This window comes from Mesorhizobium sp. B283B1A (assembly GCF_020165735.1).
In the GTDB taxonomy this organism is placed as follows: Bacteria; Pseudomonadota; Alphaproteobacteria; order Rhizobiales; family Rhizobiaceae; genus Mesorhizobium; species Mesorhizobium opportunistum.
The window spans coordinates 114,549-171,971 of record NZ_JAIUIQ010000005.1 but is presented as its reverse complement, the minus strand read 5'-3'; the positions used below and the strand labels follow the sequence as shown (position 1 = coordinate 171,971).

At 62.8% G+C, this 57,423-nt stretch carries 51 protein-coding genes and 1 pseudogene (2 of these 52 running past the window's edge); 30 read left to right on the top strand and 22 right to left on the bottom strand.

The window, feature by feature from the left end:
* From LB577_RS05925 to hutH, 3 genes are all read left to right on the top strand, one after another.
* Positions 1-1,031, top strand: the 3' portion of a protein-coding gene (locus LB577_RS05925; RefSeq protein ID WP_224685955.1) for an aspartate aminotransferase family protein. It extends 349 nt beyond the left edge of the window; the window shows 1,031 of its 1,380 coding nt (coding positions 350-1,380); the start codon falls outside the window, past its left edge; its stop codon occupies positions 1,029-1,031.
* 8 nt (positions 1,032-1,039) lie between these two features.
* Positions 1,040-2,143: an alcohol dehydrogenase family protein gene (locus tag LB577_RS05920; protein ID WP_224685954.1), complete on the top strand. Its 1,104-nt coding sequence runs from the start codon at positions 1,040-1,042 to the stop codon at positions 2,141-2,143.
* A gap of 147 nt (positions 2,144-2,290) precedes the next feature.
* Positions 2,291-3,787: a histidine ammonia-lyase gene (gene hutH / locus LB577_RS05915; RefSeq protein WP_224685953.1), complete on the top strand. Its 1,497-nt coding sequence runs from the start codon at positions 2,291-2,293 to the stop codon at positions 3,785-3,787.
* Positions 3,788-3,838: 51 nt separating this feature from the next.
* Here the strand turns inward: hutH and LB577_RS05910 are convergent, their stop codons facing one another.
* Complete coding sequence (locus tag LB577_RS05910) at positions 3,839-5,278, bottom strand: NAD(P)-dependent oxidoreductase (protein WP_224685952.1); 1,440 nt, start codon at positions 5,276-5,278, stop codon at positions 3,839-3,841.
* 127 nt (positions 5,279-5,405) lie between these two features.
* On the bottom strand, positions 5,406-6,752 hold the full coding sequence (locus LB577_RS05905) for an NAD(P)/FAD-dependent oxidoreductase (RefSeq protein WP_224685951.1): 1,347 nt from the start codon (positions 6,750-6,752) through the stop codon (positions 5,406-5,408).
* 283 nt (positions 6,753-7,035) lie between these two features.
* Here LB577_RS05905 and LB577_RS05900 point away from each other — a divergent pair, with 283 nt between their 5' ends.
* The 3 genes from LB577_RS05900 to LB577_RS05890 all read left to right on the top strand — a co-directional run bounded on the left by LB577_RS05900 (position 7,036) and on the right by LB577_RS05890 (position 11,582).
* On the top strand, positions 7,036-8,934 hold the full coding sequence (locus LB577_RS05900; protein WP_411969200.1) for an ABC transporter ATP-binding protein: 1,899 nt from the start codon (positions 7,036-7,038) through the stop codon (positions 8,932-8,934).
* A 253-nt stretch (positions 8,935-9,187) separates the two neighbouring features.
* Positions 9,188-11,080: an ABC transporter ATP-binding protein gene (locus tag LB577_RS05895; RefSeq protein ID WP_224685949.1), complete on the top strand. Its 1,893-nt coding sequence runs from the start codon at positions 9,188-9,190 to the stop codon at positions 11,078-11,080.
* A gap of 172 nt (positions 11,081-11,252) precedes the next feature.
* Complete coding sequence (locus LB577_RS05890; protein WP_013896985.1) at positions 11,253-11,582, top strand: hypothetical protein; 330 nt, start codon at positions 11,253-11,255, stop codon at positions 11,580-11,582.
* Positions 11,583-11,626: 44 nt separating this feature from the next.
* On the opposite strand, the gene LB577_RS05885 is transcribed toward LB577_RS05890, so the two are convergent.
* From LB577_RS05885 to LB577_RS05850, 8 genes are all read right to left on the bottom strand, one after another.
* On the bottom strand, positions 11,627-12,409 hold the full coding sequence (locus LB577_RS05885; RefSeq protein WP_013896986.1) for an ABC transporter ATP-binding protein: 783 nt from the start codon (positions 12,407-12,409) through the stop codon (positions 11,627-11,629).
* A 10-nt stretch (positions 12,410-12,419) separates the two neighbouring features.
* Positions 12,420-13,187 carry an ABC transporter permease gene (locus LB577_RS05880; RefSeq protein WP_224685948.1) on the bottom strand — a complete coding sequence of 256 codons (768 nt, stop codon included), beginning with the start codon at positions 13,185-13,187 and terminating at the stop codon, positions 12,420-12,422.
* A gap of 124 nt (positions 13,188-13,311) precedes the next feature.
* Positions 13,312-14,319, bottom strand: coding sequence for an ABC transporter substrate-binding protein (locus LB577_RS05875; protein WP_224685947.1), 1,008 nt, complete (start codon positions 14,317-14,319; stop codon positions 13,312-13,314).
* A 250-nt stretch (positions 14,320-14,569) separates the two neighbouring features.
* Complete coding sequence (locus LB577_RS05870; protein WP_224685946.1) at positions 14,570-15,862, bottom strand: hypothetical protein; 1,293 nt, start codon at positions 15,860-15,862, stop codon at positions 14,570-14,572.
* Between the two features lie 108 nt (positions 15,863-15,970).
* Positions 15,971-16,702, bottom strand: coding sequence for a histidine utilization repressor (gene hutC / locus LB577_RS05865; protein ID WP_013896990.1), 732 nt, complete (start codon positions 16,700-16,702; stop codon positions 15,971-15,973).
* A complete protein-coding gene (locus LB577_RS05860; protein ID WP_224685945.1) occupies positions 16,699-17,760 on the bottom strand; it encodes a zinc-dependent alcohol dehydrogenase in 1,062 nt (353 codons plus the stop codon). Before LB577_RS05860 ends, hutC begins: the two co-directional genes overlap by 4 nt.
* Positions 17,761-17,775: 15 nt before the next feature.
* Positions 17,776-19,098, bottom strand: a complete 1,323-nt coding sequence (gene hisD, locus LB577_RS05855) for a histidinol dehydrogenase (protein WP_013896992.1) — start codon at positions 19,096-19,098, stop codon at positions 17,776-17,778.
* A gap of 82 nt (positions 19,099-19,180) precedes the next feature.
* Complete coding sequence (locus LB577_RS05850; protein WP_224685944.1) at positions 19,181-19,954, bottom strand: SDR family NAD(P)-dependent oxidoreductase; 774 nt, start codon at positions 19,952-19,954, stop codon at positions 19,181-19,183.
* 366 nt (positions 19,955-20,320) lie between these two features.
* Here LB577_RS05850 and LB577_RS05845 point away from each other — a divergent pair, with 366 nt between their 5' ends.
* Positions 20,321-21,604 (top strand): NAD(P)/FAD-dependent oxidoreductase, encoded by a 1,284-nt coding sequence (locus LB577_RS05845; protein WP_224685943.1) that lies wholly within the window; start codon positions 20,321-20,323, stop codon positions 21,602-21,604.
* 306 nt (positions 21,605-21,910) lie between these two features.
* Here the strand turns inward: LB577_RS05845 and fghA are convergent, their stop codons facing one another.
* From fghA to LB577_RS05815, 6 genes are all read right to left on the bottom strand, one after another.
* Positions 21,911-22,756, bottom strand: coding sequence for an S-formylglutathione hydrolase (gene fghA / locus LB577_RS05840; protein ID WP_031249913.1), 846 nt, complete (start codon positions 22,754-22,756; stop codon positions 21,911-21,913).
* A gap of 241 nt (positions 22,757-22,997) precedes the next feature.
* Positions 22,998-23,198, bottom strand: coding sequence for an FCD domain-containing protein (locus LB577_RS05835; RefSeq protein ID WP_224685942.1), 201 nt, complete (start codon positions 23,196-23,198; stop codon positions 22,998-23,000).
* A gap of 6 nt (positions 23,199-23,204) precedes the next feature.
* Complete coding sequence (locus tag LB577_RS05830; RefSeq protein WP_224685941.1) at positions 23,205-24,041, bottom strand: N-acyl homoserine lactonase family protein; 837 nt, start codon at positions 24,039-24,041, stop codon at positions 23,205-23,207.
* Between the two features lie 10 nt (positions 24,042-24,051).
* Positions 24,052-25,047: an ABC transporter permease gene (locus LB577_RS05825; protein WP_224685940.1), complete on the bottom strand. Its 996-nt coding sequence runs from the start codon at positions 25,045-25,047 to the stop codon at positions 24,052-24,054.
* Positions 25,044-26,576 (bottom strand): sugar ABC transporter ATP-binding protein, encoded by a 1,533-nt coding sequence (locus LB577_RS05820; RefSeq protein ID WP_224685939.1) that lies wholly within the window; start codon positions 26,574-26,576, stop codon positions 25,044-25,046. The genes LB577_RS05825 and LB577_RS05820 overlap by 4 nt, the downstream gene beginning before the upstream one ends.
* A gap of 61 nt (positions 26,577-26,637) precedes the next feature.
* Positions 26,638-27,579, bottom strand: coding sequence for a sugar ABC transporter substrate-binding protein (locus tag LB577_RS05815; protein ID WP_224685938.1), 942 nt, complete (start codon positions 27,577-27,579; stop codon positions 26,638-26,640).
* A 179-nt stretch (positions 27,580-27,758) separates the two neighbouring features.
* On the opposite strand from LB577_RS05815, the gene LB577_RS05810 reads away from it, so the two are divergent.
* Positions 27,759-28,772 (top strand): LacI family DNA-binding transcriptional regulator, encoded by a 1,014-nt coding sequence (locus LB577_RS05810; RefSeq protein ID WP_224685937.1) that lies wholly within the window; start codon positions 27,759-27,761, stop codon positions 28,770-28,772.
* A 77-nt stretch (positions 28,773-28,849) separates the two neighbouring features.
* Here the strand turns inward: LB577_RS05810 and LB577_RS05805 are convergent, their stop codons facing one another.
* Both LB577_RS05805 and LB577_RS33440 read right to left on the bottom strand, forming a co-directional pair.
* Positions 28,850-29,815 (bottom strand): ROK family protein, encoded by a 966-nt coding sequence (locus tag LB577_RS05805; protein ID WP_224686022.1) that lies wholly within the window; start codon positions 29,813-29,815, stop codon positions 28,850-28,852.
* Positions 29,816-29,926: 111 nt separating this feature from the next.
* Positions 29,927-29,995: pseudogene (locus LB577_RS33440) on the bottom strand (hypothetical protein); the annotation flags it as partial.
* A gap of 205 nt (positions 29,996-30,200) precedes the next feature.
* Here LB577_RS33440 and LB577_RS05795 point away from each other — a divergent pair.
* The 7 genes from LB577_RS05795 (at position 30,201) to LB577_RS05765 (ending at position 37,166) form a co-directional block, all read left to right on the top strand.
* Positions 30,201-31,466, top strand: coding sequence for an ABC transporter substrate-binding protein (locus LB577_RS05795; RefSeq protein WP_140572911.1), 1,266 nt, complete (start codon positions 30,201-30,203; stop codon positions 31,464-31,466).
* Between the two features lie 59 nt (positions 31,467-31,525).
* Positions 31,526-32,461 carry a carbohydrate ABC transporter permease gene (locus LB577_RS05790; RefSeq protein ID WP_013897044.1) on the top strand — a complete coding sequence of 312 codons (936 nt, stop codon included), beginning with the start codon at positions 31,526-31,528 and terminating at the stop codon, positions 32,459-32,461.
* Positions 32,454-33,359, top strand: coding sequence for a carbohydrate ABC transporter permease (locus tag LB577_RS05785; RefSeq protein WP_224685936.1), 906 nt, complete (start codon positions 32,454-32,456; stop codon positions 33,357-33,359). Before LB577_RS05790 ends, LB577_RS05785 begins: the two co-directional genes overlap by 8 nt.
* A gap of 67 nt (positions 33,360-33,426) precedes the next feature.
* The gene (locus LB577_RS05780) at positions 33,427-34,533 is read left to right on the top strand and encodes an ABC transporter ATP-binding protein (protein WP_224685935.1); all 1,107 of its coding nucleotides are present in this window, start codon (positions 33,427-33,429) and stop codon (positions 34,531-34,533) included.
* Between the two features lie 17 nt (positions 34,534-34,550).
* Positions 34,551-35,327, top strand: coding sequence for an SDR family NAD(P)-dependent oxidoreductase (locus tag LB577_RS05775; RefSeq protein ID WP_224685934.1), 777 nt, complete (start codon positions 34,551-34,553; stop codon positions 35,325-35,327).
* A 29-nt stretch (positions 35,328-35,356) separates the two neighbouring features.
* Positions 35,357-36,334, top strand: a complete 978-nt coding sequence (locus LB577_RS05770; protein WP_224685933.1) for a sugar phosphate isomerase/epimerase family protein — start codon at positions 35,357-35,359, stop codon at positions 36,332-36,334.
* A 19-nt stretch (positions 36,335-36,353) separates the two neighbouring features.
* Positions 36,354-37,166, top strand: a complete 813-nt coding sequence (locus LB577_RS05765; RefSeq protein WP_224685932.1) for an SDR family NAD(P)-dependent oxidoreductase — start codon at positions 36,354-36,356, stop codon at positions 37,164-37,166.
* Positions 37,167-37,261: 95 nt separating this feature from the next.
* On the opposite strand, the gene LB577_RS05760 is transcribed toward LB577_RS05765, so the two are convergent.
* Entirely contained in the window at positions 37,262-38,170 is a 909-nt protein-coding gene (locus tag LB577_RS05760; RefSeq protein ID WP_224685931.1) for a LysR family transcriptional regulator, read from the bottom strand.
* A gap of 277 nt (positions 38,171-38,447) precedes the next feature.
* Here LB577_RS05760 and LB577_RS05755 point away from each other — a divergent pair, with 277 nt between their 5' ends.
* The 4 genes from LB577_RS05755 (at position 38,448) to LB577_RS05740 (ending at position 41,362) form a co-directional block, all read left to right on the top strand.
* Positions 38,448-39,182, top strand: a complete 735-nt coding sequence (locus LB577_RS05755; RefSeq protein WP_224685930.1) for an SDR family NAD(P)-dependent oxidoreductase — start codon at positions 38,448-38,450, stop codon at positions 39,180-39,182.
* A 77-nt stretch (positions 39,183-39,259) separates the two neighbouring features.
* A complete protein-coding gene (locus tag LB577_RS05750; RefSeq protein ID WP_224685929.1) occupies positions 39,260-39,859 on the top strand; it encodes an NADPH-dependent F420 reductase in 600 nt (199 codons plus the stop codon).
* 3 nt (positions 39,860-39,862) lie between these two features.
* Positions 39,863-40,366: an SRPBCC domain-containing protein gene (locus LB577_RS05745; protein ID WP_224685928.1), complete on the top strand. Its 504-nt coding sequence runs from the start codon at positions 39,863-39,865 to the stop codon at positions 40,364-40,366.
* Between the two features lie 183 nt (positions 40,367-40,549).
* Positions 40,550-41,362, top strand: coding sequence for an SDR family NAD(P)-dependent oxidoreductase (locus tag LB577_RS05740; RefSeq protein ID WP_224685927.1), 813 nt, complete (start codon positions 40,550-40,552; stop codon positions 41,360-41,362).
* A 301-nt stretch (positions 41,363-41,663) separates the two neighbouring features.
* On the opposite strand, the gene LB577_RS05735 is transcribed toward LB577_RS05740, so the two are convergent.
* The gene (locus tag LB577_RS05735) at positions 41,664-43,160 is read right to left on the bottom strand and encodes an aldehyde dehydrogenase family protein (RefSeq protein WP_224685926.1); all 1,497 of its coding nucleotides are present in this window, start codon (positions 43,158-43,160) and stop codon (positions 41,664-41,666) included.
* 784 nt (positions 43,161-43,944) lie between these two features.
* On the opposite strand from LB577_RS05735, the gene LB577_RS05730 reads away from it, so the two are divergent.
* The 3 genes from LB577_RS05730 (at position 43,945) to LB577_RS05720 (ending at position 46,984) form a co-directional block, all read left to right on the top strand.
* On the top strand, positions 43,945-44,913 hold the full coding sequence (locus LB577_RS05730; RefSeq protein ID WP_013897060.1) for a GAF domain-containing protein: 969 nt from the start codon (positions 43,945-43,947) through the stop codon (positions 44,911-44,913).
* A gap of 143 nt (positions 44,914-45,056) precedes the next feature.
* The gene (gene adh / locus LB577_RS05725; RefSeq protein WP_224685925.1) at positions 45,057-46,574 is read left to right on the top strand and encodes an aldehyde dehydrogenase; all 1,518 of its coding nucleotides are present in this window, start codon (positions 45,057-45,059) and stop codon (positions 46,572-46,574) included.
* 65 nt (positions 46,575-46,639) lie between these two features.
* Positions 46,640-46,984 carry a DUF779 domain-containing protein gene (locus LB577_RS05720; protein WP_224685924.1) on the top strand — a complete coding sequence of 115 codons (345 nt, stop codon included), beginning with the start codon at positions 46,640-46,642 and terminating at the stop codon, positions 46,982-46,984.
* 50 nt (positions 46,985-47,034) lie between these two features.
* Here LB577_RS05720 and hemN read toward each other — a convergent pair whose 3' ends face one another.
* Positions 47,035-48,384 carry an oxygen-independent coproporphyrinogen III oxidase gene (hemN, locus tag LB577_RS05715; RefSeq protein ID WP_224685923.1) on the bottom strand — a complete coding sequence of 450 codons (1,350 nt, stop codon included), beginning with the start codon at positions 48,382-48,384 and terminating at the stop codon, positions 47,035-47,037.
* A gap of 163 nt (positions 48,385-48,547) precedes the next feature.
* Here hemN and LB577_RS05710 point away from each other — a divergent pair, with 163 nt between their 5' ends.
* The gene (locus LB577_RS05710) at positions 48,548-49,276 is read left to right on the top strand and encodes a Crp/Fnr family transcriptional regulator (RefSeq protein ID WP_224685922.1); all 729 of its coding nucleotides are present in this window, start codon (positions 48,548-48,550) and stop codon (positions 49,274-49,276) included.
* A 6-nt stretch (positions 49,277-49,282) separates the two neighbouring features.
* On the opposite strand, the gene LB577_RS05705 is transcribed toward LB577_RS05710, so the two are convergent.
* Positions 49,283-49,717: a hemerythrin domain-containing protein gene (locus tag LB577_RS05705; RefSeq protein ID WP_031257540.1), complete on the bottom strand. Its 435-nt coding sequence runs from the start codon at positions 49,715-49,717 to the stop codon at positions 49,283-49,285.
* 207 nt (positions 49,718-49,924) lie between these two features.
* On the opposite strand from LB577_RS05705, the gene ccoN reads away from it, so the two are divergent.
* From ccoN to LB577_RS05670, 7 genes are all read left to right on the top strand, one after another.
* Positions 49,925-51,535 carry a cytochrome-c oxidase, cbb3-type subunit I gene (ccoN, locus tag LB577_RS05700; RefSeq protein ID WP_224685921.1) on the top strand — a complete coding sequence of 537 codons (1,611 nt, stop codon included), beginning with the start codon at positions 49,925-49,927 and terminating at the stop codon, positions 51,533-51,535.
* An 11-nt stretch (positions 51,536-51,546) separates the two neighbouring features.
* Positions 51,547-52,278: a cytochrome-c oxidase, cbb3-type subunit II gene (gene ccoO, locus LB577_RS05695; RefSeq protein WP_224685920.1), complete on the top strand. Its 732-nt coding sequence runs from the start codon at positions 51,547-51,549 to the stop codon at positions 52,276-52,278.
* A gap of 12 nt (positions 52,279-52,290) precedes the next feature.
* Positions 52,291-52,440, top strand: coding sequence for a CcoQ/FixQ family Cbb3-type cytochrome c oxidase assembly chaperone (locus LB577_RS05690; RefSeq protein WP_023764650.1), 150 nt, complete (start codon positions 52,291-52,293; stop codon positions 52,438-52,440).
* A 2-nt stretch (positions 52,441-52,442) separates the two neighbouring features.
* Positions 52,443-53,306 (top strand): cytochrome-c oxidase, cbb3-type subunit III, encoded by an 864-nt coding sequence (ccoP, locus tag LB577_RS05685; RefSeq protein ID WP_023764649.1) that lies wholly within the window; start codon positions 52,443-52,445, stop codon positions 53,304-53,306.
* A 172-nt stretch (positions 53,307-53,478) separates the two neighbouring features.
* On the top strand, positions 53,479-55,038 hold the full coding sequence (gene ccoG, locus LB577_RS05680; RefSeq protein WP_224685919.1) for a cytochrome c oxidase accessory protein CcoG: 1,560 nt from the start codon (positions 53,479-53,481) through the stop codon (positions 55,036-55,038).
* Positions 55,035-55,532, top strand: coding sequence for a FixH family protein (locus LB577_RS05675; RefSeq protein ID WP_023764648.1), 498 nt, complete (start codon positions 55,035-55,037; stop codon positions 55,530-55,532). The genes ccoG and LB577_RS05675 overlap by 4 nt, the downstream gene beginning before the upstream one ends.
* On the top strand, positions 55,529-57,423 hold the 5' portion of the coding sequence (locus LB577_RS05670; RefSeq protein WP_224685918.1) for a cation-translocating P-type ATPase. 412 nt of this gene lie beyond the right edge of the window; 1,895 of the gene's 2,307 nt are visible here — the first part of the coding sequence; the start codon lies at positions 55,529-55,531; the stop codon falls past the right edge of the window. Before LB577_RS05675 ends, LB577_RS05670 begins: the two co-directional genes overlap by 4 nt.

Sequence of the window (57,423 nt, the reverse complement as noted above, 5' to 3'; positions counted from 1 at the left end):
GCCTCTCCGGTTCGGATGCCAACGAAACCAACATCAAGCTGATCTGGTACTACAACAATGTGCTTGGCCGGCCGGAGAAGAAGAAGATCATCTCGCGCTGGCGTGGTTATCACGGCTCGGGCGTGATGACCGGATCGCTGACCGGGCTTGATCTCTTCCACAACGCCTTCGACCTGCCGCGCGCGCCGATCCTGCACACCGAAGCGCCCTACTACTTCCGCCGCGCCGACCGCTCGATGAGCGAGGAGCAGTTCTCGCAACATTGCGCCGACAAGCTCGAGGAGATGATCCTGGCCGAAGGCCCCGAGACCGTCGCCGCCTTCATCGGCGAGCCGATCCTCGGCACCGGCGGCATCGTGCCGCCCCCCGCCGGCTATTGGGAAAAGATCCAGGCCGTGCTGAAAAAGTACGACGTGCTTCTGGTCGCGGATGAAGTGGTGACGGGCTTCGGCCGATTGGGCACCATGTTCGGTTCCGACCATTACGGCATCAAGCCCGATCTGATCACCATCGCCAAGGGCCTGACCTCGGCCTATGCGCCGCTGTCGGGCGTCATCGTCGCCGACAAGATGTGGCAGGTGCTGGTGCAGGGTTCCGACAAGCTCGGCTCGCTCGGCCATGGCTGGACCTATTCGGCGCATCCGATCTGCGTAGCCGCCGGCGTCGCCAATCTCGAACTGATCGACGAGATGGACCTGGTGACGAATGCCCGCGAGACCGGCGCCTATTTCCGTGCCGAACTGGCCAAGGCCGTCGGCGGCCACAAGAATGTCGGCGACGTGCGCGGCGACGGCATGCTGGCGGCGGTCGAGTTCGTCGCCGACAGGGACGACCGGGTGTTCTTCGACGCCTCGCAGAAGATCGGTCCGCAGGTGGCGACGGCACTTGCCGCCAGCGGCGTCATCGGCCGTGCGATGCCACAGGGCGATATTCTCGGCTTCGCGCCGCCGCTCTGCCTGACCCGCGAAGAAGCCGACGTCGTCGTCTCCAGGACCGCCGATGCGGTGAACAGCGTTTTTGCCAATCTCTGAATCGACCCATGAATGCCATGACCAGAACCCTTCCCGCCACCATGGCCGCCGTGCTGCTCACCGGGCACGGCGGACCGGAAAAGCTCGTCTACCGCACCGATGTGAAAGTGCCCGCGCCCGCCCCCGGCGAAGTGCTGGTGAAAGTCAGCGCCTGCGGGATGAACAACACCGATGTCTGGGTGCGCCAAGGCGCCTATGGCACGGAGGAGGACGCCGCCGCCGTGTCGACCTGGCGGCGCCAGGGCAACACGCTGACCTTTCCGCGTGTCCAGGGCACCGACACGGTGGGCATCGTCGCTGCCGTCGGCGAAGGCGTCTCGCCGGATCGCATCGGCGAACGGGTGATGGTCGATTTCTCCATCTACAACCGCGACGACGATTCACTGGCCGACATCGACTATATGGGCCATGGTCGAGATGGCGGTTACGCCGAGTATCAGGCCGTGCCGGCCGAAAATGCGCATGTCGTCGATACGGAGATGAGCGATGTCGAACTCGCCACCTTCTGCTGCGCCTATCTTACCGGCGAACAGATGCTGGAACGCGCCGGCCTGAAAGCCGGCGAGCGCGTGCTGGTCACGGGCGCCTCGGGCGGTGTCGGCTCCGGCATCGTGCAACTGGCACGGGCGCGCGGCGCCATCCCCTATGCCGTCGTCGGCAAAGGCAAGGAGCAGGCGGTGCGTGATATCGGCGCCGAGGCTGTCATCACCCGTGGCGTCGCCAACCTGCCGCAAGCCGTGGCCGAGGCGACCGGCGGCAAGCCGATCGACGTGGTCGCCGACCTCGTCGGCGGCGCGATCTTCAACGACCTGCTACGCATCCTGAGGCCCGAGGGCCGCTATACCACCGCGGGCGCGATCGCCGGTCCGGTCGTGCAGCTCGATCTCAGGACCATGTACCTCAAGCAGCTGCAATTGCACGGCTCGAGCCAGGGCACGCGCGCCGATTTTCGCCGCATCGTCGGATATATCGAGGCGAAAAAGATCCGGCCGCTGGTCGGCGGCGTCTATAGGCTGTCCGATTTCCATCGCGCGCAGGCCGATTTCATCGCCAAGGATTTCGTTGGCAAGCTGGTGGTGGTGCCCGACGCGGTCGCGGAGCAATCGGCGTAGCTCCCGAAATCCAGGCATCCTCGCTTCTGCCGTCCTCCTACCGCTGCCATAACGGGAATGGCTTGCAGTCCAGCCTGCAAGCCGTCACAAACAGTGACGCCCGCCGCGCCGCTGGTCCGGGCCTCCGGTCACAGGATACAGGCGAGAATGACAGCCCGAATGATAGTGCTCGACGCCAAGCCGCTCGGCGTCGCGGATGTCGCCGAGATCGCACGCCGCAACGCCCGGCTCATGCTGGGCGAGGAGGCGATGCGCCGGATCCGGGCGAGCCGCTCCCTCATCGAGCATCTGACGCAGCTCGGCAAGCCGATGTACGGCGTCACCACGGGCCTGGGCGCCTGTGTCGATACACCGCTCGCGCAGGCCGACCTGATCGCCTTCCAGCACAGCGTGCCGCTCAGCCACAGCATGGGCATCGGGCCTGCTCTGCCGACCGAGGCGGTGCGGGCGATGATGACCGCGCGCATCTCAGGCATGGCGGCCGGCGGCACTGGCACCTCCGAGCGCGTGGTGATGGGCCTTGTGGCGGCGCTTAACGCCGGCGTCCATCCGGTGATCCCCACCTGGGGATCGATCGGGGCGGCCGACCTTGCCCATCTCGGCCATATGGCAAGGGCGCTGGGCGGCGACGGCGAAGCGGAGTTCCGGGGCAGGATCATGCCGTCCGCCGAGGCACTCGCGCTGGCCGGGCTCGAACCGCTCGACCTGCGCGAGAAGGACGGCCACGCCATCATCGTCGCCAACAGCCTGTCGACCGGGACGGCCTGCCTGTGCCTCGAGGATGTCGGGCATCTCATCGACTGGGCGCTGGCAGCGGTCGCCCTCAACTATGAGGCGTTCCGTTCTTCCCTCACCGCGATCGACGAGCATGCGCTGGCCGCGCGGCCGGCCTTCGGCCAGCGCGAGATCGGTGCCCGGCTGCGCAAGGAACTGGCGGGAAGCGGCCTGTGGAAGAACAAGGCGGCACGGCGCCTCCAGGATCCGCTCAGCTATCGCTGCGTGCCCCAGGTCTGGGGTGGCCTGCTCCACGCATTCGAGCAGGCGCGGCTGGCGACCGAGATCGAACTGACCCACTCAGGCGACAATCCGGTGATCCTGGCCGAGTGCGAGCGGGTGATCTCGAACGGCAATTTCGATCTCACGGCGATGACGCTGGCCTGGGAACAGCTTGGCCAGGCGCTGGCGCATTGCGCGGTCGGCATCGCCAACCGCGGCATGAAGCTGATGTCGCCGATAACTGCCGAACTGCCGCGCTTCCTGTCGGCCAGGGGCGGCAGCCGCCAGGGCTATGCCGAACTACAGAAGCCGCTGGCCGCGCTGGAAGCCGAGATCCGCCATCTGGCCAATCCGATGTCGCTCAGCCCGCTTGCCGTATCTGACGGCATCGAGGACCAGTCGTCGATGGCGCCGCGGGTGGTGGCCAAGACCACCGAGATCGTCGAGCGCATGCGCTATCTGGTTGCGATGGAGCTGATCTTCGCGGCGACGGGCGTGGAGTTGCGCGGCGTCGTCGACAGCATGGGCGAAGGGCCGCAGCGGACCTTTGCAGCGGTGCGCGCGCTCGTCAGCCCGCTCGATGACGACCGCGAGATGAGCGCCGACATGACCCGGGTCGCGCGCATGGTGGCTGGTCCCCGGTACTGAGCCGGCGGTCGAGCCCGTCGTGGTTGTGAACGCGGCAGCGGCAGGTCGAGACTATTGGTACGGCCCGCGAAGATTCAAGTTCTCGGCCAGCAGGCAGAAGCGGTCGATCAGCCGGACAAGCTCTTCGCCTTGTTCGGCCACGATCGTGCCGCGCTCGGCAGGTGCGACGTCCGAGAGGGCCTGCCACAAGCGGCTTTGCCGGTCACAGACATCCGCCAGTTCGGAGCATTCGCCAGAGGTCAGTTTCAAGATGTGATCCCCCGTCACCGGCCCGATGCCCGGAGGCGTCGTCGCCCCAAGGGAAAGATAGCCCGGCGGCACCGTGCCTTTCACGTTGGTCACCCATTTGCGGCAGATGACGTCGAACAACTGGTCTACGGCCTGCTTGGCGCCGGCGACGCGCGAGGGATGGTCCGTATCAGCCGCTGCATGCGGCAGAAGTTCAAGCTTGCCGGCATGCTTCCCGACGAGATCGAGATAAGGCAGCATCGGGCCTGAGAGACTGCCGGTGGAAGCATCGCTGAACAGGTCGGCGTCGATTGCGGCATGGCGGATCCGGCCGGACGACAAGGCGTCATCGAGAGCCTGAACGTCGACAAGCTCGCCACGATCATAATTGACCAGCACCGCGCCACTGTTCATGCGGCGCAAGACATCAGCACCGATGAGCCCGGCATTGGCGTAACGGCCGGTGTGCGCATCCTGTTTGCCCAAACCGACATGAACGCTGAGCACATCGGCGCCTTCAGCCGCATCGCAGAGGTCTGGCGCGAAGACAAAACCCTCGGCCTCCACCCAGTCCCGGTGTCTCGGCCTCGCGTGGATCACCACGCGCATGCCGAAGGCGCGGGCGAGCTTGGCGACCTCGCGACCGATATTGCCGTAACCGATGATCGCGATCGTCTTGCCTTCGAGCTTTTCGGTCGGAAAATCGCACAGCTCCCTGCCGGTGTCGAAGGCACCGCGCGCCACCCGCTCGTGAAGCGTGTCGACCGGGAGGTCCGGCAGCACTTTCAAGATCGCCTTCATCACCATCTGCGCCGTGGCACGGCTGTTGATGCCGGGCGTGTTCATCAGCACTGCCGCGCCGCCCTCGCCGCTGCCGCCACCCCAGGAGCGCGAGCCCATATTGCCGGTGCCGGCACCGATCCGCACGCCGGCCAGCGGAAAAACGGTTTCCGCGGGAAGGAAAGTCGCGGCGGCGATGACGGCGTCATAGCGCCCGTCGCCGGCGGCCTCGATCAGCTCTTCGCGCGTGCTGAGGTCCGGCTGGTAGAAGAAATGCACGCGGCCATGCTCAAGACCCGCTTTGTCGCCAAGCGCGCCTGCGTGGAAGCGGCCGCCCTTGGCTTCGATATGGGCGCGCACTTCGCCCGCGTCCGGCTTACCGTCAGGACCGAAGCGCAGGCCGACCAGATCGCAGATCAGCATGGCGTAGGCGCGTTGCGGATCGATTGGGTTCGTGGCCTGTGTATTCGCGTTCGCTGTCACGTCGTTTCCCCATGCAAGAACGGAAAGGCCTGCCGTTACAGCGGCACGCTCTCAATCAGAACCTATCCGCCCGGAAGGGCCTCAGATCGATCGCTGGCGGCAAACCCGCGGCTAGCTGCGACACGATCTAGAGGCTGGGTCCCAATTCGATCGCGCTGCCGTCGCTGAACCGGGATTGGCGGAACCTGTGAAGACTGTGTCCCGGCTCGTTTCCCTGGACGAGGTCTGACACGACGCGGCCCATTCCGGGTCCGATGCCGAAGCCGTGGCCGCTCATCCCTGTGGCGATAACGAGACCCGGAATTTCGGCGGCGCGATCAACGATGGGCACGACATCCGGCATCGCATCGATCATGCCCGCCCAGCTCGCCTTGAGCGGCACTGTCTTGAACTGCGGGAAAAGTGCAGTGAATTCGCGGTCGATATCGCGTAGCGCGGAGGTTTTGGGGGCGGGATCGAGGATACGTATCCGTTCGAACGGGCTTTCCTCGTCCGCGTTCCATTTGCGCGGGGTCGACCAGCTGTCCGGATAGCCTCGCGGCGCCGCCGGCAGGTAGCGGATGCCAAGAGGATTGGCCATCAGGGCGGGAACATATTTGCGCGCGTGACGAAACGCGTCAGGCCCGACATAGAGTTGACTGGAGCCTCCCGATGCGAGCGTGTAGCCGCCATCCTGCCTGCGCCGGAATGCGATATGCTCATCGGCGACGGCACCCGAATGGATTTCAGGCATGGGTTGGGTCGCGGCGACCGTCGACCTGACGCTGAGCTGCGGGATCGAGACGCCATGTGCGCGCAGGAAGAGCGACGTCCACGCACCACTCGCGACGACGGCGTTCGAGGTGGCGATACGACCCTGCTCGGTCCAGACACCGCTGATGCGCCCCGCCGAAATATCGAGCATCCGCGCCGCACAATTCTCGATGATGGTGACGCCCTGCCGGGCGGCCAGGCGAGCAAGGGCTGGCACCGCGACCCAAGGCTCGGCGCGCATGTCCGATGGGGTGGTCATCGCGCCCTTGAAGGGACGCGACATGGAAGGGATCAGCTTGGCCGTCTCGCCCCGGTCAAGCAGGCGCGTGTCGACGCCATGCATCTCGGCGATCTTCAGGAACTTGGCGAAACCGGCCATCTCCTTGTCGGTTCGCGCGAGATAGGTAACGCCCGTCTGCTTCAACCCGATGTCTTCGCCGCAGTCTTCGGCCAGTTGACGCCAGAGCCGTTGCGCTTCGATCACGATCGGCAGTTCATCGGCATCGCGACCCTGCTGCCGGATCCAGCCCCAGTTCCGCGACGATTGCTCGCCGGCAATGCGCCCCTTTTCCAGCAATGTCACCGAAATGTTCCGTCGTGCCAGGAACAAAGCCGTGGTCACGCCGATGATGCCGCCGCCAATGATCACAACCTCCGCGACCTTCGGCAACGGCGCCTGAAACTGGATCGGCATGGCTTCGGTGAAAGGAAAACGTGTCAAAGAATACGATCCTCCTGGTATTCCACGGCGGTAACTGGCCCTTGGCCGCCTTGGCCGCTTGCGTGGAATGTCGGCGATACCTGACCGAACTGATAGTCCGTCATGGCTGGGCCGGGCTGGAGAATCTGCGTGCCAATGCAATAAAGTTGTTGATGCAGATGGGACCCAATCGCGGCGCCGCTTCAGGCATAGTGCGATGCCGCCATTGGCCCCTTGAACGGTCAAGTCGGACACGCGTAACATCGCACCATCAGAACTGAGTCTGTTTTATTCGTCCGGGCTAATGTCCGGATTGGACTGGATATTTTCCTTGCTTACGGATGCAACCAGCAGCGCGGCGAAGCGCGGCAAGTCGTTTGCCCATGTGGCCGAAGCCTCCTGGGGCAAAGGCCTCAGCACCTTGCTGCGCATCGTGCGTATGACGCTGCGCCATCCCTGGCAAGTCGCCATCACCCTGGTCTCGACCTTCATCGCCGCGACGCTGCAACTCTTCATCCCACGCCTCTTGGGACGCGCCATCGACCAGGCGCAGGGCGTGATGGCCGCGGGTGCCGGCGCGGCGGCGGAACAGGCGCTGTGGAACACGGCGCTGACGCTGCTCGTGGTCAGCATCCTGCGCGGTCTCTTCACCATGGCGCAGAACTACTATGGCGAGGCCGTCGGCCACCGGACCGGCTATGAATTGCGCCTGGCGTTCTACGAGAAGATCCAGCGCCTGAGCTTCTCCTTCCACGACAAGGTCCATACCGGCGATCTGATCACGCTCGGTCTGCTCGATCTCGACGGCGTGCGCATGTTCTTTTCCACCGGCATCCTGCGCGTGGTGCTGCTCGGTGTGCTGATCGGCGTCGGCGCCTATCTCCTGATCAGCACCGATCTCGTGCTCGGGCTGCTCAGCTTGAGCTTCGTGCCGTTCGTCGCCTGGCGCTCATCGGTGACGCAACTGGCGCTGCGCAGCACCTGGCTGACGCTGCAGGAGCGTCTGTCGGTGCTGAGCCGGGTGATGGACGAGAATCTCGGCGGCATCCGCGTCGTGCGTGCCTTCGCGGCGCAGCGGCACGAGCTCAAAAAATTCGACCGTGCCAAGCAGGATGCGCTGGACCTCGCCAATAAGCGCGTCGACATCCGCGTCAGCAACACCAGCGCCATGAACTTTTCCTTCCTCGCCGCCATGGGCCTGGTGCTCTGGTTCGGCGGCCAGAAGGTGATCGCAGGCCAGATCAGCGTCGGCACGCTGGCCCAGTTCCTCACCTTCATGACCATTTTGCAGATGCCGGTGCGTCAGCTCGGCCTGATGGTCAACTCGTTCGCGCGCGCCTCGACCTGCGGCACGCGGCTATTCGAACTGCTCGACACCGAACTCGATATCAAGGACGCGCCCGGCGCAACGGATCTTGTCGTCACCGAGGGCGTGCTGCGCTTCGATGATGTCGGCTTCCGTTACGAGGGCTCAGGCGGCCGGCCGACACTGTCGGGCATTTCGTTCGAGGCCAGGTCCGGCGAAACCATCGGCATTGTCGGCCCCCCGGGCAGCGGCAAGTCGACCATCGCGCATCTGATCCCGCGCTTCTACGACGTCACATCGGGCGCGATCACCATCGACGGGCAGGACATCCGCAAGGTCACGCTGCAATCATTGCGCAAGGCGGTCGGCGTCGTGCAGCAGGACGCGTTCCTGTTCACCACCTCGATCGAAAACAACATCGCCTATGGCAATCCGTGGGCGCGCGAGACCCGCATCGGGCAGGCAGCCGAATATGCCCAGTTGCACAACTACATCATCGGGCTCCCCGCCGGCTACACCACGGTCGTCGGCGAACGCGGCGCATCGCTTTCCGGCGGCCAACGGCAGCGCCTGACCATCGCGCGCAGCCTGATGCTGCGGCCATCGGTGCTGGTCTTCGACGATTCGACCGCAGCCATCGACGCCGGCACCGAGCAGCGGATCCGGGCGGCGATGAAGCGCTTCGCCAGGGATCGGGTGACGCTGATCATCTCGCATCGGCTGAGTTCGCTGATGCATGCCGACCAGATCCTGTTCGTCGAAGGGGGCCGGATCGTCGAGCGCGGCACGCATGAGGAGCTGCTGGCGCAAGGTGGACGCTATCGCGCGCTTTACGATCTGCAATTGCGGCCGGACGACGATCGGCCGGTGGCCGGGACCGAATGGCAACAATCATGAGCTTTGCCTTTGCACCTCGCGCAGCGGTCGTGATCGTATGCATTCTATCGGGCATATGGCTTATAAGGTTTTGTATATCCGTAGTTTATCCCGCGCTGTTGTCGGGTATATTCACCGCGCGCGGCAGAGTATACATGAAGGAAATGCACCCGATCAGATTTTGGTTGGCAGTTTGTTTTTATGTTACGGCGACGGCGGGCATGATAACAACGACTTTTTTTCTAATATACATGTATGCTTATAAGGGAATCTGATGTCGACAGACATCGACGATGAGAAGGAAGACACCAGCGGGCGGCCGACCAAGGCCGTCGTCGGGTCGCATCGCGACGAGGAAGAGGTTTTCGGCAAGGCTTACGATCCGCGCATCATCAGGCGCATCTGGAGCTTCGTCAGGCCGTATCGGGGCCGGATTTTCATCTCGGTCGCCGCTGTGCTGGTGTTCACGCTGACGCAGCTCGCGATCCCGCTGGTCATCCGCTACGCCATCGATCATGGCATGGCCGCGGGCAGGCTCGACCACTCGGTGATGATCTCGGCGACAGGTGTCTTCGCGGTGATCATCCTCATCAACTATGCCGCCAGCCATGTGCAGGAAAGCGTCGTCGGCAAGGTGGCCGAGAACGTGCTGTCCGATTTGCGCCGCGCCATGTTCAGCCACCTGCAGCGCGTCTCGCTGAGCTTCATGGACAAGACCGAGGTCGGCCGCCTGATGTCGCGCCTGCAGGGCGACGTCAATTCGATGCAGGAGTTCCTCGAAACATCCGTGATGTCGGTGGGCGACATCGTGCTCTTGTTCGGTATCGTCTGCGTGCTTTTGTGGCTCGACTTCCGGCTCGGGCTTTTGACGCTATCGACCATGCCGGTGCTGTTCATCGTGCGCCTGTTCTGGCTGCCGCGCGCCAAGGTCGCCTTCATGGCGGCGCACGAGACCAACTCGATCGCCAACGGGGCGCTCGCAGAAGGCATCCATGGCGTGCGCACCGTGCAGAGCCTCGAGCGCCAGCATGTCAATTTCGACCTCTACGACGAGAAGGTGCTGGCCAATCTCAATGCCCACCTGCGGTCGGCCAAATACGCGCAGGTGATGGTGCCGATCGTCGACACGCTGACCGGCATCGCCATGGCGACGGTCATCGTCGTCGGCGGTTCGATGGTGCTGTCGCACAGCCTCGATGTCGGCGTCATGGTGGCGTTCCTGTTCTACATCCAGCGTTTCTTCGACCCGATCCGCTCGCTCACCATGCAGTACAGCGTCATGCAGCGCGCCATGGCTTCGGGCCAGCGCATCTCCGAAGTGCTAGACGTACCGGTGGATGTCAGCGACAAGGAGAATGCCGTGACGCTGTCGCGCGACATGGACGGCTCGGTCGAGTTCAGGAACGTCACCTTCGGCTACAGGCAAAACCAGCCGGTGCTGAAGAACATCTCTTTCCGCGTCAATCCGGGTGAGACCGTCGCCCTTGTCGGCCCGACCGGGTCGGGCAAGTCGAGTTCCATGGCGCTGGTGCACCGTTTCTACGATGTCTGGTCGGGTGAGGTCCTGGTCGGCGGCCATGATGTGCGCGACCTGACGCAGGATTCGCTCGGAGACCAGGTGGCCATGGTGCTGCAGGAGCCGTTCCTGTTTTCCGGCACGGTGCTGGAGAACATCCGCTATCACAAGACCGGCGCGACCCGCGAGGAAGTGGTGCGCGCGGCACAAGCCGTGGGCGCGCACGACTTCATCGAGCACCTGCCCAATGGCTACGACACCGAGCTCGAGCAGCGCGGCGGCAATCTCTCGCTCGGCCAGCGCCAGCTGATCAGTTTTGCACGCGCGCTGGTGGCCGACGCCAAGATCCTGGTGCTCGACGAGGCCACGGCCAGCATCGATTCCTACACCGAGATGCTGATCCAGAAGGCGTTGATCAAATTGCTGGAGGGCCGCACCGGGCTGGTCATCGCCCACCGTCTGGCCACCATACGCGGCGCCGACCGCATCATCGTCCTGCAGAATGGCGAGATCGTCGAAAGCGGCAACCACGAACAGCTGATGCGGAAGAAAGGCCTCTACGCCCGCCTTTACAACATGAACTACGCTTCGTTCGACGACATTTCCGAGGAGGAAATGAGAATGGACGCGGCTGTCGGCAAAGCGACGTGAGGGTTGCGGCAGAACCGGACAGGAATGGAGAGCAGCGGGATGATCGCTGTCAGCGGTTGCCCAGGGACACAATGCATCCGGCGAATCCCTGTCCCGATTTTGTGAAGGAACGCATCGGGTGCGGAGGCCGTTTTCTGGTCATGCATGTCTCGCATGAACAGGAGGCATCCTCATGAAACGGCAGATGATGTCCACCGGTGTCATCATATTGGCGGCCGCGAGCGCGATTTCATTCAGTTCCATCGCCGATGCCGCGGTCAGGCACCATGCGGTCAGGCACCATTTTGTCCACACCACAACTCATCATGGTGACAGGTATCGGCATGCCGTTCACCACGAATATGTGGTGGTTGGCGACGGTTTGACTGGCGACAACTCGGCCGGCGTCAATGGCGGGATGGACAGCTACTACAATGGCTACGGCAGCTATCGTGGGTATGTCGGCGGCTTCTGCGGAACCATTGCATGGACGCTCGGCATATGCAGTCCCCATGGTCCTTGAGTCCTGACCGCTGAGCGGATCGGCAAAGTGTGAGCGCGCGGATGCTACGCCATTTCGGGACGTCTTGACGCCTCGCGGATCGCCTTGTGCACGCCGCGCTGCAAATCCATGAAAGCCGGAGTTTCCATCACCTCTTCCCGGCGCGGACGCTCGATGTCGACGTTGAAGGTCTGCATGATGCGTCCCGGGCCGATCCCCATGACGACGATGCGGTCCGACAGATAGACGGCCTCCTCGACGTCATGCGTGACGAAGAGCACGGTGAGCCGATGCTCCTCCCATATCTGGGTCAGCAGTTCCTGCATCTGGTGCCGGGTCAAGGCGTCCAACGCGCCAAAGGGCTCGTCCATCAAAAGCATCTTGGGCCGATAGGAAAGCGCGCGCGCAATGGCGACGCGCTGCTTCATGCCGCCCGAGAGCTCCGATGGATAACGCTCGGCGCTGTCCGACAGCTTGACCAGATTGAGATGCTCGAGCGCGATCTCGCGGCAGGCCGCGCGATCATAACCGGCGGCCTTGAGGGCAAACTCGATGTTCTGCCGCGCCGTCAGCCACGGAAGCAGCGTGTAGGACTGGAAGACGACGCCACGATCGAGACCCGGCTGCAGGATCGGTGCGCCATCGATACTGAGATCACCGGCGTCGAAGTCCTGCAGTCCGGCCACGATCGACAGCAGTGTGCTCTTGCCGCAGCCCGATGTGCCGACGAGAGAAACGAATTCGTTGTCGGCAAGATCGAGGTTGATGTCGCGCAGCACCTCGGTGCGCCGCTCTCCCGTGCCGAAGCTCTTGTGGAGACCCGCGATGCGCAATTTGGGAGGGTTCATCGGCCGTTCCTCATTGCGAGTGGCCATCCTGCCTGAACAGCACCTTTTCCAGTGCCTTCATGACCTGGTCGGTGATGAGGCCGAGCACGCCGAGCAGCAGGATGTAGCCGATGATGGTGTTTGTCTGGAAATAGCGCTGCGACACGGTGATGCGATAGCCGAGGCCAGATGTCGCCGCGACGAGTTCAGCCAGCACCAGCCAGGTCCATGCCCAGCCCAGGCTGATGCGCAGCGTGTCCCAGATGCCGGGCAAGGCACTGGGAACGACGATGCGCGTCAGGATCTTGCGGTCCGGCAGGCCGAGCGTGCGGCCGAGGCCGATGAAATCGGCTGGCACCCGCTTCACATTGTCCATGATCATCAGCACCTGCTGGAAGAAGGTGCCGATGAAGATGATCAGGAATTTCTGCGTATCGCCGGTACCCGCCCACAGGATGGAAAGCGGCACGAAAGCGACGACCGGCATGTAGCGGATGAAATCCACCAGCGGCTCGATGGCCGCTTCCCATGAGCGGAAACTGCCGATCAGCACGCCGATCGGTATGGACAGTGCCGAGGCGATGAGGAAACCGATGGAAATGCGGTACATCGAGGCCCTGAGATCCAGCCACAACGTACCCTCGGTCGCGAGCTTGGCTATCTGGGTCGCGACACTGCCCGGCGACGGCAGGAAGATGGGCTTTACCCATCCCAGTCCGGTCGCCGCCCACCAGGCAAGGCCAAGCCCGACAAAGACGGCTACGGCGATCGTCAGGAAACGCGACCTGGCGATCGGCACGCCGATCCCGGAGGATCGACGGCGCCTTGCCTGTTTCGTGACCGATCCCGGTGCGGAGCGAGCCGGGGCCGTTTTCGCGGAGGGCTCTGCGGACATCTGCGTCACCACCGCGATCCGGCCGTCGTCATTCCGCCGCCTTGACGAAGGACGGGTCGATCATCTGCTCCGGCGTCACGTCGGCCTGCAGCAGCTTGGCGTTCTTGGCCGCCGCCTCGACATCGGCGAATGTCTTGGTGGTGAAGTCGCCGGTGAGCGCCGTCTTGTTTTCGGCGAGCGAATAGTAGCGCACGCCATCAAAGGCGGTGTTGAGATCCTTGACGTCCGAACCGACGGCCTTGGCGATGATGGCGCGGCCACCAGGCGTGTCGGCCTTGTAGTCCTTCAGTGCCGCATCCCAGGTTTTGATCATGGCCAGCACCTGGCCGGGCCGTGACTTGACCACCTCGTCGCGCACCACCAGCACGTCGCTGATCAGGCCGGGATCCTCGCCGGCGGTGAACAGGAGCTTGACGTCCTTGTTCTGCGCCATGGCCACAGTGAGATACGGCTCGTAAGTGACCGCGACCGGTACCTGGCCCGCAATCAAGGCACCACCGGCATCGGCGGCGGGCATTGGAACCGGCTGGATATCGGCGACTGACATGCCGTTCCTGGAGAGCGCGTATTTGAGCAGGATGTCGCTCGTCGTGCCTTCTTCGAAAGCGACCTGCTTGCCTTTGAGGTCGGCGATGGAGGTGACGTCTTTGCCGGCGATGATGGCGTCGGCCGTCATCGAGACATCGAGCAGCAAAACGATCTTCACCGGCAGGCCGGCGGCAACCATGCCCATCGCCGTGTGGGTGGCGATGTTGGCGGCGTCGAGCTGGCCGCTGGCAAGCGCGGCATTGATATCCTTGTCCTCGGCGAAGTTGACGATCTGGACGTCCGACAGTCCGTTTGCCTTGAACAGGCCCTTGGCGTCGGCGACGTGCCACTGGCCGTAGCCGAGCCAAGGCTCGATGCCGATCTTGAACGATCCGGCCTCGGGCGTCGTGGGAATGGCCGCATCGGCCGCGTGGGCTGCCGGGGCGGCAGCGAGCCCGATGGCGGCGGCCGTCACGAGCGCGCGAAATTGTCCTGCTAGCTTATGCATCGTCTCTAGTTCCCCTTGATGATCAGACCGCTCTTTTACCCAGGCGTCCGGTCTGGTGAGACTGCGGGGTCTGCTCTTGCGGCACTGTGCCTCGGCGTCTTGCCCGCCACTTCATGGTGAAGTGCGAGGATATTTCAGCGTCAGCGGCGGCGGATGTCAAGGCTAAAATACATACATGCATATACAAGTTGGAATGAGTCAATTTTCCACCATGGGCAAGCCTTCCCCCCGCATCCCCCGCAGCCATCAATCATGCTCTTTCTGGATCGATCCGGTCGAGGAAATCGCTCACCCGATCGGCTCCGGTGTCAGGCTCGCTGCCGACCATGACCGCAACCGAAAAGGCAATGAGGGAGGAGACCGGCGTGTGACTGCGCGCACCGGCCCGCAGGTTCATGACCAGGGTTGGCGACAGGAAGAGCCCTGAGCGCAGCACCGATCGCCAATCCGCAGGGAGCATGCCGCGCCGCTCAAGCTCCAGCAGCAATGGCCGCCACAGCGCGGTCGCCTTGACCTCCAGCAAGTCGCGGCGGACGGGGCTCAGGTCCCAGTCCGTGTCGACATGGAGCAGGTTCCCGTCCAGCCGCGCCTGCGCGCGAAAAGCCTCGGTCGCGATGGCCGGATCGTAGAGCCAGAACGGATGGGCGAAGATGTTGTGGAACGTCGCTTTCACCTCCGCCAGCAGCGTCGGGATATGCGAGCCGGCAAAGGCGGGATCGAAGAAGGACAGTGCCGCCCTCCCCGCGTTCTCGGTGTACCAGACATTGGCGTTGTGGGCGTCGCCATGCGCGACCACGCCGCCGGCATCGGCAAGCCGATCCGGCCGCAAGCGCGCGGTCGCGGCATCGAAAAGCTCACCGATGCCCTTGGTGTAAAGCTGGCCGTTGATGACGAACTTCAGCCGCGAAAACCGGTCCCAGTCGAGTTCCGCGCCGGGAAAGGCAAACGACTTGCCGACATAGAAATCGGCCAGCCGGCCGCCTGGCGATGCGCGTGTATCCGGATCGATCAGCCGCTCATAAAACAGCCGATGGATCGGCTCCGCCGCCACCTCCGCGACGGTCACAGGATGCAGCGTCTCAAGATAGACCTCGAGCAACCTTGCGGACAGGTCGCGCTCGGCAAGGGCCGCCTGTCGCCTTTTCTCGGGATCATCTTCGGCATCCAGCGCGAACAGCACGTCCGAAAATCTCGGATCCATGCGGCGGCGATAGACAAGGATCTGTTCGCCCGGCTGGGCCGACATATGGACGGGCTGGTCGACCGGCAGGCCGGCGCGCGACAGGATCTCGGCCCGGTAGTACTCACCGGTCATGCCTTCCTCCCGCTCCTCCTGATGGAACTTGAAGAAGTAGGCCTCGCCGTCGCTATCGAAGAAACCGTTCAAAGAATTGAGGCTGTATTTGTCCACGTTTATGCGGACATTGCCGGGGTTCATCCCGAACAGATCGCCCAGCAATGCCGAAAGCGCTTGCTGCGCCGCCGCGACATCATGCTGCGCGAGAGCCCGGATTCGCGCCGTGCGGCTCTGTGGCTGCGTCATCCGCCGTCCCTTCCAGCCAGGCCGTCCACCAGAGGCAAAGCCACCTTTATCAATACATGTATATACATTTGCAGCGAACGCTCCGCGGCTTGTGCTTTCTCGTTGACGTCAGTTGGTTCTGGAGGGGGAATAGCGGCTGCCGAGCGAATAGCGGCTGCCGGCGTAGGTGAGCTTGCTGATCGTGGCGACGACCGCGCCCGTCCACGTGCGGCGGTGCAGGAGAAGGCAACAGCTGCCGACATCGATGCCCAGATGCCGCGCCGTCTCCTTGTCGGCCGGAATCGCGGAGATGATGTGCTCGACCTCGGTCACCGGGGTCTTCTGCATGAGGTAGTCATAGGTCGCCGTCTTGGTGAAATCCTGCTTGTCGTAGTCTGGGATCAGGCTCGGATTGACGAAGCGCTCTTCCAATTGAACCGGCAGGTCGTTCTCGAAATTGACGACCACCGAATGATAGATCGAGACCCGCTTTGGAAACTCGAACGACAGCGCGAGCTCCTTCGACGGCATGATCGTTTCGAGGACGAGAACCTCGGAGCGATGCCTGTTGCCGCGCTCGACGATCTCTGCCGCGATGTTGTTGATCTCGATCAGCGTCGACTGCGGCCTAGGCGGCGCGATGAACGTGCCGACACCTTGCAATCGGATCAGGAATCCCGCTGCGGTCAGCTCCCGCAAGGCCCGGTGAACCGTCATTCGCGACACACCAAGCGAAACCACCAACTCATTCTCGGACGGCAGCTTGCGATCTTTGCCCCACCGGCCCGTTCCGATGTTGGTCAGGATATAATCCTTCACCTTCTCGTAGAGCGGGCTCGCCGTATCGGGCAAATCGATCATGTCAAAATCCTTTCCGCCAATCTATCGGAAATCAAAGCGGGCTCAACAGGTTGCCGCATGCGGATGATCGTTTTCAAGCCATCGCTGCGCCCCGCCAACAGCCGCTCATACGCAGCCGGAACCTCGTCCAGGCCGATCTCGCGATCGATCAGGGCGAGCAGCGGTTCGCTGAGTTCACCCAGCATCCGCACCGCGTCGGGCAGTTCGTCGGCGAAGGCATGGCATCCCAGCAACGCGATCTCGCGTTCGACCAGAAGGTTGGGGTCGATGTCGAGACGACCATGGAAGATACCGACCATCGCCGCCGCGCTGCCGGAATCGAGCACGCCGAGCAACTGGTTGAACGCGGCGACACTGCCGGTCGCCTCGACGGCCGCCAGCAGCGGGGCGTTGGCGGTTGCCGCGGCAATGGCATCGCGGTCGAGATCGACAATCGTGGCTCCAGTCACCTGGGCCACACGGGCGCAGCGGGCCTGGTTGCGGTCGGCGACCAGCACCGTGCCGGCGAAGGTTTGCGACAGCAGCAGCGCGGCAAGACCGCCAATCGGCCCGCAGCCGACAACAAGCACCGAGCCCGTCGTCTTTGGCAGGCGCCGCACCGCGTGCAGCGCCACCGCAAGCGGCTCGGCCATCGCGGCAACCCGCTCGTCAAGGTCGGCATCGATGACATGCAGCAGACGTGCGGGCAACATGGCCTGTTCGGCAAAGCCGCCGTCGCAGATTTCTCCGACGAAACCCAGCGACCCGCAGAGATGCCGCCTGCCGGCGCGGCATTGCGCGCAGTCCCCGCACCAGAACCGGGAATCGGCAACCACCCTGTCGCCAACGGCGACGGTATCGACGCCCTCGCCGATGGCGATCACCGTGCCGGTCAGTTCATGGCCGGCCGTCGATGGCGAGCGGCTTATCCACTGCCCGGTGCGGAAATTGTGCAGGTCCGAACCGCAGATGCCGGCGGCATCGACCCTGAGCTTCACCCAGCCCGCATCCGGTATCCCTGGCGTGGCGATATCTTCCACGCGCAGATCACCGGGGCCATAAAGTCGTGCCGCCCTCATCGCGATCGCCTCCGTTCAGCCGGCGAGGTAGCGGTCGCGGATCTCCGAGACCGCGTTTTCATGCGAGCTGAAACCCTCGTAGCGGGCGAGTCTGCGGGCGTGCCGCGCCAGTTCCGGATAGGCGGCCGAGGTGACATAGCCAACCGACGAGCGTTTGACGAAATCCGTCACCGAGAGCGGCCCATAGGTTCGCGCCCAGCGGCTGGTCGGCAGCACCGCGTTCGGCCCGAGGACGAAATTGGCAAGCGTCACCGGCGTATGCGGTCCCATGAGGATTTCAGCTGCCTCGGTGATGTGCCCGAGATGCGCGAACGGCTCCTTCGACAAGATTTCCAGATGTTCGGGCGCATAGTCGTTGATGAAACGGTAGCTGTCTTCCAGCGACGCGGTCAGCACGATGCCGCCACGCTTTCCGGTCAGCACCGCGCGCGAGAATTCGACGCGCTGTTCGGTCATCCGCGACCAATGTTCAGGAAGTGCCGCAAGCGCTGCCTCGGCGACCTTGCGGCTGTGGGTCACCAGATAGGCCGAGGAATCCGGGCCATGCTCGGCCTCGATCAAAAGATCGAGCGCGGCAAGGCCACCGTCGACGCTGTCGTCGGCAAAGATGATCGCTTCCGACGGGCCGGCGGGCAGGCCGGTGTTGATGATCGAGGACAGCACGCTCTTGGCCGCCACCACCCAGGGGCTGCCGGGGCCGACGATCTTGAGTGCCGGCTGCACGGTCTCGGTGCCGTAGGCGACGGCGGCGACCGCTTGCGCGCCGCCGCATTTGTAGACGGTACTCACCCCGGCGAGGCGAGCGGCGACCAAGGTCGCAGCGTCCACCGAACCATCCGATGTCGGCGGCGTCACGATCGCGATCCGCGGCACGCCGGCGATGACAGCCGGTACCGATGTCATCATCGTCACCGAGGGAAATGCACCCTTGCCGCGCGGCACGTAAAGCGCCACGGAGGCGATCGGCGTGTACCGGTCGCCGGCATAGGCGCCCGGCCGGACTTCCTTGAGCCACATCGTTTCCGGCTTCTGCTCTTCATGGAAGCGCCTGATGTTGTCGATGCCGAAGCCGATGCTTTCCACGACATCCTTCTCGACCTTGTCGAATGCCGCGTCGAACTCGGCCTCCGACACCTTCAGTCCGCCTTCGGCCACATCGGCCTTGTCGAGTTCCCTGGCGAAGCGGATCAAAGCGGCGTCGCCCTCGTCCTTGACGGCCTGGATGATCGGGCGGACCTTTTCGACGAAGACCGACAGATCGCCCTCGGCGCGTTTCAGAAGGCCGGCCCGCTGGGTAGCATCGAGCGATGACAGATCGTGGAAGCTGACGTCGGACATGGAAATTTCCTTCTGTTGGAACGCAACGTACCGGCCGGTCACATTGCGGAAAACTTTGATTTCGAACCTATAGCGGGCTGCCTCAGATCGATGCCAGGAAGCCGCCATCCACCGGAATGGATTGGCCGGTGATGTAGGCTGCAGCATCCGAGGCAAGGAACACGGCTACGCCGTGCAGGTCGCGCAGATCGCCGAAACGATGCTGCGGGATCTTGGCCAACATCGACTGCTGCCACGCCTCGCTGCTGTAGAACACGTCCGTCATCGCCGTCCTGAAGTAGCCCGGGGCGATGGCATTGACCCTGATGCCCAGATCCGCCCACTCCGCTGCCAGCGCCCGCGTCATGCCGAGCAGGCCCGACTTGGACGAGCCGTACGGGACCGCGGTCGGAATGCCGACTTCGGATGTCAGCGAGCATAGATTGATGATGGCGCCGGGCCGTCCGGCGTCGCGCATCTGCCGCGCCGCTGCCTGGGCGCAGAAGAAGGCTCCTTTGAGATTGGTGTCGACGATCCGGTCCCAGAGCGCCTCGTCGACATCGAGCGAGGGCCGCACTTCTTCCATCCCGGCATTGTTGACGAGGATGTCGAGACCGCCCAGCAGGCTAGCAGCCTCGGCAGTGGCCGCCCGGCAGCGGCCGACGTCGGTGACATCGAGGGCGACGGCATGCGCAACGCCGCCGGCCGCGCGGATGGCCGCAATCGTCTCATCGAGGGAGGCCAGGCTGCGCGCCGTGACCGCGACGTCGGCGCCGGCCGCGCTCAACGCCTCGGCGATGCTGCGCCCGATACCGCGGCTGGCACCGGTGACAAGCGCTTTCCTGCCGGCGAGGTCGAAGAGAGAAGCATTGCGCATGTGATCCTCCTGGGCAGCCTCGGCTTCGAAGCTAACAGGCCTTAGGTTACATATACAAGCATATACAAATCATTTCGGCTAGGCTATTTGTGGCGTCGTCCACCAGTGCACTCCGCAGGGCGACCGGCTTGCCCGGGGAGAGGATGCAGCGAAATCTGGCTTTTGAGAACCCGCCGATGACGACACATATGTGCGTGTCAGCATCGGCTCTCCGTCGGAGAACGACCACTTCATGGCAGCGCTCTCGCAACTGTTGTGATTTCCCGAAAGCCATGCTGAATTGTCTCGCGCCCGGCTCGATTTCGCGGGCCTGCCATTTCTCGCGGGCGCAGTCACGCCACCACCAAGCCCATAAGAGCCCGCAATATGTCCGAGAGCAGCCCGCCCAGGAGCCTCTACTGCGAAACGGCAGGCGGCACGGGTAGTTATCCGACGCTCGCCGGCGCGCAGCGGGCAAGGGTCGCCATTGTCGGCGGCGGCTTCACAGGACTTTCGACCGCCTTGCATCTGGCGGAAGCCGGCGACGACGTTGCCGTGATCGAGGCTCAGCAGCCGGGTTGGGGCGCTTCGGGCAGAAATGGCGGCCAGGTCAATCCCGGCCTCAAATACGATCCCGACACGATCGAGGCGATGTTCGGCCCGGAACTGGGGCCGCGGATGATCGACTTCTCCTATGGCGCGCCGGATTTCACCTTTGGTCTCATCAACCGCCTCTCGATCGCCTGCGAGGCGCGGCAGAACGGCACCATACGCGCGGCCATCCGGCCGAAGCCGGAAGCCGCCGCACGGGCCACGGCCGCCCAATGCGCGCGGCGAGGCATGCCGGTCGACATGCTGGACGCACAGGCGATGGCGGCACGAACCGGAACCGACAGATATACATCCGGCATGTTCGATGCCCGCGGCGGCGACCTTCATCCGTTGAAATACAGCCTTGGCCTCGCAGCCGCCGCGCAGGGCGCCGGTGCGCGGATATTTGGCGGCAGCGAAGTTCTCTCGCTGAAGAGGGAGGCTGGACGATGGATGCTCAAAACCGCGAACGGCGCTATCAGCGCCGAGAAGGTGCTTATCGCGACCAACGGCTATACAGGCGCCCTGTGGCCAGGGCTTGAGCAGTCCCTTGTTCCTGTGTTCAGCGCCATCGCGGCGACCGAACCGCTTCCGCCGCCGGTCGCGGCCGCGATCCTTCCGCAAAGGCCGGTGCTTTACGAAGCCGGCAACATCACCGTGTACTACCGCATCGATGCCGAGAGGCGCCTTCTCATGGGCGGCCGGGGACCGATGAAGCCCATTGGCGATGCCTCCGCCATTCGCTATCTCACCGACTATGCGCTGCGGCTCTGGCCGGCGCTTGCCGGGGTACGCTGGACACATGGCTGGAACGGCCGGGTCGCGATCACCAACGACCATCTCCTGCACATTCACGAGCCGGAGGGCGGCATCCTGATCTGCCTTGGCTACAACGGCCGTGGCGTCGCCATGGCCTCGGCGATGGGCGCTGCCCTGGCGCAGCGGCTAGGAGGTGATGAGACGTCGCCGTTTCCCATGCCGATATCGCCGCTCAAGCCAATCCGGTTTCACCACTTCTGGCCGCTCGGCGTGAAGGCGGCGATCCTTTCGGGGCGACTGAAGGACCGGTTCGGCCTCTGACGCGAAGAGTTCGTCCGGCCTGACGGCCCGGGACCGCGACCTGCCCCGGACTGCGGGCGTCTTTGGTCCGCGCCCTTTTCATATTCGAACGCGAAGCCAGCCATTTCCGCTCGGTAGCGCTACCGCGTGGCCGACGAAATTATAGGCACACTTGCCGATTAACAAAAATCACAACAGGCGACCAAGATCATATGACCATCAACGATCTTGGTCCCGAGGTTGCCCCTCGGCATTGGCGAAAAGGAGAGCCAGATGCCCGTTCAGCAGAGAGTGACCCATCGTTCGAAACAATCTCGGGGATAATCTCTAGGACAATCTCTGGGCATGCCATCTCAGATGGTCTTCCATGAATGTCGAGATGAAGAAATACGAGTGATCGTAGCCGTCTTGCATGCGCAGGGTCAGCGCAATGCCGGCCTTCGCGCAGGCCGCTTCCAGAAGCCAGGGCCTCAGCCCGTCATTGAGAAATCCGTCCGATGTTCCTTGATCGACGAAAAACTCCGGGAAGCGGTGGCCATCCTCGATGAGCGAGGTGGCATCGTAGCCACGCCATGATGTCTCATCCGCGCCGAGATATTTTTCGAAGGCCGGCCTCGACCAGCCGGCGGTGGCTGGCTGCACGATCGGCGCAAACGCCGAACAGCTTTTGAAGCGTCCTGGATTTTTCAGCGCAATCGTCAGCGCACCGTGGCCACCCATCGAGTGGCCAAAGATTGCCTGACGCTTCATGTCGGTCGGAAACTCCCGCGCGATCAGGGCCGGCAACTCCTTGGTAATGTAGGAGTACATGCGATAGTTCTTCGCATAGGGCTCCTGCGTTGCATCGAGGTAGAAGCCGGCGCCGCAGCCAAACTGCCAATTGTCCTTCTCGTCAGGGATGTCGGCGCCGCGAGGACTGGTGTCGGGACAGACGACGATCAGGCCAAGCTCGGCGGCCATCCGCCTGTATTCCCCCTTGTCCATCGCATTGGCATGCGTACAGGTGAGGCCGGAGAGATACCATACGACGGGGCAAGGCTTTTCACGGGCCTGGGGCGGCACGAAGACGGCAAAAATCATGTCGCAGGAGCAGGCATCCGAGGCGTGGGAATAGACGCCCTGCACACCGCCGTGCGACTTCGCAACGGAGATGGTCTTCATCTGGTCCGACATGTATTTCTTCTCCACCATTGGAAAACGTCGTTACGGCCGCCTGTCTACGGCATCGCTCGGGATCACGGCAACCTTGATGGATTGGATCATGCTTTGGCGCCGTTCCAGCCCAGGGAACCGAAGCCTACATGCGGTGGCGGCGCATGCATGCCGCTCCCAAGCGCCGAGACCGACGGATCGCGCGGCGTCCACAGGCTAGGTGTCGACAAATTATCGCATGGTCCTCATGACAAACGGCTGGTCATCTCGAGCGCAGCAATTTCTGCGCGATGGACCAGGCCTGTTCGACATGATGCCGGGCGGCGGCCTCGGCCCTGTCGGGGTCGCGCGACTTGATGGCGTCCATGATCGCGGTCATTTCGGCTATCTCCGGTTCCCGGCGATTGCTCGAACTTATGGTCATCGAGCGCAGTTGATTGATGCGAACATTCAACCCCTGCACGATCTGCTAAGCCGCCTTGACGATGCGGAACCCTTCAACCTCCTTGACCACCGGCAAGCCCTTCCAGCGTTCGGAATCGTGAAGAATGATCAGCCGGTCAAGATTGCCGCCGATCTCGGTATTGATGCGGTCGATGGTCTTGAGCTGGTCCCACACGCTGCCGACAGCGTTGTTGAGCGGCTGATAGACGCCGTCGTGCTTGTGGCCGGTGAGTTGGCGGGACGAGTAGACGCAATCACCGGAAAGTACGATGCGGCCACGCGACGTCTCCACGATGACGAACTGCTGGCCCATCGTGTGGCCCTGCCCCAGCCTCACATGGATGCCTGGCAGAAGATCGTCGCGGTCACCGTCGACCAGCGTCAACCGGTGTTCCACCGAGGCATCGAAGGCAGCGCGCAGATCGTCGGGATCGATGATGGCGGTGAGGAAGCCGTATTGCGGCGGCAACGCCATCGCCTCGTGCCAGGACAGCAACTCCTGCTTCTGCATATAGAGGCGGGCTTTGGGAAACTGATCGATGGAGCCCATGTGATCGAAATGGGCATGGCTGACAATGATGTCGGTGATGTCGTCCGGCGCCAGCCCCAGTTCGGCAAGCATGCGAACCGGGGAAATCCACCAGGGTATGCCGAACTTATCGGAGAAATTCGGGCCGGTTTCGTCCTTCATGAAGCCTGTATCGACCAGCACGTTGCGGTCGCCGCGCCGCGCCAGAATAAAGGAAAAGGGCAGGTCCGTGGGGCCGTCATCATACATCCCGTTGACCAGATCGACCCATGGCTGGTTCTTCGATCGCGCGAACTCGATGACATAGATCTGCCAATGCTCGGCCTGAGCCATGTGATCCTCCTCAACTTTCCGCAAGTGAGCGGCCAAGGCTGGAAAGCCCGACCGCGATGATCAAAATGGCGCCCTGGAACACGTATTGGGAAAAGGTCGGGGCACCGAAAATGTTGAGGCCATTGAAGCCGAAAGCAATGATCAGGGCGCCGACCAAAGTCCCGAGGACATGAAACTCGCCGTCGCGCAAAGTCGCCGAACCGAGAAATACCGCCGCGAACGCAGTCAGCAGATAGGAATCGGCCGCGCTGGTCGTACCGCTGCCCAGCCGCGAGGCCAGGAGAATGCCGGTGAGGGAGGCGCACATGCCGGAAATGACGAAACCAAGCGTCTTGATGCGATCGACGTTGATACCGGCAAGGCGCGCCGCGGCAGGGTTGCCGCCGACCGCCTGAATCTCCTGGCCGATGGAGGTGCGCTCGACCAGCACCCACAGGATGCCCAGCACAAAGACCATGACGACGATGTTGTTGGGGATGCCGAAGAGCCAGCGGCCGAGCGAAAGCTGCAGGAAGGCCTCCGGTACGCCGGCAACGATGGGCACCCCGGCGGAGTAGGCGAAGGCGAGGCCCGTGATGATGGTCCCGACGCCCAGCGTCGCGATCACCGAATTGACTTTCATCTTGGTGACGATGAAGCCGTTGACCAGGCCGATCAGCGCGCCAAGGGCGAGCACGATGAAAATGGCCAGAGGGATCGGCAGCTTGTCATGGACGATGAAGCCGGTGACGAGAATGCCGTGCAGACTGGCGGCAAAGCCGATCGACAGGTCGAGCTCGCCGACGACGACCGCCAATGTCAGGCCGCCGGCGATGATCATGGCTAGCGAGGCCTGGTTGAGGACGTTGGTGAAGTTGCCTAGGGTCGAGAACGCCTTCGGCGACAGGATCGAAAAGGCAACGATCATCGCCAGCAATCCGAGGATGGTGGCGTAGCGGGCGAAAATTCCGAGCACAGCCTTGGTTCGGGGGGTCAGGCGCCTGTTGTACGTCGAGACATCGCTCATGTGGTCATCCCCTTGGTCAATGGCTCCCGCTCACCATAGCTTGCCTCGACAATAGCGGAGCGCGACATCGATGCGCCGCTCAGTTCGCGAACGACAAGGCCTTCCGCCATCACCAGCACGCGATCGCAAAGGTCCGGCAGTTCATCGGGTTCGGACGAGATGACGAGAACCGCCATGCCGGCCGCGGCGAGATCGCGGATTTGACGGTGGATCTCCGCGCGTGCGCCGATATCGACCCCGCGGGTCGGTTCATCGAGAATGAGGATGTGCGGCGCGCGCTGCAGCCAGCGGCCGATAACCACCTTCTGCTGGTTGCCGCCACTTAGCCGGCCAACAGGGGTGTCCATGCCTGCCGTCTTGATCGCCAGCAGCTTCATCGTCTCGCGGGCGAGCGAGGACTGCGATTTTCGGCTGAGAAGCGGCACCCTGCGACCGAGCACAAGCTTGTCGAGATTGACCAGACCAAGATTGAAGGCGACGCTCTTCGACAGGAAAAGCCCTTCGGTGCGCCGCTCCTCCGGCACCAGGCCGAGCCCGGCGGCAACCGCCGCTCGTGGCGTTTTCGGCGCGAAAGGTTTGCCTTTGAGCGTCATGCTGCCCGCGTCGGCGCGATCGGCACCATAGATCAGCCGCACCAGTTCGCTACGTCCGGCGCCGACCAGCCCGCCGATGCCCAGAACTTCGCCCTGGCGAAGTTCGAAACTTACGCCACGCACCTTGGGCGAGCGTGTCAGGTTCTGGACGCGCAGAACGACCTCATGGTTCTGCGGCGCATATTCAGGCCTGCTGTCGTTGCCGACATGGGCGGAGCCCACGATCGCCTTGACCAGCGCCCTCCTGGTCAATCCGGCACCGGCGAATTCGGCGACGGAATTGCCGTCGCGCAGCACCGACACCCGATCGCAGAGTTTCAGGATCTCATCCAGGCGGTGCGAGACGTAGAGCACGGCGACGCCGGAGGCGGCGAGGTCCTTGATGATCACGAAGAGCTTCTCGCTCTCGGCGGCGGAGAGCGAGGCGGTCGGCTCGTCCATGACGATGAGTCGCGATTTGCGGACCAGCGCGCGGCAGATATTGATCAACCAGTTTTCGGCGGTCGACAGCCCTTTCACATTTGCGTTGAGCGAGGCGGTGATGCCGACGCGCCTCGCGATGGGCTCGACGTCGCGGGCGATGGCCGCCCAATCGGTCAAGCCGAAGCGCGATCGTTTTGGCACGCCGAGCATGATGTTCTGGAGAACGGTCATGCCCGGAACGAAAGCCAGTTCCTGATGAATGAAGCTCATGCCGAATTCCGTGGCGCGGTGCGCGGTCTCGATGCCGACGGTTTGCCCGTCGACCTCGATCGAGCCCCGGTCCGGGTGGTTGAGGCCGGCAAGGATCCTGATCATAGTCGACTTGCCCGCGCCATTGGCGCCGACCAGCCCGTGAACCTCCCCCGCGACAATGTCGAGGGAGGCGTTTCGCAACGCTTGGGCGCCGCCGAAGGCCTTGCTGATGTTGCGCACGACAAGAAATGGAGGCGCCATGGGCGCCACCATCTCCATTGCCGCATCTCCTGGTACCCTATCGGTCAAAAGCTGGCTGCGCCTACTGGATCGCGTCGGGATGCTTGGTCAGAAAATCCGCCACCGTATCCTTGGTCACCAGCACCGCCGGCACTTCGGCGGCCTTGGGAGCCCAGTTCTTTCCGGCAGCGCTGATCTCCTCAATCATCTTCGCCATGTTATAGCCTTCGGTGTAGCTGTCTTGCCATGCCGTTGCGGTCATGAAGCCGTTCTTGATATTTTCAAGAGCCTGGGCATTTCCGTTGATGCCGTACACCATCACATCGGTGCGGTTCTGGGCACGCAGCGAGCCAATCGCGCCGATCGCCGGATCATCCCAGCAGCCCCAGATCGCCAAGTTCTCGGCGCCAGCAGGATGCGAGGCGAGCCATGCATTGGCGTACTGCGCGCCGTCTTCAAAGTAGCCGGGAATGCGCACTTCGTTTTTGGTCACCTTGATGTCGGGGTATTTGGCGACCATTTCATCCATGACCTGCTCGCGGTTCCGGCAAACCTCCCCCGTATGATAGGTGAGGGCAAGAATGGAACCCTTGCCGTTCATATTCTTGAGCATCAGGTCCACGACCGGGATGGCCATCGGGCCGCCCGAGCCGTTGGTGGCGGCAACGGTGCCACCCAGCCCGCCGCCCCAGGTCACGACAGGAATGCTCGCGGAACCGGCCGCAGCGAGCCCGGCGCCGATCGACGAGAACGGGAACACCATGTCGACGATTGCATGCGCGCCCAGCTGGGCGAAGTTCTGGATGGCTGCGTTGGCCTGGTCCGCATTGCCCGCCGCGTCGACGACGGTGACTTTCCAGCCGAGTTCGTCGGCTGCTTTTGTTGCGCCCTGGATATAGCGGACATTGTTGGCTTCCGTGGCGCTGATCGACACGATACCGAGCAGCGGCTTGTCGGCCGCGCTGGCCTGCGCGCCGGACAATGCCAGGGCCACGGCGCAAACGCCGAACGTCAGGTTTTGCATGGTTCTCTCTCCCTTGTGAGGTTGGGCTTGCACCTTCAGATTCAAAGCTGATGGCCGCCTAACCGTTTCGGCAGATTTTCCCATCTTAGGCAGCTTCGCAAGAAAATTCGTGCAAAGAAGCACAAAATAGGCGAGAGATTCGCATTAAGGTTCAGCTAAACGATTAGCTACGAGAGCAGATGGCCACCATAAAAGACGTCGCAAGGGCTGCCGGTGTGTCGACGGCGACGGTGTCCGCGGTCGTTAACGACACCGCCTATGTGAGTCCGGAATTGCGTGCTCGCGTGCTCGCCGCGGTGCGCGATCTTCGCTATGCGCCGTCCTTGGTGGCGCGGAATCTGCGCAGCGGCCGCAGCCAACTGATCGCGCTTGCCGTGGCGGATCTGGCAAACCCGTTCTATGCCCGTATCGTCACCGCGGCCGAGGCGGCGGTCGCCGCCTGGGGCTACTCGCTTGTGCTGTTCAACAGCGATGAAAAGCCCGACATCGAAAGACGCATTCTTTCGCGCATTCGAACACTGGGATGCGATGGATCGGTGGTCGTTCCGGTGGGACCCGAAAGCCATTACCAGCGGCGGGATTTCGAGGGCATGCCGGTGGTCCTGCTCGGCCGTTCGATCGGTGACGCCGGCGTCGACACCGTCACCATCGACAATCTGTCGGCCGGCAAGCAGGCGACCAACTATCTCCTGGACCTTGGCCACCGCCATATCGGTTCGATCACCGGACCCATGCAATTGACGACGGGTAGCGGCCGGCTGCAAGGCATGCTCGAAGCGATGGCGGCGCGCGGGCTTGCCCCAAAAACCGGGCATGTCCGTTCCGGCGAGTTCCGCGAAGACACCGCCTATTCGGTCGCGCGGGATCTGCTCGGACAGCCGGACCGGCCAACCGCCCTCTACGTCGCCAATGGCGTCATGGCCATCGGGGTCATGCGGGCCGTTGCCGATCTCGGGCTGCGCTGCCCCGAGGACGTTTCGATCGCCTCGACCGACACGGTCGCAGGAGCAGGCGGGCTGAAGCCGCGCCTTACCCGTACCGAGCATCCGGTTACCGACATGACCAATGAGGCACTGCGCATGCTGGTCGACCGCATCGAAGGCAAGGTCGCCCAACCTGCCCGCAACGTGGTTTTCCAGCCAGCGCTAGTGGTTGGAGAAAGCTGCTCGCCATTCAAGCCGCCAACGCATTGATCGGAGCCGGAACAATTCCGATGTGGGCAGCCAGCGGATTGTCGTTCCGTATCGCCGCCGATGACTGACACTGACGATCAGCCGAGAGACAGTTCCTTCGTCTGATGTCTCAGCACGAGGCCGACCGCGCCCAGCAATGCATCGTTCTGGGTGTGCTTGCCAACGATGATCCGCGTGCGCAGGGCCGGAGCGATATCGCGGGACTTGATGAGCGTGTGGCGTTCATAGGACGCGATCAGCGGCGTCAACAGAATGTCGCCCGCCAAGGCCATGTGCCCCCCGATTATGATAAGCGGCGGATTGAGCACCGATCCGATCAAGCCGAGACCCCGGCCGGCGATCTCGGCGGTATCCTCGATCATGCGCAAGGCCCTGATGTCGCCCTGCTCGGCCATCGTGATGACATCGTCCATCGTGACTTGGCGCCGCACGATGCGCGAAATCTGTTCCAGTGGCCGAGCAAAACTCGCGTAGAGCTCCAGGCATCCACGATTGCCGCACCGGCAAAGATCGCCGCCGGGGTCGATGCTGATATGCCCGAATTCGCCGGCGCCGCCGGCGATGCCCGTTACCAGCCGGCCATGCTGGACAATGGCCCCACCGACGCCCAGATCGATCTTGAACAGCACGAAATCATCTTGGCCGATGGCCGCACCCCACATCAGCTCCGCAATGGCCGAGCAGTTGCTTTCGTTGTCGGCGAAGATCGGCCGCTCCAGGACAGGCCCGAACACATCTCGTATGTTGACGCCGGCCCATGTTGGAACGATGCTCGCGCGCAGCACCACTCCATCGCGGCTGACAGGGCCGGAGACGGAAACCCCAACCCCCAGGAGCCCCGCCACCGGCAGACCGTTTTCCTCGTAAGATCGGGCAATTGCCGATTTGGCCATCTGGGCCGCCTGTTGCGGCTGGTAGTCCAGAGCCATGGGGATAGTTTGTTCGGCAATGACGGAATGTGAGACATCGGCAAGGATGAGCCGCATCTCCTGAAGACCCAGGTGAATCCCGACGCAGGTGCCCGCTGTCGGATTGAGCGTCAAGGCCGCCGCTGGTCTGCCGATACCCCTGATCCCATCGCGGCTGGCCGGAGCTTCGATCACCATCCCCGACTTTCTCAAGCCATTGAGCGCGGTTGAGACAGTAGAGCGCGCCAGACCGGTGACGTGCGTGATCTGCGACGCGGAGAGTACGCCGCGCTCGCTCAAGCACCGCACGATCATGCTCTCCGGCGACGCGGACGGTCTGCCGATCAGCCAGTTCCTAAGCGAAGGTTTTGTCATGGATCAACATAAACATCGTTGACTGATAGCGCCAATATGTCATCTTGGAAAGAACTCGAGATTAACGCATCTCGCCGGCGGCGGCTTCAAACCGCGGCCATAAGCGGTCGATACGAACCGTGCAACATTATATGGGAGTGAAACGATGAAATCCGTCATGACCGCCCTCGCGGCCGCCACTGTGTGCACCTTTTTCACGGGGGCTGCCTTAGCGGAGCCCAAGACGAACCTGCTACACCAATGGGCGACCGGATCGGACGCCCAGGCGATCGCCAAGCTCGGCGAGATGTTCACCGCCAAAGGCGGCAAATGGGAACAGACGTCGATCGCCGGTCACACGGCCAATACGCTGGCCAAGCTGCGTGCCGACGTGATCGCCGGCAATGCGCCGCCTGCCGTGCAGCTCAAAGGCCCGGAAATCGCAGAGTGGAACAAGACCGGCATGACCGCCGATCTCGACGAGTTGGCGGCCTCGGAAGGATGGGAGAAAGTGGTGGCGCCGGAATTGCTTCCGGTGATGAAGCCGACGGGCAAATGGGTCGCGGCTCCCATGAACATCCACCGCATCAACTGGCTCTGGGCCTCGCCGAAGGTCATGCAGGCGGCCGGCGTGGCGGAAATGCCCAAGACCTGGGCCGAGTTCAACGCGGCCTGTGACAAGATCGTCGCCTCAGGCAAGATCTGCATCTCGCATTCGACCGCCGACTGGACGGATTCGACGGTGTTCGAGGTCGTGCTCTATGGCCAGGACATCGACCTCTATCGCAAGGCCTTCGTCGAAGGCGATGTCGAATCCATGCGCAGCCCGGGGATGGTCAAGGCCTTCGAGCAGATGCGCCTGATGACGACCAAATACATGGATCCGGGCATGGTTGGCCGCGACTGGGATTCGATGTCGGCGCTCGTCGGCAAGGGCGACGCGGCGTTCCACATCATGGGCGACTGGACGATCGGCTTGCTGACCGCCGCCGGTTTCAAGGAAGGCACCGACTATGTCTGCGCCCAGGCGCCGACCGATTGGGGCAAACCCGGCTTCATCCTCAACTCCGACTCGGTCGTGTTCTTCAAGCAGAAGGACCAGGATTACATCGACGGCCAGAAGCTGCTTGCCAGCCTGATCCTGTCGCCCGATTTCCAAACGGTCTTCAACCAGGCCAAAGGCTCGATCCCCGCGCGCCTGGATATCGATCTGTCGAAGGGCTTCAATCCATGCCAGCAGCTCTCGCAGAAGGACCTGCAGGCTTCGATCAAGGACGGCACGCTGGTCCGCTCGATGGCGCACAACATGACCATCCCGCAGAAGATGCGCGGCGCGATCATGGACTCCATCACTGAGTTCGTGGCGACGCCCGACATGTCAGCCGAGGACGGCGCCAATGCGATGGCCGACGCGGCAGAAGCGCAGAAGTAGGCGGGATCGGCCGGGCGCAATAGCTATCAGCACCCGGCCATCCTAGTCCCGCGCTCCAGATGTCAAATCACGACCTGATCCTATCGGTCCCAGCACCCGCCCGCCCCTGGCGGCAGCGGCTGGGCTCGGCGATGCCCTTGCTAGTGCTCGGCCCCTCCCTCGTGGCGAGCTTCGTCTACGTCTTCGTGTTCACCGGCTGGACGCTCTACATCTCGCTCTCGAACTCCTCGCTGCTTCCGACCTATGGCTTCGTCGGCCTGGACAATTACGCATCACTGTGGGCGAACCGGCGCTGGAACATCGCTTACAACAACCTCTTTTTCTTCAGCGGTTTCTACATCGTCGGCTCGATGGCCGTGGGACTGCTGCTGGCGATCCTGATCGACCAGCGGGTGCGCGGCGAAGCGGTCTGGCGGACGATCTTCCTCTATCCGCTGGCGGTCTCCTTCATCGTCACCGGCACGGTCTGGAGTTGGCTCTACAACCCCACCGACGGTATCCAGGCGATGGTGCGCGGATTGGGCTGGACGAATTTCAGTTTCGCACTCGCCAGCGATCGGCACTACGCGATCTACGCGGTGATCATCACCGGTGTCTGGCAGTCCTCGGGCTTTGCCATGGCGCTCTTCCTGGCCGGTCTGCGCTCGGTGGATTCAGACCTCGTCAAGGCCGCGCAGATCGACGGCGCATCGACCTTCCGCATCTATCGCAAAGTGCTTCTGCCGACGATTGCGCCGATCTTCCTGGCGGTCGCCGTCATCCAGATCCAGTTCGCCATCAAGACCTTCGACCTCGTCGCTGCCCTCACGAAAGGGGGACCGGGGATCTCGACCACCTTCCCGGCCATCTACGTCTATGACCTGATGTTCCAACGTGGCCAGATCGGCGAAGGTGCGGCGGCGGCCATCATGATGCTTGCCGCTCTTGCCGTGGTGCTGGTGCCCTATTCGTTCTGGGTGGTTTGGCGCCGGCGCAAGGAAGCCGGCCATGGCTGACGCAGCGCTGGACCAGTCGCACGATCATCGCGCCGCCGCTGTCGCGACGCGCAGGCATTTCCTCACCCGCTTCGTCATCTATGGGCTGCTGGTTGTCTTCGCGGCGATCTACCTGGTCCCGTTGCTGGTCGTGGTGCTGAATTCATTCCGCGATCAGCAAGAGATCGCACGCAACGGGCTGATCTCGCTGCCACGCAGCTTCCGCCTCGAAGCGTGGGGCCAGGCCTGGAGCACCTATTGCATCGGCGGCACCTGCGAAGGCATGCAGCGCAACTTCTACAATTCCCTGAAAATGACGATCCCGGCGACGATCATCTCGACGGCGGTCGGCGCGATGAACGGTTACATCTTGTCGAAATGGCGCTTCAAGGGTTCGGAAGCACTGTTCACCTGTATGTTGCTCGGCGTCTTCATTCCGGGCCAGATTTCGTTGATGCCCTGGGCGTTCATCCTCGGCAATCTGGGCCTCAGTAATTCGATCTACGGGCTCATCGTCATCCACGTCATCCAGGGCATTTCATTCACCACCCTGTTCTGCCGCAACTACTACGTCAGCATCCCCGACGATCTCATCAAGGCCGCGCGCATCGATGGCGCAGGCTTCTGGCGCATCTTCCGCAAGATCATCCTGCCGCTCTCGTCACCGATCCTGATCGTTACCGTGATCTGGCAGTTCACCGGCATCTGGAACGAATATCTGTTCGGTGTCGTCTTCACCTCCGGGCAGCAACAGCCGATCACGGCCGCGCTCGTCGCGCTGACGGCAAGCGGCACGAATGTACGCGCCTACGATGTCATGAGTGCCGCCGTGCTGATCGGCGCGCTGCCGCCGCTGCTGATCTATCTCTTCGGCGGCAAGTATTTCGTCCGCGGCCTGACCCAGGGTGCAATCAAATGAGGCGCGATCAAGCGAGCGGAGCCTGTCTCATGTCGTCGATCGCTCCTACCGGCAAGAAGGGCATCGCATGTCGACATTGACCATCCGATCCCTGCGCAAGAACTTCGGCGCGGTCGAGGTGCTGAAGGGCATCGATCTCGAGGCGCAGAACGGCGAGTTCATCGCGCTGGTCGGACCGTCCGGATGCGGCAAGTCCACCCTGCTCGCGATGATCGCCGGGCTGGAAACCGTAACCTCCGGCGAGATCCGCATCGACGGCCGGCTGGTCAATTCGGTTGCGCCGAAGGACCGCGACATCGCCATGGTGTTCCAGTCCTACGCGCTTTACCCGACGATGACGGTGCGCGAGAACATCACCTTCGGCATGGAAAGCCGCCACGTACCGAAGCCGCAGCAGGACGAGGCCGTCAAGCGGGTTGCAGCTTTCCTGCAGATCGAACCGCTGCTTGGGCGCAAGCCCGGACAGCTTTCGGGCGGCCAGCGCCAGCGCGTCGCGATGGGCCGGGCGCTGGTGCGTGATCCGAAACTGTTCCTGTTCGACGAGCCGCTCTCCAATCTCGACGCCAAGCTGCGCGTCGACATGCGTACCGAAATCAAGAAGCTGCATCACCGCGTCGGCAAGACGACGGTTTACGTCACCCACGATCAGGTCGAGGCGATGACGCTCGCCTCGCGCATCGCCGTGATGCATCAGGGCGAAGTCCAGCAATTCGATGAGCCGGCCACGATCTACAACCGTCCGTCCAACATGTTCGTCGCGGGTTTCATGGGTTCGCCGGCGATGAACTTCCTGCCGGCCGAACTGAGCCAGGAAGGCGGTCGCACCACTGTTGCCTTGCAGACCGCCGGCGGCAAGCCGGCCAGCCTGTCGATCATCCAGACGCTTGCCGCCGGAACGCCGCGACAACTGGTGCTCGGCGTCCGGCCGGAGCACATCTACCGGTTCGATCCCGATCTTCAGCGTCGCAAGCCAGGCATCGCGCCAATCGATGCCGTGGTCGAACTGGTCGAGCCGACAGGCGCGGAGACCATGGCCGTTCTGCGCCTGGGCGGCAAGGAGATCACCGGTCGTTTCGACCCCGACAGCACGCCACGGATGGGTGAGACGGTGACGCTCGGTATCGACATGGCGCGTGCGTGCTTGTTCGACCCGACGACCCAACGCCTGATCTGACCAACGCCTGATCTGAAATGAGCTCCGCATTGTCCTTTGCCACCTATCCGAGCCTCACCGATCGTGTCGTGCTGATCACCGGCGGGGCGTCGGGCATCGGCGCCGACACGGTCCGCGCCTTCGCCGCCAATGGCGCGCGCGTCGCGTTTCTCGATCTGCAGCAGAAGGCGGGCGATGATCTCGCGCGAGAACTCGCCGCCGCACCGCACGCGCCACTATTCCTGCGCTGCGACGTGACCGATATTCCCGCTCTCCAGGCTGCGATCGGCACGGTGCGCGACCGCCTCGGATCTGTAGCGGTGCTGGTCAACAACGCCGCCGACGACAATCGCCATCCAGTCGCCGACGTGACGCAGGAGTATTGGGACCACGCCCAGGACGTGAACCTCAGGCACCACTTCTTTGCCGCGCAAGCCGTGCATCCGCACATGAAGGAGTTGGGCTTTGGTTCGATCGTCAATTTTTCCTCGATCGCCTGGCGTTTCGGCGCGGCGGAGATGGCGCCCTATGCGACGGCCAAGGCTGCGGTGGTCGGGTTGACGTTCGCGCTGGCGCGGGCATTTGGCCCCGACAACATCCGCGTCAACGCCATCGAGCCGGGTGCCGTCATCACCGACCGGCAACGGCAGCTTTGGTTCAAGACGGAGGCGTCGGTCGACCAGGTCGTGCAGCGGCAGATGATCCGCCGGGTTCTGCTCGGCGAGGAGATCGCGCGCGCGGTGCTGTTCCTTGCCGCCGACGACAGCCGCATGATCACCAAGCAGTCGATCACCGTGGATGCCGGCCTGCGATGACCGCAAAACCCGAACCAAAGGATCGTACCATGCTCGAGGTCGGCCTGAACCCCTATGGTCTGACCTATCATCTCGGGCTCCAGGCCCGCGGTACGCCCCGCGCCAATCCCGAGCCGGCAGGGCTGGAAGGTTTCATTGCGCTCGCGACCGAACTCGGCGCCCGGGTGCTGGAAATCTGGGTGCCATGGCTGGCGGAACTTTCCGACGACGCGGTGATCGCTCTGCGCGAAAGGCTGGCCGGCCTTGGGATCACACCGATCGTCAGTGGCGGCCTCCTGGTGGGCGAACCGCTCGACGCGGCATTTCGGGCCGCACGCCTGCTGAGGGCCAAGATCATCCGAACGGCGCTGACGCCGGTTCTCTGCGGCGATCGCAACGCTGCCGGCGAGAAATGGAGCGAGTTCGCTGGCATCATTCGAGACAGATTGAAGGAATGGGGTCCCCGCGCGATTGCCGAAGGCCATGTCCTTGCGATCGAAAACCACCAGGACTTCACCAGCGGGGAAATCGTCGATTTCTGCGCGCTCGGCGGCGAAGGCGTCGGGGTCACCTTCGACACCGGCAACACATTCCCGGTCGGCGAAGCGCCGCTCGATTTTGCGCGGCGGATCGCTCCTTATGTCCGCCATGTCCACCTCAAGGATTACCGCGTGCAGTTCACGACCGAAGGCTACCGGCTGATCCGTTGCGCCATCGGCGATGGCGCGGTGCCGTTTGCCGAGATGTTTGCAATTCTCGGCCAACACCACGATCGCATGACCGCCGTTCTCGAACCGGGGGCATTGGAGGCGCGGCATGTCCGTTTTCTAAGCGACGACTGGTGGCACGGCTATCCGCCGAAGACGGCACGGGAATTTGCCGCCTGCCTGCGGGCAGCGCAGCGCAATCGGCTACCCGACGATGCCGACTACCGTACCCCTTGGGAACGCGAAGACGACGGTTCCCTGGTTTCCTATGAGCTCGACATGATCCGGCGCAGCGCCGCCAACATGCGCAATTTGGTTTGATGAAAGTGGAGAATATCTGATGACGGCACGTGAACTCGATGGATTGACCGCCTTCGTAACCGGCTCCGGCCGTGGCCTCGGTCGCGTGATGGCCGAGCGTCTGGCGGAACTCGGCGCCAATGTCGCGATCCATGACATGGACGAAACGGCGCCGGCCAAATACGGCGAGTTCGCCAATCTCGGCGAGGTGGTCGAGCGCCTGAAGCGGCATGGGACGAGGGTCACGTCGGTGACCGGCAACATTGGCGACCAGAAGGCGGTTGCCGAGATGAAGCGCAAGATCGAGGCCGATCTCGGCGACGTGCATGTGCTGGTCAATTGCGCCGGCGGCGACATCGGCGCCAAGGGCGGCAAGCCGAACCCGAACAACGCCCTCGACATCGAACTGGACGACATCCGCGTGCTCACCGAGAACAATCTGATCGGCACGATGCTGGTCTGCCAGGCCTTCGTGCCCCCCATGAAGCAGCGCGGCGGCGGCTCCGTCGTCAACATCGCGTCGGCGGCGGCACATCTCGGCTGCTCGCCCGAGGTCGTCTACTCGACGTTGAAGGCGGCGGTCGTGCATTACACGCGCTGCCTCGCCAAGGAACTGATCGACGATGGCGTGCGCATCAATGCGGTCAGTCCCGGTGCCACCAAGACGGCACGGTTCCAGGCTACCCGCGTGGTCGATCCGGAGCGCATGGATTCGAGCAGGAAATCGCTGAACCGGTATGCGGAGCCGGAAGAGATCGCCGAGGCGGTGGCTTTTCTTGCCGGTCCGCGCGCGCGCTTCATCAACGGCCAGGTCATCCGCGTCGATGGCGGGTTCACTATCTTTCCAGGCTGAAGGGGCTTTCCAGGTTGAATTGGCTTTCCAGGTTGAACGGGCTGCCGAGTGACCTGAATCCCATCGAGCGCGTCCGCAAGGCGGTCGTGCCCACGTCACCTGCGAGAGTCTGCTTCAGGCGTAGACAGCCCCGCGAGAAGCGGAGCGTACGCGGCGAGCCTGCCGGACACGAACTCCGTGAAGAGCCGCACGCGCTTCGTCTTGCGTGTCTCACCCTGGGTGAGAAGCCAGAGCGTTCCGTAAAGGTGCAGCTCGGTGCCCGGCACCCTCATCAGGAGGGGATCGGCATCCCCGACGAAGCAGGGCAGTGTCGTGATCCCGAGCCCTTGCCGTACAGCAACGATCTGCGCTGCGGCGTCAGTGGTCCTGAAGGGAACCCCCGTCGTGCGAAGCTCACCCTCGCTGGCCCAACCCGGAATTCCATGAATGCTTATGACGATCCACCGGATGGGATCAGAGGCGCCCGCACGCCATGCGGCTAGTCGATCGCGAGACATATAGACGGCCCCGAACAGCTCCGGGCCCTTCAGGCCGTGAAGATTGAGCGGCAGGGTTTTTCGGTCGTAGACGACGCGGATCGCCACGTCGGCCTCTCGGTTGGTCAGATTTGCCAGCTCGCCGGACGACAAGACGTCCATCTCGATGTCCGGATGCAAACGCGCGAACTCGGCGAAATCCGGCATGAGCAGGTGTGTCGCGAGGGTCGGAGCCAACGTCACCCGCAGGAGCCCGCGCACGCTCTGATCGCGCCCGAAGACGCGTGTCTCCAACTGGTGCGACGACGCTTCCATCTGGTTCGCGAGCTCGAGCACCTCCTCGCCCGCAGCCGTCAGGCGGTAGCCCGAAGGCAGCTTTTCGAACATGCGCGCCCCGAGGCGCTCCTCGAGCTGTGCAACGCGCCGCAGCACGGTCGAGTGGTTCACACCGAGGCGCTCGCCGGCAGCCCGCACCGAGCCTCCGCGCGCCACGGCCAGAAAATAGCGAACGTCATCCCAGTCGATCATGGTGCGATCCCGCACCGCGCGGTGCGCCTTCAAAAGCCTGTATCCAATTCAGTCGTACAGCAGTGTGGGCGGTCATCATAGCTTATGTCGACGAGCGCGGCCCAATTCCGAACGGCGGACACCGATCGTCGCGACTGGCGGCGGTCGCCCAGCCGGATCGATTTTGCACCACCGATGTGCGCACTTCCGCACTCAAAGCCTGACCCCTACAGGCCTATTTCCAGGCTCTCGGGGTTCTTCCCGAACGATCAAAGGCAGAGCCTGGAAGGACAAAGTCATGGGAAAGCTAAACGGTAAGGTCGCAGTCATCACGGGTGGCGCTACCGGCATCGGCCGCGCCGCGGCAAAGCGCTTCATCGAGGAGGGCGCCTTCGTCTTCATCTTCGGTCGCCGGCAGGCAACGCTCGACGCGGCTCTGGCCGAACTCGGGCCCAATGCCCGCGCGGTGACGGGCTCGGTCTCGGATGAGGCCGACCTCGACCGACTCTACGCGACGGTGAAGGCCGAGCGCGGAACGCTCGACATCGTCTTCGCCAATGCCGGGGCGGGAAGCCAGCTTGCGCTCGGCGAGATCACCGCCGAGCACATCGACGAAACCTTCGACACCAATGTGAAGGGTACGATCTTCACTGTCCAGAAGGCGCTGCCGCTGATGGGCCAGGGCGGTTCGATAATCCTGACCGGATCGAGCGCCGGCACCACGGGCGCCCCGGCAATGAGCGCCTACAGCGCGAGCAAGGCGGCGGTGCGCAACCTCGCTCGGACCTGGGCGGAGGATCTTAAGGGCACCGGCATACGGGTAAACGTGCTGTCCCCCGGCGCGACAGCGACCGAACTCGCGAAGGAAGCGCTCGGCGAGGAGGGCCAGAAGGTCTTCGCCGCGATGACTCCGCTCCAGCGCATGGCCGATCCAGCGGAGATCGGGGCCGTGGCCGCCTTTCTCGCGTCGTCGGACAGCAGCTTCATGACCGCCAGCGAGGTCGCCGTCGACGGCGGCCTTGCGCAACTCTGACGCGCCACACCCGGCCGGTCACTCCATTCAATTAACCAGCGCCGGAATCAAATACCAACACGGAACGGAGAAGTATTATGAGCTATGCGATTGTAGGATTCGGTAAGATAGGCCAGGCCCTCGCCCACGCCTTCGCCCGTAAAAACATCGAGGTGGCCGTCGCGAGCCGCCGTCCGCCCGAGGCGTTGGCGGCACAGACCCGGGCGATCGGACCCACAGTCGTCGCCAAGTCGCTGCGGGATGCACTCGAGGCCGACACAATCATCTTGGCGGTCCCGTTCGGGGAGCATCGCAAGGTCGCGAAGGCCCTGCCGAGCTGGGAAGGCAAGACAATCATCGACGCGATGAACGCGTTCCCTGTCCCTGAAGAGCTGGACGGCCTCCCGTCCTCCGCCTTCGTCGCGAAGGCGTTCACCGGCGCCAAGCTCGTCAAAGGGTTCAATCACCTGATTGCGGCCACCCTGGCTGCCGATCCGATCGTCGAGGGCGGGCACCGGGTCGTCTTTCTGTCTGCTGACGATGAGGACGCGATCGCTCCCGTGGCGGCCTTGGCCAAACAACTCGGGTTCGCACCCGTCAAGCTGGGAAAGCTCAATGAGGGTGGCGCGCTGGTGCACGCACGCGGCCGCACTTGGGGCCAGCTCATCTTCCAGGACCTGTTCAAGAAGGAACAGTGATCGATGTATGACCACGTGATTTGGCCCGAGCGATATGACCCGAAAACGTCGGCTATTTACGCACTCAACGACATTGACGTGAAGGCGCCGCCTGAAGTGGTCTGGAAGCTGCTGGTCGATGCCGAGAATTGGTCGAGCTACTTTCCCGCCGAGGATCAGGTCAAGATCCTGGGCGGCAAGCCGGAACTGGCGCTTGAAACCAGATACACCCGGGTGACGGTTGGCTTTCCGATGAGTCTGGTCGTGACGGAGTGCGAACCCTTCCGCAGGCTGGCATGGTCGACAACAGTCGATGGCGACGTTACCGGATCGAGCGCGTACCACGGCTGGGTCATCACTCCTACAGCCGATGGCTGCCATGTGCTGACCGAAGAAACGCAGCAGGGTCCTTGGTTCCTTGAGGAACTCGGGCGCAAGCATCCCGGTGCACTCTACCGTTATCACCAGGAATGGGTCGAAAGCCTTGCCCGCGCAGCGGAGGCGGAAGTCGCGAACAAGGCGGATTGACGTGCTTGTCCTGAGGCGTCGCCGCGTCGCCTGGGCCGCGACGCTTCGACCGAACAAAGCTGGGCCCGCCTTCGTCCAAATGCTGGGCCCGCCTTCGTCCAAATATTGTCGGTTTCAACTGGCGACGGGCGATTCTAGCCTGGATCGGCGGATGATCACCACCTACCATTGGAGATGAACGATATGAATATTGAACTCAAGGGCCGCAAGGCGATTGTCACCGGATCGACCGCCGGTATCGGCCGCGCGACGGCGGAGGGGCTGGCCCGTGCCGGCGCATCGGTCGTCGTCAACGGCCGTGGGAATACCCGGGTCAACGAGGCGGTGCGGCAGATGCGGCAGGCCTTTCCCGGAAGCGACATCTCAGGCATCGCCGCCGATCTTGCGACAGCGGAGGGTGCCGAGGCCTTGATCGCGCAGGCGCCGGACGCCGACATCCTTGTGAACAACGTTGGTACGGCTCACATCCGGAGCTACAATGGCGTCGAGGACATCGCGAAAATCCCCGACGAGGACTGGCTCGGCCTCTTCCAGTTGAACGTGATGAGTGGCGTACGCGTGACCCGTCATTACCTGCCGCGGATGGTAGCGAAAGGCTGGGGCCGTGTCGTGTTTGTAAGTAGCGAGTCCGCGGTCAACATCCCCAAGGAAATGCTCGACTACGGCATGACCAAGACAGCTCAACTCGCGATCTCGCGCGGGCTTGCCGAGGCGGTCGCGGGCACGGGCGTCACTGTCAACGCCGTCTTGCCGGGTCCTACCCGCTCCGAGATCCTGGGCGACTTCATGGCGAAGCAAGCTGACGCAAACGGGATCACGCAGCAGGAAGCCGAGCAGGGCTTCCTGAAGGCAATGCGTCCAACCACCCTTATCCAACGCTTCTCGACCACCGACGAGGTGGCCAACATGATCATCTATGCGTGCTCGGAGCAGGCTTCGGCGACAACCGGCGCGGCTTTACGGGTGGATGGCGGCGTGGTCCGTTTCGTTGCGTAGCTGCCGAGAAGATTATGGGTCAATGGCGCCGACCAGCGGACGGTCGACGCCATTGGGTGAGCCTCCGTTGAGTTTTTCCTGCCCGGTGTCTTAAGGCCGACCCGGCGTCTTCAGGCCGAATACTGGCCGTGATCTTCACCTGTTTCTCGATATATCCTGCAATAGAGCAATTCTAGGAAAAGTGTGATACGGTTTTCCGTCCGGAACTGCGTAAAAACAAAGGGATAGGGCGGTTCGCCGTTTCCGTGAAACGGTGAATTGCTCGTACGGAAAACCGTATCACACTTTTGCTGGGATTGCTCTAATCCGTCTGGATCCAGATCGCCTTTGTCTCCAGATACTCATGCAGATGCTCGACGCCGCCCTCGCGGCCATAGCCCGACATCTTCATGCCGCCGAACGGCACCGCAGGGTCGATGGCGTGGTACATGTTGACCCAGACCGAGCCGGCCTTGACGCGGCGGGCGAGCTTGTGCGCGGTGCCGAGATCGGTGGTGAAGATGCCGGCGGCCAGGCCGTAGGGTGTCGCATTGGCGCGGGCGACGGCTTCATCCAGCGTGTCGAAAGGCATCGCGGAAATGACCGGACCGAAAATCTCTTCCCGCGCGATGGTCATCTTGTCCGATACCGAACCGAAGACGGTTGGCGCGATGAAGTTGCCGCCGTCATAGAGTTCGCCCGTCAACCGCGAGCCGCCGGCGACCAGCTTGGCGCCCTCGTCGCTGCCGGCCTTGATGTAACCCTCGACCTTGCCGGCCTGCCTGGCGTTGATCAGCGGCCCGATCTCCGTCTCTGCCTCGATGCCGTGGCCGACGCGCAGCCTGCCGGCGAATTCGGCGACCCGGCGCACGAACTCGTCATGGATCTCGCGCGCCACGAATAGCCGCGAGCCGGCAATGCAGATCTGACCCGAATGAACGAACACCGCCATGGCCGCGACCGGGACGGCCTTGTCGATATCGGCGTCGCGGCAGACGATGATCGGCGATTTGCCGCCGAGCTCCAGCGAAACGCGCTTGAGGTTGGCGACACCGGCGCGGGCGATCGCTTGGCCGGTCAGCGTCGAGCCGGTGAAGACGATCTTGTTGACATCGGGATGTTCGGCGAGCCGCGCGCCGGCCTCGGCTCCCGTGCCGGTGACGATGTTGACGACGCCGTCGGGCACGCCTGCTTCCTGCATCAGCCGCGCGATCAGCAGTGGCGTCAGCGACGCATCCGCCGACGGTTTCAGCACGATGGTGCAGCCGGTGGCGAGCGCTGGTGCGATCTTCCAGATCGACGCGGCGGTCGGAGCGTTCCAGGGAATGATCGCGCCGACGACGCCCACCGGTTCTCGCCGGGTGAAAGTGACGATCTCGCCGGGAATGGAATTGTCGATCGCCTCGCCATGCAGCGCCGTGGCCATGCCGGCATAGTAGCGTAGCATGCCGATGACGCGACGCCGGTTGGCGAGCGTGCGCGTGATCGGCAGTCCCATGTCGAGCGTGTCGGAAACACTGAGCTCTTCCCAATGCGCCTCGAAGAGATCGGCGATGCGCAAAAGCACGCACTGCCGCTCATAGGGCGAGAATGTCGACCACGGCCCTTCGAACGCCATGCGCGCAGCAGCCACAGCCGCGTCGACATCGGCGGCCGAGCCGCGCGGCACCGTCGCCAGCACCGCGCCGGTCGCCGGATTCAGCGCCTGCATCTCCTGACCGGACTGCGCCGCCACCCACTTGCCGCCAATGAACATCGGCCGGAATTCGCCATGGTAGAGCGTCGCGGCCTTCGCCCTCGGGTCGAAGTTCAGCGTCATCTTTTCCTCCTCGCAATTCCGACGCGACTATTACTCCCGGCGCGGGCGAGCTCAAACAAGGAAAGCTAAAAGGGCGTTCAGATAATCGGACTGTGCAACGCGCGTGTCTTCCCCGATGGTTCGGGCAACGGAGGAACAGATATGAGACTTGCCGGGAAGGTCGCCATCGTCACCGATGGCGGGTCTGGATTTGGCGAAGGCATCGTCAAGAAATTCGTGCTCGGGCCTTCGGCGGTCTCGACATACTGGTCAACAATGCCGGCGTGGCGCAGCCGCCCTTGCCGCTCGAGACGATGGACGAAGAGATGTTCGACCGGATCGCCAACGACAACATGCGCTCGATCTAAAACGGCGCCCGTGCGGTGGTCCCGCATTTCAAATCCATCAAAGCAATCGAGCTACCTCCCCGTGCCTTCCTTCGCGCCGGAAGCGGTCTTGAATGTGAGGGTACGTTTGTGGGTACTTTTTCGACCATCATCGCCCGCGCGATGATAGTCATGCCGCCGCGACAGCGGCCGCAAGCATTTCCGACAACCCCAAATGCCTCGCATTGACGGGCTTCCGGCCAGGTTTCGCAATGTGGATAGCCGCCCAAGCGAAGTTTGCTCCCGATCAATGAACGCGATTCGTTCTGTTGATAGGCTTCCTCGATGGGGCGGCCATTGGATGGCAATGGCAGGCAAGAGATCTGTCCTTCTGCTCCTTTCGACGAATTGACTAAGTGCCGATCGAACCGCAGACCGGATCAGACCGGGAGGAAATTCATCAGGGTTGGAGGATAAGTATGGGAGAAGATCTATCCGGTCATCATGCCGACCGCATCCAGGCGGCGATTGCGTCGGACGCGGCGGCGAAGTCCGCCCTGGTTGCCTCCTGGCGACGGTCTTCCAATTTGCATCGGCTCGAACCAGCCGATTGCAGCCCTCCACATTATCTGACGGAGGCCGAACTGGCGCAGGCCCGGCAACGGATCGAACCTCTCCTTCGTGCTGCCCAAGCCAGTCTCGACCGTCTCTATCTCGCGGTAGGCGGCGTCGGATGCTGTGTCCTGCTCGCCGATCGCGACGGCGTGCCGGTCGAACGGCGCGGCGCGCCTGTCGATGATGAGACGTTTCATTCCTGGGGTTTGTGGACTGGCTCCGTCTGGAATGAGGAAAGCCAGGGCACCAACGGGATCGGCACCTGCCTGGTCGAACGCCGGGCGTTGACGATCCACCGTGACCAGCATTTCCACACGCGCAACACCCTGCTCAGCTGCACCACAGCCCCGATCCACGACCATGAGGGAAACCTCGTGGCGGCGCTTGACGTGTCCTCCTGCCGGGCCGATCTGACCGAAGCGTTTGTCAATCTCATCTCGATGGCTGTCGTCGACGCGGCGCGCCGGATCGAAAGCGAAAACTTCAAAATGGCATTCCCGAAGGCACGAATTCTGCTTGCGCCGGTGACCGACAAGGGTTCGGGCGCGCTGATCGCCATCGACGCGGACGATCTCGTGGTCGGCGCTACCCGTTCGGCCCGCCTGGCGCTTGGCATTACACAGCAGTGCCTCGACAAACCAATGCCCGCCGCCGATCTGCTCGGCTGGGCTGAGATTGGCCCTAAGGTTCTTGCTGAGGCAGAGCGCGGGGCCCTCCAGCGTGCGCTCGCGCGGGCTGACGGAAATGTCTCGGCCGCGGCGCAGGCGCTTGGCATCAGCCGCGCGACGCTTCACCGCAAACTCAACCGCCTGGATGTCCATCGGCCTCACTGAAACGCCGAGATCCCGTGACTGTCGCAATTCTGCGACACATCCTGCCCAGCCGCGGCGACCGGTGCGGTGACAACCACAGGCGGAAACCGCAAGTCTCTCCCGAAGCGTCGCATCCCGCGACGCCAGCTTTGGGAGGAAGACACATGAACAAGGTTGAATTCTCACGCCCGGTCAAGGCGCCCTTCGACAAGCGCTATGGCAATTTCATCGGTGGCAAATGGGCCGAGCCCCGCTCCGGCCGTTATTTCGAGAACTTCTCGCCGGTGAATGGCCAGCTGCTATGCGAAGTAGCGCGCTCCGACGGCCAGGACATCGAGGCGGCCCTGGACGCCGCGCATGCCGCCAAGGACGCCTGGGCGCGCACCAGCGTCGCCGAGCGCTCCCTCATCCTCAACCGCATCGCCGATCGAATGGAGGAAAACCTCGATCTCCTCGCATGCGCCGAGACCTGGGACAACGGCAAGCCGATCCGCGAAACGACCGCGGCCGACCTGCCTTTGGCCATCGACCATTTCCGCTATTTCGCCGGCGCGGTGCGTGGCCAGGAAGGCAGCCTCTCCCAGATCGACGACGACACCGTCGCCTATCATTTCCATGAGCCGCTCGGCGTGGTCGGCCAGATCATCCCGTGGAACTTCCCGTTGCTGATGGCATGCTGGAAACTTGCTCCCGCGCTTGCCGCCGGCAATTGCGTCGTCCTGAAACCTGCCGAGCAGACCCCGGCTGCCATCCTGCTCTGGGCCGATCTCATCGGCGACCTCTTGCCGCCGGGCGTGCTCAACATCGTCAACGGCTTTGGCCTAGAGGCCGGCAAGCCGCTGGCCTCGTCGCCGCGGATTGCCAAGATCGCCTTTACCGGGGAGACGACGACGGGCCGGCTGATCATGCAGTATGCCAGCCAGAACCTGATCCCGGTGACGCTCGAGCTCGGCGGCAAGTCACCCAATATTTTCTTTAGGGATGTCGTCGCCGAAGACGACGATTTCTTCGACAAGGCGATCGAAGGCTTCGTCATGTTCGCGCTGAACCAGGGCGAGGTGTGCACCTGCCCGAGCCGCGCGCTCATCCAGGAATCGATCTACGACCGGTTCATGGAACGTGCCCTCAAGCGCGTCGAGGCGATCGTGCAGGGCGATCCGCTCGATCCGGCAACGATGATCGGGGCCCAGGCTTCGTCCGAGCAGATGGAAAAGATTCTGTCCTATATCGATATCGGCCGCCAGGAAGGAGCCGAGTTGCTGACCGGCGGGCAGCGCAATCTTCTGCCCGGCGACCTGGCAGGCGGCTACTACGTTCAACCCACGGTGTTCAAGGGCCACAACAAGATGCGCATCTTCCAGGAGGAGATTTTCGGGCCGGTGGTTTCGGTCACGACCTTCAAGGACGACGACGAAGCACTGGCGATTGCCAACGATACGCTCTACGGCCTCGGTGCCGGCGTCTGGACACGCGACGCCAACCGCGCCTATCGCTTCGGCCGCGCGATCCAGGCTGGCCGCGTCTGGATCAACTGCTACCATGCCTATCCCGCGCATGCGGCCTTCGGCGGCTACAAGCAGTCCGGCATCGGCCGAGAGACCCACAAGATGATGCTCGACCACTACCAGCAGACGAAGAACATGCTGGTCAGCTACAGCCCGAAGAAGCTCGGCTTCTTCTGATCGCCTCATTGGATCAAAGGCGCGGCTCCACACGGGCCGCGCCCCAGGCTGGAAATCGAAAACCCATGCATGCCAAGGTCACGGCAACGCCGGCAGCGCTTGAACTGATCGCGGAGATCGTCGCCGAGCACGGTCCGGTGCTGTTCCATCAATCCGGCGGCTGCTGCGACGGCTCTTCGCCTATGTGCTATCCGCTGGATGGATTCATGGTCGGCGATCACGATGTCCTGCTCGGCCATATCGGTGACGCGCCGTTCTACATCGGCGCCTCGCAATTCGAGGCCTGGAAGCATACCGATCTCATTATCGATGTGGTGCCAGGCCGCGGCGGCATGTTCTCGCTGGATAATGGAAGGGAGAAGCGTTTCCTGACGCGGTCGACGATCTGCGCTGTTCAGACCGGGATATAGGCATTTCACATGACTTGCCGGCCCGGGAGCATTCCTGACGCAGCCGATGTTCAGACCGCCACGGAATGCCTCGCCTTGCCGGTTTCGAAATATTTGTCGAACTTCGCCGCGACGCTTCTGACAAAGGGGCGGCTTTCGACCGGCACGACGAAGCGGTCACCGTGAAGTTCAAGCAACCGGGCAGGATCAAGAAGAGCGGTGGAACTCGCCTTGCCGAGAAGCCTTTGGCCAGCCTCGCCAAAGCGCTCAACCAGGTCGATCGCTGAAAAGCCGGAATCGCACATCAGCCGCTCGATGATCCAACCGCGAGCGCGGTCGTCGTCGGAAAAAGCAATTCCGCGAACCGAAGCCAACCCACCGTCATCCACCATGCGGCCATACTCGGCGGTCGAAGGCATGTTCTGTACATAGCCTTGCCGGAATTGGCTGATGGATGACGGGCCGAGGCCGATCAAGGTTTCGCAACGATCCTCGGTGTAGCCCTGAAAGTTGCGACGCAACATCCCCGCATGCGCGGCAAGCGCCAGCGCATCGCCCGGTTTGGCGAAATGGTCGAGCCCGATTGCTTCGTATCCTTGGTCGAGTATGGCGCGAGCTGCCAGTTGCGATTGGGCAAACCGCTCCTCCGGGCCTGGCAACCAGGCCTCGTCGATCATGGTCTGATGTTTCTTGAACCATGGCACATGGGCATAGCCAAAAAGGGCGATCCGGTCGGGCTCGAGCGTCAGCGCCTGCATGACAGTGGACAAGACGCTCTCCCTGGTCTGATGCGGCAAGCCGTAGAGCAGGTCCAGGTTGACCGACTCGACGCCGCGTGACCGAACGCCGTCGACGACTGTCTTGGTCTGCAAGAAGGTCTGTTCGCGATTGATGGCCTTCTGCACCTTCGGATCGAAATCCTGGACCCCGAGGCTGGCCCTCGTCATGCCGATTTCGGCAAGCGCGTCGAGGCGGGGTTCGTCCATATCGTTGGGTTCGATTTCGACGCTGATCTTGGCGCCGGGAAGAAATGAGAAGCTGTTGCGCAGAACGGCTGCCAGCGCCACCATGTCCTGCGGTTTGAGCATCGTCGGTGAGCCGCCACCGAAATGGACGGCACGTACCCGGCGCTTGCCTCCGGCGAGCCTTGAGACGGTGGCGATCTCCGCATGCAGCGATCTCAGATATTTCGTGACCGGTTCGTAGTGGCGTGTCTGCTTGGTGTGGCACGCACAGAACCAGCAAAGCTTGTCGCAATAGGGGATGTGCAGATAGAGCGAGATCTCGTCGCCCTCATTGAGCGCCTGCAGCCAGCCACGACAGACGGCGGCATCGACGCCCGGATGAAAATGCGGCGCCGTTGGGTAACTCGTGTAACGCGGCACGTTCTCACCAAGCCTGGCAACTAATTCTGGCCGCATGTCGCTATCAACTCCGGAATGTTTCGCGCGATATTGTTCAAGGTGGGCAACAGCCGCCTTGATTTCGGTCAATGCCCATCGGCTGCGGACAAACTGCCGCAAGGCTTTTTCTTGGGTCGATGCTATATCCTGACGGAACCCTTTGGGTTCGCGGACGACCACGATGACAGTACGTCAGGATGTACATAGCGCCGGCATTCCCGTGCTTTGCCAGTCATGCGAAGCGCGGCATCATGGCGTTTGCGGCGCGCTCGATCCGGACCAGCTGGTGGGCCTCGCCAAGACCTCGTCGAAGCATACCGTCGAAGCGGGCGTGGAATTGATCGGTGAGGCCGAGGCCATCGACAGTTACGCGAATGTGCTTTCCGGCGTGGTCAAGCTGACGAAGAGCCTTTCGGACGGGCGCCAGCAGATTGTCGGGCTTCAATTTGCTCCCGACTTTCTGGGCAGGCCCTTCAAGGTGGAAAGCGCGATCAACGCCGAAGCCGCAACCGCAGTTTCCCTGTGCTCGTTCCCAAAGGCGGCCATCGAACGGATGATGAAGGAATCGCCGGGACTGGAGCATCGTCTCTTCAAGCAGACGCTGAACGAACTCGATGATGCCCGCGACTGGATGGTGACGCTGGGCCTCAAGAGTGCTTCGGAAAAGGTGGCGAGCTTCCTACTCATGATCGCCAGGAACATCGACCCCACGCTTGATCCGGCCGCCCAGTCGACAAGTTTCGATCTGCCGTTGACCCGCGCCGACATCGCCGATTTCCTCGGTCTGACGATCGAGACCGTCAGCCGTCAGCTGACCCGGCTGCGATCAGATGGCGTGATCCGCATCGAGAACAATCGGCATGTAATCGTCGATAGCTTGAATCGGCTGCAGCGCCGCTCCGGCGCCTAGCTAGGTTCAATCGACAAACCCAATCATCGGCAGGACATGCTCGCGCTCGAAGGCGATATGCCGGCGCAGGCTTTCGAAGAACCCGCGCAGCATGAACCCAACCGCCTCGGCATTGTCGATCGTCTTGCCGTGGCCGATCGCCAGCAACATCTCGGTCACCTCACCGGCAAAGCATTCGTCCTCGATATGCTCGGCGCTCAATCGCCTTGCTGAATCAAGATTGGCATCACCGCCGGCCAACGCCGTCTCGTAGGCGGGAAATATGACCGTCTCTTCGTATCGATGACTGTCGCGCAACAGCGGAACGATTGCGTTTGCTACCGCCAAGCATGCCAAAATGTCGACCTTGGGCAGCGTGTCCGCGATCCTTTCCAAGGCATCGCAGAGCTGCAGTTTTTCCAAGTGTACACGTTTCATCACCGCAGCAGACCCTGCCGGCATCGAATTTTTGCCGCCTGCATGCAGTGGAAACGGTCCCCCTCCTGTCTGCGAGTTCAACGGCAATCTCCTGATCGTTCGCGGGATCAAGCCTGCCCAATCCAAATGCACATGACTTTGACATGGATCAAGGCGGGGACGTGCCGGCTGCGGAATTGGTGTTGCCGCGGATTGGCGTCCGCGCAGGGAATCCGAGGTCGGGGAAATGTCATGAAGTTCGGCACACAAATCTTCGCGTTGAGCCTTTTTACTTTCGCGGCCTTGGTGGCCGCCGGCTTCGGCGTGGACGAGCCGTTCCGGCAGCACATGTGGGTGCTGTTCTTCGTGCTGCTCGGTTTTGTCGCCATCCTCATTCGCAACTCGAGCTTCGAAGTGGCCGCTCCGATCGACCCATCCGCTTACATGGACGGTCCAATCCGCTACGGCGCCATCGCCACGATGTTCTGGGGTGTCGTCGGCATGCTGGTCGGCGTGGTCATCGCGCTGCAGCTGGCCTACCCCGATCTCAACATTCAGCCTTGGTTCAATTTCGGCCGCTTGCGGCCGCTGCACACGTCCGGCGTCGTCTTCGCCTTCGGCGGCAACGCGCTGCTGTGCACGTCATTGTACGTCGTGCAACGTACCTGCCGCGCCCGCCTGTTCGGCGGCGATCTCGCCTGGTTCGTCTTCTGGGGGTACCAGCTTTTCATCGTAATGGCCGCGACGGGCTACCTGCTAGGCATCACCGAGAGCCGCGAATACGCCGAACCCGAATGGTACGTGGACATCTGGCTGACTATCGTCTGGGTCGCTTACCTCATCCTGTTCCTTGGCACGATCCTGAAGCGCAAGGAACCGCACATCTACGTCGCCAACTGGTTCTACCTGTCCTTCATCGTCACCATCGCGATGCTGCATGTGGTCAACAACCTTTCGATGCCGGCCTCTCTCCTCGGTTCCAAAAGTTACTCCGCCTTTTCCGGCGTCCAGGACGCGCTGACGCAATGGTGGTACGGCCACAACGCGGTCGGCTTCTTCCTGACCGCCGGCTTCCTCGGCATGATGTATTATTTCGTGCCCAAGCAGGCGAACCGGCCAGTCTATTCCTACCGGCTCTCGATCATCCATTTCTGGGCAATCATCTTTCTCTATATCTGGGCCGGGCCGCATCACCTGCACTACACCGCCCTGCCCGACTGGGCGCAGACGCTCGGCATGGTGTTCTCGATCATGCTGTGGATGCCGTCCTGGGGCGGCATGATCAATGGCCTGATGACGCTGTCCGGCGCCTGGGACAAGCTGCGCACCGACCCGATCATCCGCATGATGGTGATGGCCATCGCCTTCTATGGCATGTCGACCTTCGAAGGCCCGATGATGTCGATCAAGGCGGTCAACTCGCTATCGCATTATACCGACTGGACAATTGGTCACGTGCACTCCGGTGCACTCGGCTGGGTCGGCATGATCTCGTTCGGCGCGATCTACTACATGGTGCCGAAGCTCTGGAACCGTAACCGGCTCTATTCGCTGCGGCTGGTTACCTGGCACTTCTGGCTGGCGACCCTGGGGATCGTCGTCTACACCGCGGTCATGTGGGTGTCCGGCATCATGCAGGGCCTGATGTGGCGCGAATATGACGAGCAGGGCTTCCTGGTCTACTCCTTCGCCGAGACCGTCGCTGCCATGCACCCCTACTACGTCATGCGCGCCATGGGCGGGGCCATGTATCTCTCGGGTGCCCTGATCATGGCCTGGAACATCACCATGACCATCCTCGGCCACCAGCGTGAGGAGCAACCGATGCCAGGCTCCGTTCCCGCCCTTCAGCCTGCCGAATAAGGAGCCAGAACATGGGCTTGATGGATAGACATGCACTAATCGAGAAGAACGCCACGCTTCTTCTCGTAGGCTCCCTTCTTGTGGTGACCGTCGGCGGCATCGTCGAGATCGCACCCCTCTTTTATCTCGATAACACGATCGAGAAAGTCGAAGGCATGCGGCCCTACTCGCCGCTCGAGCTTGCCGGACGCAACATCTATGTGCGCGAGGGCTGCTACCTCTGCCACAGTCAGATGATCAGGCCGTTCCGCGACGAAGTCGAGCGCTACGGCCACTACAGCCTGGCCGCCGAGTCGATGTACGATCATCCCTTTCAGTGGGGATCGAAGCGGACGGGGCCGGATCTCGCCCGGGTGGGCGACCGATATTCGAATTCATGGCATGTCGCGCATCTCTCCGATCCGCGTTCCGTTGTGCCGGAATCCATCATGCCCAGCTACGCGTTCCTGAAGGACGCGCCGATTGACGTGAAGGACTTCTCGACGCACCTGGTGGCCAACCGGCGGGTCGGCGTCCCCTATGACGATGAGATGGTCGCGCACGCCAATGTCGATCTGATGGCGCAGGCTGATCCCAACGCCGACACATCAGGTCTTGAGGCCCGGTATCCCAAAGCCAAGATCGGCGACTTCGACGGCAACCCGCAACAGGTCACCGAAATGGATGCCCTCGTCGCCTATCTGCAGATGCTGGGCACGCTGGTCGATTTCAAGAACTACGACGAAGCCGCCGGCTACCGCTGAGGAGTTTTTTCCATGAATTACAATCTTATGCGGGAGTTCGCCGACAGCTGGGGTCTTGTCGCCATGGCGCTTTTCTTTGCGGGGGCAATTGTCTTCGCCCTGCGCCCCGGCAGCCGCAAGCTTGCGGACGAAGCAGCCCGGATTCCCCTCGAGGACGAGTGATCATGAGCGACGAACACATCGACGAAATCTCCGGCGTCTCAACCACGGGTCACGAATGGGACGGCATCCGGGAGCTGAACAACCCACTTCCGCGCTGGTGGGTCATCACGTTCTACGTCACCATCGTCTGGGCGATCGGCTACACCATCGCCTATCCGGCATGGCCGCTGCTGCACTCGGCGACAACGGGCGTTCTCGGCTATTCGAGCCGCAACGACGTCAAGAACGAGCTGGCGGCAGCGGAAACAGCGAAGGGCAAATACGTCGCGGCGGTGGAGTCGAAAAGCGTTTCCGAAATCGCTGCGGACGATGCCTTGCGGGAATTCGCGGTCGCGGCCGGCGGCGCCGCATTCAAGGTCAACTGCACGCAGTGCCACGGCTCCGGCGCCCAGGGTTCCAAGGGCTTTCCCAACCTCAACGACGACGACTGGCTGTGGGGCGGCAAGGCCGAGCAGATCCAGCAGACGATCACGCACGGCATCCGCTTCGCTTCGGATCCGGACACGCGTCTGTCGGAAATGCCGGCCTTCGGGGACATCATCACCGCCGACCAGATCGCTCAGGTCAGCGCCTACGTTGCCAGCCTGTCCGGCAAGGTCCGCGATGCAACTCTTATTCAACCCGGCGCCAAGGTCTTCGCCGAAAACTGCGTCGCCTGTCACGGCGACAATGCGAAAGGCAACAGGGAACTCGGCGCCCCCGACCTGACCGACGCGATCTGGCTTTACGGGTCGGGCGAGACGGCAATCGGTGACCAGGTTCGCGCACCGAAGCAGGGCGTGATGCCAGCGTGGGGCGCGCGTCTCGGCGAGACCAAGGTCAAGGAGTTGGCGGTCTACATCCATTCGCTCGGCGGTGGGGAATAGGTCGGGGGCCCTATTCCTGCCCTTCGCCGTCTGAGCGACGAGGCCCGGCCAGTCCGGGCCTCGATCTTTTCGGCATTCGCCGATTGACCTGCATCAACGCGGGTCGATCCATGCGGCGGCAATGTTGCCCAGCGCGCTCAAAATCACAGTCCGCGCGCAAGTGGAGATAGTCGTGCTGGACAAGACGCAGGTAGAACGGCTGGAAGCCGAGGCGGTCAATTCCGCCAAGACACGTCAGCCCCTCTACGCTGCGCGCAAGAAAATCTTCCCAAAGCGCGCCTCGGGCAACTTTCGCCGCTTCAAATGGCTGGTGATGGCGATCACGCTTGGCATCTACTACCTGACGCCGTGGCTGCGTTGGGATCGCGGTCCATTTGCCCCGGACCAGGCGGTGCTGCTCGATGTTGCCAATCGGCGCTTCTACTTCTTCTTCATCGAGATATGGCCCCAGGAATTCTTCTATGTGGCCGGCCTCCTGGTCATGGCCGGCGTTGGACTTTTCCTGATCACGTCGACTGTCGGCCGTGCCTGGTGCGGCTATGCATGTCCGCAGACCGTATGGGTCGATCTGTTCCTTGTCGTCGAACGTGCGGTCGAGGGGGACCGCAACGCCCGCATGAAACTTGACGCCGGCCCCTGGACCGCCCGCAAGCTGATGCTGCGGCTATCGAAGCACGCCGTCTGGTTGGTCATCGGCGCGGCGACCGGCGGCGCCTGGATTTTCTATTTCGCTGATGCACCGACACTTATGGGCGAGCTTTTCACCGGTACCGCCGCGCCTGTCGCCTACATCACCATCGCCGTGTTGACGGCGACCACCTACACGTTCGGCGGCCTGATGCGCGAACAGGTCTGCACCTATATGTGCCCATGGCCACGCATCCAGGCAGCCATGCTCGACGAGAACTCGCTCACCGTCACCTACAATGACTGGCGCGGCGAACCGCGCTCGCGTCACGCCAAGAAGGTGCAAGCGATAGGGCAGTCCGTCGGCGACTGCGTCGACTGCAATGCCTGCGTTGCGGTCTGCCCAATGGGGATCGACATTCGCGACGGCCAACAACTCGAATGCATTACCTGCGCGCTGTGTATCGACGCCTGCGACGGCGTCATGGACAAGCTCGGCAAAGAGCGCGGGCTGATCTCCTACGCGACGCTCTCCGATTACAACGCCAACATGATGCTGGCGACCGCAGGCGGCTCCAGTTCAATCAATCCGTCGCTGGTCAGGACTGCCGTCGGCACCTTCTCCGATCAGGTGGCGCATTTTCACATTCGCAAGATCTTCCGGCCGCGAACCTACGTCTACATGGGCCTGTGGTCGCTGATCGGGCTGGGCCTGCTCTATTCGCTGCTGACGCGCGATCGGCTGGAGCTGAACGTGCTGCATGACCGCAATCCGCAATTCGTCACGCTATCCGATGGCTCCATCCGCAACGGCTATACCGTCAAGCTGCTCAACATGATCCCTGAGCCAAGGACAATCGTCGTCACCATGGAGGGCCTGGAGGGTGCAGATATGGTCGTCGTCGGCGACGACATCCCGGCCGGCCGGTCGTTCGCCATCCCGGTCGAGCCCGACCGCCTGAAAACGTTGAAGGTCTTCGTTCGCCAGCCGGCGGACCAGATCCACGCACCGGCACAGACCTTCAAGTTCCGTGTCGAGGATAGAGCGAGCTTCGAGTCGAACGAGTACACCGCCACATTCAACGCGCCAGAGGCCGCCAAATGACCGCCAATGCCCAAAAGCCTCGCGAATTCACCGGCAGGCACATGCTGGCCATCATTCTCACCTTTTTCGGGGTGGTCATCGCGGTCAACCTGACCATGGCCACGCTCGCCAATACGAGTTGGACCGGCCTCGTCGTCGAGAACACCTATGTGGCCAGCCAGCAATTCAACAAGGAGGCCGAGGCCGGCCGCGCCCAAGCAGCGCTCGGTTGGACCGGCAAGCTGACCATCGCATGGGGCGAAGTCCGCTACAGCCTCTCCGACGCAGCCGGCAAGCCGGTTCCTCTGCACGGTGTCAAGGTGCTGTTTCGTCATCCCGCCTACGAGAAAGAGGACGAATCCGTCACGCTCGCCCTCGCCTCAGGCAAGGAATTCGCAGCGCAGCATATGCCGAAGGACGGCGTCTGGATCGTCGAAGTCGACGCCGATGCCGGCCTGGCGCGACCCTATCGCGACGTCCGCAGGATCATGATTTCTCATGGAGCGCTGCAGTGAGCTGTTGTGCACCGGGCGCTGAAATGGCGCTGGATCTGAACGGCGCCACATCGGTCCTGCCATCCAGCCAGGAAATCAGGTTGGCGAGCCGATCGCTTGGCGACGATCTTCGGCAGACCGACCTTTCAGTGCCGACGGTTCATTGCGCCGCCTGCATCCAGACGATCGAGGCGGCACTTGGAAAGCTCGATTACGTCGAAAGCGCGCGCGTCAACCTGTCGACGAAACGGGTCGCGGTCCGGTGGCGTGGAGACGAGGTGCCACCGTTCGTCGCCGCGCTTGGCAGGCTGGGCTACGAGGCGCATCTGTTCGCACCCGAGATCGACGACAAGGACAAGACGCTTGCCGAACTGATCCGCGCCGTCGCTGTTGCCGGTTTTGCGGCGGGCAACATCATGCTGCTTTCGGTCTCTGTCTGGTCCGGCGCCGAAGGTGCTACCCGCGACCTGTTTCACTGGGTCTCGGCGCTGATCGCCATTCCTGCCCTCGCCTTCGCCGGCGGCATCTTCTTCCGGTCGGCCTGGAACGCCCTGCGTCATGGCCGCATGAATATGGACGTGCCCATCGCGGTCGGTGTTTCGCTCGCCTACGCCATGAGCCTTTATGAGACGATCAATCATGGCGACCACGCCTATTTCGACGCGTCGGTATCGCTGCTGTTCTTCCTTTTGATCGGACGCACGCTGGATCATGTGATGCGGGAGCGTGCCCGGACTGCCGTGAAAGGCCTGTCTCAGCTGGCCGCGCGTGGCGCCATGGTGCTGCGCGGCGATGGCGCGCGCGACTATCTGCCGGTCGGCGAGATCGAACCAGGCATGCGGATGTTGATAGCGGCCGGTGAGAGGATCCCCGTCGACGGCAAGATCATCCAGGGAACGTCGGATCTCGACTGCTCGCTGGCCTCAGGCGAAAGCACGCCGAAAAACGTGGCGCCGGGCGAAGCGGTACAGGCCGGCGTGCTCAATCTTACCGGCCCGCTGACGATTGAGGCGACAGCCGCCGCAAAGGATTCATTCCTGGCGGAAATGGTCCGGCTGATGGAGGCCGCCGAGGGCGGCCGCGCGCAATATCGCCGTATAGCCGACCGCGTTTCAGCGCTTTATGCCCCGGTGGTCCATCTCACGGCGTTTGTGACATTCCTGGGCTGGATAGCGGCGACCGGCGACTGGCATCGGGCGATGACGATCGCCATCGCCGTCCTCATCATCACATGCCCGTGCGCGCTTGGCCTCGCGGTGCCGATCGTGCAGGTGGTCGCCGCACGGCGCCTGTTCGAGAACGGCATCATGGTCAAGGACGGCTCCGCCATGGAACGCCTGGCAAGCGTGGACATTGCGGTGTTCGACAAGACCGGAACGCTGACGCTTGGCCAGCCCCGGCTCATCAACGCGCCGTCGATCGATCCGGCCATGCTGACAGTCGCAGCCGACCTCGCGGCGCACTCGCGTCATCCGTTTTCAAAGGCCATAGCCGGCTTTGCCATTCCTGGCGGGCAGCTCAAATTCGATGCCGTCACCGAGCATCCGGGATTTGGAATCGAGGCCACTGACGCGGGAAGCACCTGGCGCGCGGGAAGTACCTGGCGACTGGGCCGACGCGGATGGGCTGGCTGGAAGGCTCGAACCGGCGGTGAAGGCAAACACGGCTACGGCGGAACGGTGCTGACGAGAAACGGGATGATCGCCGCATGCTTCGTTTTCGAGGACGCGTTGCGCGCCGACGCCAGAGCGGCCATCGATCAATTGAGCGACGCCGGGGTTCCCGTGGAAATGCTGTCAGGCGATACCGCGGCAGCCTGTGCCGAGGTTGCGAAGTCACTCGGAATCGAAGACTTCGTTCCGTGTCTGCTGCCATCCGGCAAGCTCGAACGCATCGAGACCCTCGCGAAAGT

What these genes read in the sequence shown, in the direction of transcription:
- LB577_RS05760 (WP_224685931.1), bottom strand. Translation starts at nt 38,170, where the DNA reads ATGATCGACTGGGATGACGTTCGCTATTTTCTGGCCGTGGCGCGCGGA.
- LB577_RS05885 (WP_013896986.1), bottom strand. Translation starts at nt 12,409, where the DNA reads ATGAACCCTCCCAAATTGCGCATCGCGGGTCTCCACAAGAGCTTCGGC.
- LB577_RS05775 (WP_224685934.1), top strand. Translation starts at nt 34,551, where the DNA reads ATGAGCTCCGCATTGTCCTTTGCCACCTATCCGAGCCTCACCGATCGT.
- LB577_RS05815 (WP_224685938.1), bottom strand. Translation starts at nt 27,579, where the DNA reads ATGCAAAACCTGACGTTCGGCGTTTGCGCCGTGGCCCTGGCATTGTCC.
- LB577_RS05770 (WP_224685933.1), top strand. Translation starts at nt 35,357, where the DNA reads ATGCTCGAGGTCGGCCTGAACCCCTATGGTCTGACCTATCATCTCGGG.
- adh (WP_224685925.1), top strand. Translation starts at nt 45,057, where the DNA reads ATGAACAAGGTTGAATTCTCACGCCCGGTCAAGGCGCCCTTCGACAAG.
- fghA (WP_031249913.1), bottom strand. Translation starts at nt 22,756, where the DNA reads ATGTCGGACCAGATGAAGACCATCTCCGTTGCGAAGTCGCACGGCGGT.
- ccoP (WP_023764649.1), top strand. Translation starts at nt 52,443, where the DNA reads ATGAGCGACGAACACATCGACGAAATCTCCGGCGTCTCAACCACGGGT.
- LB577_RS05735 (WP_224685926.1), bottom strand. Translation starts at nt 43,160, where the DNA reads ATGACGCTGAACTTCGACCCGAGGGCGAAGGCCGCGACGCTCTACCAT.
- LB577_RS05785 (WP_224685936.1), top strand. Translation starts at nt 32,454, where the DNA reads ATGGCTGACGCAGCGCTGGACCAGTCGCACGATCATCGCGCCGCCGCT.
- hemN (WP_224685923.1), bottom strand. Translation starts at nt 48,384, where the DNA reads ATGCGGCCAGAATTAGTTGCCAGGCTTGGTGAGAACGTGCCGCGTTAC.
- LB577_RS05875 (WP_224685947.1), bottom strand. Translation starts at nt 14,319, where the DNA reads ATGCATAAGCTAGCAGGACAATTTCGCGCGCTCGTGACGGCCGCCGCC.
- LB577_RS05790 (WP_013897044.1), top strand. Translation starts at nt 31,526, where the DNA reads ATGTCAAATCACGACCTGATCCTATCGGTCCCAGCACCCGCCCGCCCC.
- ccoN (WP_224685921.1), top strand. Translation starts at nt 49,925, where the DNA reads ATGAAGTTCGGCACACAAATCTTCGCGTTGAGCCTTTTTACTTTCGCG.
- hutC (WP_013896990.1), bottom strand. Translation starts at nt 16,702, where the DNA reads ATGATCGATTTGCCCGATACGGCGAGCCCGCTCTACGAGAAGGTGAAG.
- LB577_RS05890 (WP_013896985.1), top strand. Translation starts at nt 11,253, where the DNA reads ATGAAACGGCAGATGATGTCCACCGGTGTCATCATATTGGCGGCCGCG.
- LB577_RS05755 (WP_224685930.1), top strand. Translation starts at nt 38,448, where the DNA reads ATGGGAAAGCTAAACGGTAAGGTCGCAGTCATCACGGGTGGCGCTACC.
- LB577_RS05705 (WP_031257540.1), bottom strand. Translation starts at nt 49,717, where the DNA reads ATGCCGGCAGGGTCTGCTGCGGTGATGAAACGTGTACACTTGGAAAAA.
- LB577_RS05675 (WP_023764648.1), top strand. Translation starts at nt 55,035, where the DNA reads ATGACCGCCAATGCCCAAAAGCCTCGCGAATTCACCGGCAGGCACATG.
- LB577_RS05690 (WP_023764650.1), top strand. Translation starts at nt 52,291, where the DNA reads ATGAATTACAATCTTATGCGGGAGTTCGCCGACAGCTGGGGTCTTGTC.
- LB577_RS05750 (WP_224685929.1), top strand. Translation starts at nt 39,260, where the DNA reads ATGAGCTATGCGATTGTAGGATTCGGTAAGATAGGCCAGGCCCTCGCC.
- ccoO (WP_224685920.1), top strand. Translation starts at nt 51,547, where the DNA reads ATGGGCTTGATGGATAGACATGCACTAATCGAGAAGAACGCCACGCTT.
- LB577_RS05740 (WP_224685927.1), top strand. Translation starts at nt 40,550, where the DNA reads ATGAATATTGAACTCAAGGGCCGCAAGGCGATTGTCACCGGATCGACC.
- LB577_RS05810 (WP_224685937.1), top strand. Translation starts at nt 27,759, where the DNA reads ATGGCCACCATAAAAGACGTCGCAAGGGCTGCCGGTGTGTCGACGGCG.
- LB577_RS05845 (WP_224685943.1), top strand. Translation starts at nt 20,321, where the DNA reads ATGTCCGAGAGCAGCCCGCCCAGGAGCCTCTACTGCGAAACGGCAGGC.
- LB577_RS05820 (WP_224685939.1), bottom strand. Translation starts at nt 26,576, where the DNA reads ATGGCGCCTCCATTTCTTGTCGTGCGCAACATCAGCAAGGCCTTCGGC.
- LB577_RS05710 (WP_224685922.1), top strand. Translation starts at nt 48,548, where the DNA reads ATGACAGTACGTCAGGATGTACATAGCGCCGGCATTCCCGTGCTTTGC.
- hutH (WP_224685953.1), top strand. Translation starts at nt 2,291, where the DNA reads ATGACAGCCCGAATGATAGTGCTCGACGCCAAGCCGCTCGGCGTCGCG.
- LB577_RS05745 (WP_224685928.1), top strand. Translation starts at nt 39,863, where the DNA reads ATGTATGACCACGTGATTTGGCCCGAGCGATATGACCCGAAAACGTCG.
- LB577_RS05860 (WP_224685945.1), bottom strand. Translation starts at nt 17,760, where the DNA reads ATGAGGGCGGCACGACTTTATGGCCCCGGTGATCTGCGCGTGGAAGAT.
- hisD (WP_013896992.1), bottom strand. Translation starts at nt 19,098, where the DNA reads ATGTCCGACGTCAGCTTCCACGATCTGTCATCGCTCGATGCTACCCAG.
- LB577_RS05720 (WP_224685924.1), top strand. Translation starts at nt 46,640, where the DNA reads ATGCATGCCAAGGTCACGGCAACGCCGGCAGCGCTTGAACTGATCGCG.
- LB577_RS05825 (WP_224685940.1), bottom strand. Translation starts at nt 25,047, where the DNA reads ATGAGCGATGTCTCGACGTACAACAGGCGCCTGACCCCCCGAACCAAG.
- LB577_RS05795 (WP_140572911.1), top strand. Translation starts at nt 30,201, where the DNA reads ATGAAATCCGTCATGACCGCCCTCGCGGCCGCCACTGTGTGCACCTTT.
- LB577_RS05895 (WP_224685949.1), top strand. Translation starts at nt 9,188, where the DNA reads ATGTCGACAGACATCGACGATGAGAAGGAAGACACCAGCGGGCGGCCG.
- LB577_RS05730 (WP_013897060.1), top strand. Translation starts at nt 43,945, where the DNA reads ATGGGAGAAGATCTATCCGGTCATCATGCCGACCGCATCCAGGCGGCG.
- LB577_RS05765 (WP_224685932.1), top strand. Translation starts at nt 36,354, where the DNA reads ATGACGGCACGTGAACTCGATGGATTGACCGCCTTCGTAACCGGCTCC.
- LB577_RS05900 (WP_411969200.1), top strand. Translation starts at nt 7,036, where the DNA reads ATGTCCGGATTGGACTGGATATTTTCCTTGCTTACGGATGCAACCAGC.
- LB577_RS05830 (WP_224685941.1), bottom strand. Translation starts at nt 24,041, where the DNA reads ATGGCTCAGGCCGAGCATTGGCAGATCTATGTCATCGAGTTCGCGCGA.
- LB577_RS05850 (WP_224685944.1), bottom strand. Translation starts at nt 19,954, where the DNA reads ATGCGCAATGCTTCTCTCTTCGACCTCGCCGGCAGGAAAGCGCTTGTC.
- LB577_RS05920 (WP_224685954.1), top strand. Translation starts at nt 1,040, where the DNA reads ATGAATGCCATGACCAGAACCCTTCCCGCCACCATGGCCGCCGTGCTG.
- LB577_RS05870 (WP_224685946.1), bottom strand. Translation starts at nt 15,862, where the DNA reads ATGACGCAGCCACAGAGCCGCACGGCGCGAATCCGGGCTCTCGCGCAG.
- LB577_RS05780 (WP_224685935.1), top strand. Translation starts at nt 33,427, where the DNA reads ATGTCGACATTGACCATCCGATCCCTGCGCAAGAACTTCGGCGCGGTC.